Genomic DNA, 55,219 nt, shown 5'->3' with positions numbered 1-55,219 from the left:
AGCGGGGTTCGCGTCGTCTCCAAGGGTCAAACACCGATACGGTGTAACTCGTGCCTCATGGCATGAACTGCAGGCGAAGGAGCGGGCCGAGATGGCAGACGTAGGCGTCCGGGCGGCCCGGCGCGAGGATGTGCTCCAGGTTGCGAACACTCAGATCCGCGCCTGGCGCTACGGCTATCGGGATTTCCTCCCCGAAGGCCCACTCGAGCAGATGACAGGCGCGGCGGCCGAGAAAATGTGGCTGCGTCAGTGGGACGAGGCGATCGTCGCCCCGCCCACTCCCATGCACCGGGTGCTGGTGGCGGTGGAGACCATCCTCGACACCGAGGGGTTTCCCGCCCTGGGCGCGGGCGGCAGCGCCGCGCTGACCACCCCCCGCGGCGGCGAGCGCGTGGTCGGCCTGGCCTCCCATGCCCCCGCCGAGGATCCCGACCTGGACCCCAGCGTGGTGGCCGAGATGCTGACGTTGCTGGTCGACCCGGATTTCGTCAGAAGGGGCCACGGCAGCCGCCTGCTCAACGCCACCGTCGACCACCTGCGAGATGATGGCTTCCGGCAGATCGTCACCTGGGTCTTCGCCGACAACCACGCGGTGCTCGGCTTCCTGGAATCGGCCGGTTGGGGCGAGGACATGGCCGAACGCGTACTCGACATGGGCCGTCCGATCCGGATGGTCAGGCTCACCACGGACATCAGCTAGAGGTTTCGACAGATATGGCAACCCCCGGCCAGTGGATCGCCGGCGCCCGCCCACGCACCCTGCCCAACGCCATCGTGCCCGTCATGGTGGGCACCGGCGTGGCGATCGGCGAAGGCGGCTTTGTTTGGTGGCGCGCGATCCTGGCGCTGTTCGTGGCGCTTTCGCTGCAGATCGGCGTCAACTACGCCAACGACTACAGTGACGGCATCCGCGGCACCGACGACCAGCGGGTCGGCCCGATGCGGCTGGTGGGCTCGCGGGCCGCCACCCCGCGGCAGGTGCTGATCGCCGCGCTGGGCTGTTTCGCGCTCGCGGCGGTGCTGGGGCTGATCCTGGTCATCGTCACGCGGGCGTGGTGGGTCCTGCTGGTCGGCGCCGCGGCGATCGCCGCGGCCTGGTTCTACACGGGCGGCAAGCATCCGTACGGCTACCGCGGGCTGGGCGAGCTGGCCGTGTTCGTGTTCTTCGGAGTCGTTCCCGTCGTCGGGACGGCCTACGTGCAGACGGAGTCGCTCAGCTGGCCCGCGTTGTTCGCGTCGATTCCGGTGGGGTTGCTCTCGTGCTCGATGCTCGTGGTCAACAACCTGCGTGACGTCGGGACGGACGGCCAGGCCGGGAAGCGTACGCTGGCCGTCGTGCTGGGGGCCGAGCGCACCCGTACGCTCTATGTGGCCTGCCAGGTCGTGCCGTTCGTGGTGGCGCTGGGGATGGTCCCGGTGACGCCGTGGGCCGCGCTCGTGCTGCTCGCCGCACCGCTGGCGATCGCCCCGATCAGGACGGTGCTGGGCAAGGCGGTCGGCCCGGCCCTGATCGCGGTGCTGCAGCAGACGGGCAAGCTGCAGCTGGCGTACGGCCTGCTGTTCGCCGTGGGGCTGGCGATCATCTTTTAAACTTGGTCGGGTGAAGGACTTCATCGCCGGGCTCCCCAAGTGCGAGCTGCACCTGCACATCGAGGGCACGCTGGAGCCCAAGCTCAAGTTCGAGCTGGCCAGGCGCAACGGCCTGGAGCTGCCGTACTCCTCCGTGGCGGAGATGCGGGCCGCCTACACCTTCGACAGCCTGCCGTCCTTCCTGACGATCTACTACGAGGGCATGCGGGTGCTGCTCACCGAGCCCGACTTCTACGACCTGGCCATGGCCTACCTGCGCAAGGCCGCAGAGCAGAACGTTCGCTATGCGGAGATCTTCTTCGATCCGCAGGCGCACACGTCGCGCGGCGTGCCGTTCGACGTGGTGATCCGGGGGTTGCGGCGGGCGCTGATGGACGCGGAGGCGCAGCTGGGCGTGCGGGCGCAGCTCATCATGTGCTTCCTGCGCGACTTCCAGGCCGAATACGCGATGGCGACGTTGCTGGAGTCGCTGCCGTACAAGGAGTGGATCGCGGGCGTCGGGCTGGACTCCGACGAGAAGGGCAATCCGCCGGTCAAGTTCGCGGCGGTCTATGAGCGGGCCAGGCAGGAGGGTTACCTGCTGACCATGCACTGCGACGTGGACCAGGACGACGCGATCGAGCACATCCGCCAGGCCGTCGAGGACATCGGGGTCAACAGGATCGACCACGGCGTCAACCTCCTGGAGGACCAGCGGCTGGTGGAGGTGGTGCTGGCGCGGGGCATGGGGCTGACCTGTTGCCCGGTCTCCAACGGCTACGTCACGGCGTCGATGAAGGCCGAGGGCATCCGCAAGCTCATGGACCTGGGCGTGCGGGTGACGATCAACTCCGACGACCCCGCGTACTTCGCGGCGTACGTACGGGAAAATCTCGAAGCCCTCCACGAAGCGCTCAATCTCACCCGGGAGGAGCTGGCCCAGCTCGAACGCAACGCGTTCGAGATCACCTGGCTGCCCCGGCACGTAAAAGACGCCTACCTGGCCGAGGTGGACGCATATGTCGCAGAATCTCCCGCCGCGGGGCTGGCGTAAGAGCCCCTCGCCTGGGCAGTCGTTCCGGTCAAGTGACCTGCAGCGACCATCGCGAGGCAACCGTTGAACCGGCCAAGGGTCCCCACGGACATCGCGGAGTTCGAGCGGGCACTCGCTCAGAGCGTCACGATCGCCTCGCGGGCGATGCCCGACTCCCCCATGGTCAGCATTGTCCTGTGCGCGGAAAGCGGTATCCGCACCGTGGCCTGTTCGCACGCGCGGGCCGAGCCGCTGGACGAGCTGCAGTCGGCCATCGGGGACGGCCCCGTCCTCGACGTGATCGACAGCGGCCGCCCGGTGACGGCGACGGATCTGGCCACCGACTCCCGCTGGCGCCGCTTCGCCGCGGAGTCGCCGGGGATCCTCAGCCTGCACTCCGAGCCGTTGGAGTCGGAGGGCAGCCTCCTCGGCGTGCTCACCCTCTATTCCGACCATGTCGGCGGGTTCACCGACGAGACCCGGGTCGCGGTGCGCGTGACCGCCGAGCACATCGGCGTGCTCTACCGTACGGCGCTCGACGCGGCGCGGATGCGCGAGATCGCGGCGCAGCTCAGGGAGGCGCTCACCACTCGCGCGATCATCGACCAGGCGCTCGGCATCGTCATGGCGCAGCGCCGGTGCACCTCCCACCAGGCCTTCGAGGTGCTCCGGCACGTCTCCCAGGACAAGAACGTCAAGTTGCACCAGGTCGCGGCCACGATCGTGGAGACGGTGAGCGGCGAGCCACCGCAACAGTCCCGCTTCGAGGAGCCACCGGCCAGCCACCCGAGATAGCCGACTCGCCGCAGGAACCGCCCAGGCCGGACGCCAGACGGCTGGCCACACCGCTCTAGGTTCGGGGCGACCAGATGAGCGTACGCACGCTCATGTGAATAGCCCTGGCAGACCACCTCCCACCCGTGGTGTGATCGCTACGTGATGCTCAGCAGCGATAGGCGCGCGATGTCAAGCCTTTCCCCCATAAACCGTGCTTTTGCGATGCTGGGCGTCGGGTTTGGACAGGTCTTGCTGCTGCACTCCTCGCTCAGCGCCCTCGGTCACGTCGAGGGCGGGGCCGGCACGGTGGTCTCCGCGCTACGAGATCTCCTCGGCGCGGACGGCACGCTGGTGGTCCCCACGGGCACGTCGGCCAACTCCGACACCTCCCCCATCTACCGCCGCGCAGTGGCCGGCATGTCCTCCGACGAGATCGCCCGGTACCGCTCCCGCATGCCCGCCTACGACCCGGCTTCGACCCCCTCCGACCTCATGGGCCAGATCGCCGAACGCGTACGTACCCTGCCCGGATCCCTGCGCAGCGCGCACCCTCAGACATCATTCGCCGCCATCGGAGCGCACTCGGCGAAGATCATCGACGAACATGCCCGCGACTGCCTTCTCGGCGAGCGCTCGCCGCTGGCCAGGCTCTACGACGCCGGAGCGCACGTCCTGCTGCTCGGTGTGGGGTACGACAAGTGCACCGCCTTCCACCTGGCCGAATACCGCTACTGCCAGGACCCGCCGCGCCGCAGCTATCGAGCCGTGGTGGACGATGGGGAAGGGCGCGCCTGGTGTGAATTCGTGGACGTGAAGGTGAACGACAGCGACTTCATGCTCCTGGGCGCCGACTTCGAACGGACCGGGGCCGTGCGGCTCGGCCGGGTCGGTGAAGCCGAAGCCCGCCTGTTCTCGCTGGTCGACGCCGTCGACTTCGCCGTCGCCTGGTTCGCCGCCCACCGCCTCCCCCAGAAGGGCTAGCGGCGCATCACCACCCGTGGCGCGATCTCGATGCCCAGCTCGCGCTCGTGCTCCACCAGCGCCCGCAACTCCGGCCCCCACTCGGCCTCCGGCATCACGCGAAAGCCGTGCCGTACGTACCACGGCGCGTTCCAGGCCACGTCCCGGTACGTCGTCAGCGTCACCGCGGGCGCACCGGCGGCCCGGGCGTGCTCGATCACCGCTGTCACCAGCCGTCCGCCGATGCCCTGTCGCATGCTCTCGGGGTGTACGGCGAGTTGTTCGAGATGCAGGTTGCCGTCCACCCACCCGACCAGCGCGAACCCTGCCGGAGGCGCCCCTTCGACGAGCACGGCCCCGGGGTCGTCCACCTCTTCGATCATGGTGGTGCCGGGCGGAAATACTATCCCTACCTGCTCGAAGAGCCGATCAGCGGCCAATTCAATGGATACCAGCCCGGAAAGCTCACCGGCCTCAGCCCATCGCACCATGCCGACACGATCTCATGTTTCGGGCGGAACTCGCGGCTCGTATTAGTGTTGATGATCGTAGGCCCGGCTGTGCGGAGCCGGGACCCTCTCCTCACGACGTGCCCACGACCGGCCCGGTGGTGGGCACGTCGTGTGCGGCCAAACGCGGCCCCCAACGGCCAACCCCCCGCACAGGCGCAGCCGGTCAGAGGTCGAGCAGCGGCTCGAGGCCCACCGTGAGGCCCGGGAGCTCGCGCACCCTGCGCACCCCGAGCAACACCCCCGGCGTGAACGCCGCCCTGCTCATCGTGTCGTGCCTGATCGTGAGGATCTCGCCGTCGCCCCCCAGCAACACCTCCTGGTGGGCGATCAGCCCGGACAATCGCACCGCATGCACATGCACCCCGCCGACGTCCGCTCCGCGGGCCCCGTCCAGCGCCGTGCTGGTCGCGTCCGGCATCTGGCCGAGCCCCGCCTTGCCCCGAGCCTCGGCCACCAGCTCCGCAGTGCGCCGAGCCGTGCCCGAAGGAGCGTCGGCCTTGTTGGGGTGGTGCAGCTCGACGATCTCGACGGACTCGAAGTGCCGGGCGGCCTGCTGCGCGAAGTGCATCATGAGCACGGCGGCGATGCCGAAGTTGGGCGCGATCAGGCAGTTGGTGCCGGGCGAGCCCGCCAGCCACCCGCGCACGGTCTCCAGCCGCCCCTCATCGAACCCGGTCGTGCCCACCACCGGATGCACGCCGTGCCCGATCGCCCATCGCAGGTTGTCCATGACCACGTCGGGATGGGTGAAGTCGACCACCACCTCGGCGCCTGCGAGCCCTTCGATGGAGTCGTCCTTGTCGAGCGCGGCCACCAGCTCCATGTCGGTGGCCGCCTCGACGGCCTTGCAAACCTCGATGCCCACGCGGCCGCGGGCGCCCAGCACACCTACCCTGATCACAGCGCCACCCTATCGGACGGCGTCGGTGAAGTCCTTGTCGCCGTACGGGCCGATCACGGCGAGCGTGAGCGGCCGGTTGAGCACGTCCCTGGCCACCTCGGAGATCTCGTCGGGAGTGACGGCCTCGATGCGCGACAGCACCTCGTCCACCGACATCAGCTCGTCGTAGACCAACTCGTTCTTGCCGATGCGCGACATGCGCGAGCCGGTGTCCTCCAGCCCGAGCACCAGCCCGCCGCGCATCTGCCCCTTGCCGCGCATGATCTCATCCGCGCTCAGGCCCTCGGTCACCACCCTGGACACCTCGTCCCGGCAGATCTTGAGCACGTCGTCGATCTTCGACGGCAGGCAGCCCACGTAGATGCCGAACTGCCCGGTGTCGGCGTAGGCCGAGGTGTAGCTGTAGGCGGAGTAGGCCAGGCCGCGTTTCTCCCTGATCTCCTGGAAGAGCCGCGACGACATGCCACCACCCAGCGCGGCGTTGAGCACGCCCAGCGCGAACCTGCGGTCGTCCGTACGGGCCATCCCGGTCGTGCCTAGCACCAGGTTGGCCTGCTCGGTCGGCCGGTCGAGCACCCGCACGCCTGAGCGCGTGGCTGCGCCGGGGCCGCTGGTGCGCGGCGGCGCGAACTCGGCGGGCCCGCTCAGCGCGCCCGCCCGCTCGTAGGCCCTGGTGACCAGCTCGACGACCTCTTCGTGCCGTACGTTGCCCGCCACGGACACGACCGTGCGCCGGGGCCGGTAGTAGCGGTGGTAGTACTCGGCGATCCGCTCCTGCCCCAGAGCGTTGATCGACTCGACCGTACCCAGGATGGGACGGCCGATCGGCGAGTCACCGTAGAGCGCGGCGGCGAACTGCTCGTGCACCACGTCCGAGGGATCGTCGTCGTGCATGGCGATCTCTTCGAGGATCACGCCGCGCTCGGACTCCACGTCCTCGTCGGTCACCAGCGAGCTGGTCACCACGTCGGCGAGCACGTCCACCGCGACCGGCAAGTCCTCGTCCAGCACACGGGCGTAGTAGCAGGTGTACTCCTTGGCGGTGAAGGCGTTGATCTCACCGCCGATGCCCTCGATGGAGGCGGAGATCTCCATGGCGTCGCGGGTGGGGGTGCCCTTGAACAGCAGGTGTTCGAGGAAGTGGGTGGCCCCCATGTGCTCGGGGGCCTCGTCACGCGAGCCGATGCCGACCCACATGCCGACCGCGACACTTCGCACGGTCGGCATGGTCTCGGTCACCACGCGCAGCCCACCCGGGAGGACGGTGCGCCTCACGACCCCGGCTCCGTCCCTGCCGGGATGCAGCGTGGTGGTCGTCACGGGGCCTCCCGCGTCGACCCCGTTACGCCGGTCTCCGTCACGAGACCTCCTTCGCGACCAAAGTCATCCATCTAACGGTGGTAACGGTCACGAGTTCCGGTCGTCCCCCTCGGTGCGGGTGCTGCGCACGCGCGTACGGGTGCGGCGGGGCCGCTCGGCCCTGTCCTCGGCGGCCGGCGCGGCGCCCTCGGGCTCGGGGGCCTCGGAGCCACCCTCGTCGGGTTTCGCCTCCTTCTCCGCGGCCTCCTTCTCGATGACCTCGACCGGCACCAGGGAGAGCTTGCCCCGGCCGTCGATCTCGGCGATCTCGACCTGGATCTTCTCGCCGACGCTCATCACGTCTTCGACGTTCTCGATGCGCTTGCCGCCGTGCAGCTTGCGGATCTGGGAGACGTGCAGCAGGCCGTCCTTGCCCGGCATGAGCGAGATGAACGCCCCGAAGGCCGCGATCTTGACGACCGTGCCCAGGTAGCGCTCGCCGACCTCCGGCATGTGCGGGTTGGCGATGCCGTTGATCGCCGAACGGGCCGCCTCGGCGGACGGGCCGTCGGTGGCGCCGATGTAGATCGTGCCGTCGTCCTCGATGGTGATCTCGGCGCCCGTGTCGTCCTGGATCTGGTTGATCATCTTGCCCTTCGGGCCGATGACCTCGCCGATCTTGTCGACAGGGACCTTGATGGTGATGATGCGCGGCGCGGTCGGGTTCATCTCCGCCGGGGAGGCGATCGCCTCCTGCATCACGTCGAGGATCGCCAGGCGGGCGCCCTTGGCCTGCTTGAGCGCGCCAGCCAGCACGGAGGCCGGGATGCCGTCGAGCTTGGTGTCGAGCTGCAGCGCGGTGATGACGTCTTTGGTGCCGGCGACCTTGAAGTCCATGTCGCCCATGGCGTCCTCGGCGCCGAGGATGTCGGTCAGCGTGACGAAGGCGTCACCCTCGCCGATCAGGCCCATCGCGATGCCCGCGACCATCTCCTTGAGCGGCACACCGGCGTCCAGCAGTGCCATCGTGGACGCGCAGACCGAGCCCATCGAGGTCGAGCCGTTGGAGCCGAGCGCCTCGGAGACCTGGCGGATCGCGTACGGGAACTCCTCGCGCGCCGGCAGGACCGGGATCAGCGCCCGCTCGGCCAGCGCGCCGTGACCGATCTCGCGGCGCTTGGGCGAGCCCACCCGGCCGGTCTCGCCGGTGGAGTAGGGCGGGAAGTTGTAGTTGTGCATGTAGCGCTTGGTGCGGTCGGGGTTGAGCGTGTCGATGACCTGCTCCATGCGCAACATGTTGAGCGTGGTGATGCCCATGATCTGGGTCTCGCCGCGCTCGAACAACGCCGAGCCGTGCACCCGGGGCACCACGTGGACCTCGGCCGACAGGGCGCGGATGTCCTTGGTGCCGCGGCCGTCGATGCGGATGCCCTCGTTGATGACCCGCTCGCGCATGAGCTTCTTCATCACCGAGCGGAACGCGGCGGAGATCTCCTTCTCCCGCCCCTCGAACTCGGGCAGCAGCTTCTCCCCGGCCAGCGCCTTGACCTTGTCGAGCTCGGTCTCGCGCTCCTGCTTGCCGGCGATGGTCAGCGCGGCGGCCAGCTCGGTCTTGATCGCGCTCTCGACCGCGGCGTAGACGTCCTCCTGGTAGTCGAGGAAGACGGCGTACTCGGCGGTCTCCTTGGCCGCGACCTGCGCGATGCGCGCCTGCGCCTCGCACAGCACCTTGATGAACGGCTTCGCCGCCTCCAGGCCCTGCGCGACGGTCTCCTCGGTCGGCGCGACGGCGCCCTCGGCGACCAGCTTGAGCGTGTCCCTGGTGGACTCGGCCTCGACCATCATGATCGCGATGTCGCCGTCCTCGAGGACGCGACCGGCGACGACCATGTCGAACGTGGCCCGCTCCAGCTCGTGGTGCGTCGGGAAGGCCACCCACTGGCCGTCGATCAGCGCGACGCGCACGCCGCCGATCGGGCCGGAGAACGGCAACCCGGCGAGCTGGGTGGACAGGGACGCGGCGTTGATGGCCACCACGTCGTAGAGGTGGTCGGGGTTGAGCGCCATGATGGTGGCGACGACCTGGATCTCGTTACGCAGGCCCTTGACGAACGACGGGCGCAGCGGCCGGTCGATCAGGCGGCAGGTGAGGACCGCGTCCTCGGACGGACGGCCCTCACGGCGGAAGAACGAGCCGGGGATGCGGCCCGCGGCGTACATGCGCTCTTCCACGTCCACCGTCAGCGGGAAGAAGTCCAAGTTCTCCTTGGGCGACTTGGACGCGGTGGTCGCAGAGAGCACCATCGTGTCGTTGTCGAGGTAGGCGACGGCGGAACCCGCCGCCTGGCGCGCGAGCCGACCGGTCTCGAACCGGATCGTACGCGTGCCGAATGCACCGTTGTCTATCACGGCTTCAGCAGTGTGGACACCCTCCACGGGGGACCTCCTTGTGGTCGGTCTCCCGCGCCCATTTTCACCGGCACCCTCGTTAGGTGCAGCGCCGGTCTTCGATCGAAGCGCCCGGTCACATTTCGCTGTCGTTCCTACCGGAAGCCACTACCGAGGACCGGCCCGCAGGCGTCGCGGGTCGCATGGTGCTGAGCGGACGCGGGGGCTGTGTGTCTCGGATATTCAGTTGTACGTCAGGCTCGGAGCCGTTTCACGTCGCCACGCGCCTGACTCTGTGGGCTCTACCCGGGCGGCGCCGGCCATATGAGCCAGATGAGAAGGGAGCGACGCGGACGCCGCTCCCTTTCATGTTATCGGCGCAGGCCGAGCCGCTCGATGAGCGAACGGTAACGCTGGATGTCGACCTTCTGCAGGTACTTCAGCAGGCGGCGCCGGCGACCGACGAGCAGAAGCAGGCCACGACGGCTGTGGTGGTCGTGCTTGTGCGTCTTCAGGTGCTCGGTGAGCTCGCTGATGCGCTTGCTGAGCAGCGCGATCTGCACCTCGGGCGACCCGGTGTCGCCTTCGACCGTCGCGTACTCGCTGATGATGGTCTTCTTGGCAGCGGTGTCGAGGGACACGGCTCTCCTTCAATCTACGGGCACGCGCGAATGAGATGATGGGTGCGAACGACCGTGCGTGCCTACAGTCGCCGCGTGAAGGCCGTCATGGGCAGCGCGCGGCGCCGCCGTTACAGAGCCGACATGCAAGGTTACCACCTAGGGTGGAGTGGTCCTGTCTCATCGCGCCAGGCTCACGAGGCGGGACGATGATCGCTCACCCCTGCCACGTCTTCGAGAGGGCATGCCATGCGGATCGGGATCCTGCTGTTCGAGGACGTCGAGGAGCTCGACGCGGTGGGACCATGGGAGGTGTTCGGCATGTGGGAGCGGCTCTGGCCCGGCGAGATCGAGCTGCTCTCCCTGGCGCCCGCGCCCGGCCCCGTCAGGGCCGCCAAGGGGCTGACGTTCCACGCCGACCACGGCCTCGCCGACGCGGGCCGCCTCGACGTCCTGCTCCACCCCGGCGGGCAGGGCACCCGACCGCTGGTCACGGACGAGCAACACCTGGAGTGGGTACGCGACCAGCGCGCCCAGGTGCCGTTGATGACGAGCGTGTGCACGGGAGCTCTGGTGTACGCGGCCGCCGGACTGCTGAAGAACCGCCCGGCCACCACGCATTGGGGCGCGATCGACCGGCTGGGCGAACTGGACCCGACGATCGAGATCCGCAAGGACGCCAGGTTCGTGGACGACGGCGACATGGTGACGTCGGCGGGGGTGTCAGCGGGCATCGACATGGCCCTCCACCTGGTGGCCCGCCTGTCGACAACGGAACGGGCGCGCGAGATCCGCCGCTTCATGCAGTACGACCCTGAGCCGCCGGTCTGACGCCGCCAAGTGCCGATACCACCCAGCCGGTCAAGCGGGCGCGCCGTTGCGGCGGCGCGCCACTGACCGGTCAGCGGGCGTTTCCTGGACAGACGTGAGCCGGCGTCGGCGGGTGGCAAGCCACGGCACCGCGTAACAGAGGTGAGGTTAGCTCGTGAGACGGCGGGTGGCATCGACGTCAGCATGAATCTGGGCGATCAAGGCGTCGATCGAGTCGAAACGCGTGTTGCCGCGCAGGCGGGCGGCGAACTCGACCGCCACGTGCACCCCATACAGCTCCAGATCATCCCGATCCAGCGCATAGGCCTCGACCGTGCGCGGCACCCCCTCGAACGTCGGGTTGGTGCCGACCGAGATCGCCGCCGGCCACCGTTCCCCCGCGTAGAGCGCCGGCAGGTTGGCCACGGGCACGCACTCCAGCCACCCCGCGTACACCCCGTCGGCCGGGATGGCCGTGTGCTGCGGCGTCTCGACGTTGGCGGTCGGGAAACCGAGCTGGCGCCCCCGCTGGTAGCCGCGCACCACCACGCCCTCCACCCGATGCGGCCGCCCCAGCAGCGCCGTGGCGCCCTCGACGTCGCCCGCGACGAGCCGCTCGCGGATCGAGGTCGAGGAGATGGCGGCGAGCTTGGGCACAGCCTCCACCTCAAAGTCGTATTTATCGCCCAGCGTCCGCAATGTCTCCACATCGCCGCTGGCCCCGCGCCCGAACACGAAGTCCTCCCCCACCACGACCACGGCGGCCTGGAGGCGTTCGGCCAGGACGTTCTGGGCGAAGTCATCCGGGCTCGTCCGCGACAGATCGAACGTGAACTCCATCACGTCGATCTCGTCCACCCCCAGTCCGGCCAGCAGCTCGGCCCGGCGCCGGAGGTTGGTGAGCCGCTGCGGGTGCGTCCCGGGCCGCACGACCTCGTCAGGATGCGGCTCGAACGTGACGGCCACACTCCGCAACCCCCGTTCGCGCGCGACGGCGACCACGCGCTCGATCACCCGCTGGTGCCCGCGGTGGACCCCGTCGTACACACCGATGGTGACGACAGACCTTCCCGAACCCTGCACGCTAGGCCCCATTCGCTCGTGGCGGATCAATCCGACACAAGCCTGCCATGCTCGTCCCCGTTCCCTCCAACCGAGGGCCTTCCGCGCCCCCCGAAGCCCTGGTCCGGGCGCGATAGGATCGGGCATCATGCCTCGATACGCGCTTCTGATCCTGCCTGCCTTCAACCGGGTCTACGGAGAAAACTCCGTCCGGCTGACCAGGAGCGAGCTGGCCGTGTTCAGCACGCGTGCCCTCGGCTACGACGCGCTGGCCAGCGAGGAGACGGAGATCGGCGGCGTGCCGTACGTGACGTTCGAGACGCCGGAGCCGCTCAGCCAGCTGGACATTTCGCTTCTGTCAAATCTTTCCTCTGTTTATGCAATTTTTGGGATGGAAGGCGAGTTGCTCAGGCCGCTGGCCATGACGTCGCTCGACCGGCTGAGCAGCGACCTGATCACCATCCAGAAATACGCCGGCAAGACCAACGAGCACTTCACCAAGCTGCTGCTCAACGTCACCGTGCTGGCGGGAGACAGGGAGCTGGGCGACCGGCTGGCGGTGTTCGACCCGCTGTGCGGCCGCGGCACGACCCTCAACCAAGCCCTCATGTACGGCTACGACGCCTACGGCATCGACGTGGACGGCAAGGACTTCGAGGCATATTCCGGCTTCATCAAGACCTGGCTGCGCAACAAGCGGCTCAAGCACACGGCGGAGACCGTGCCGGTGCGCCGCGAACGGGCCCTGGTGGGGCGGCGGCTGAACGTCACCTTCGGCCTGTCGAAGGAGTCGGTCAAGGCGGGCGACGTACAGCACCTGACCATGGTCAACGCCGACACCCTCAAGAGCCGCGAGTTCTTCCGGCCGCGGTCGTTCGACGTGCTGGTGACCGACGCGCCCTATGGCGTACAACATGGCAGCAAGGGCGGCACCGGGCTGTCACGCAGCCCTCTGGAGCTGCTGAAACAGGCCGTCCCGGTCTGGGCCGAGCTGCTGCGCCCCGGCGGCGCGATGGGCGTCGCATGGAACACCTACGGCGGCAAGAGCTCCGAGCTGGCCGCGATCCTCACCGACGCGGGCCTCGAGGTGATGGACTACCCCGACTTCGAGCACTGGGTCGACCAGGCGATCGTCCGCGACATCATCGTCGCCCGCAAACCCGCGTAGGGCCTCAGGAGACGAAGACGGCCAGCGGCTTGGCCACCCCGCCCTGCTCCTCCACCAGCGCGAGCAGCTCCCCATCTGGCCCGAACACCCCGATCGGCCCCTGCCCGAGCCCCGCCGCGGGCAGCCGCCCGCCGTGCCCGATGACGCGCGCCTCCTCGGCCGTGACGTCCCTGCTGGGGAATGCCGCCGCCACCGCCTCCCCGATCGGCAGGATCACGCACTCCTCGGCGAGCTGCTCGATGCTCCTGGCCAGGGACAGGTCATAAGGCCCCACCCGGGTACGCCGCAGCCGCGTCAGATGCCCCCCGACCCCGAGCGCCGCGCCCAGGTCGCGGGCCAGCGCCCGGATGTAGGTCCCGCTGGAGCACGTCACGACCGCATCCACATCCACGACGTCGTGGCCGGGCCGGATGTCCAGCACCTCGAACGAGCGCACGGTCACCGGCCTGGCCGGCAGTGCGACCTCCTCGCCGGCGCGCGCCCTCTTGTAGGCCCGCTGCCCGTTCACCTTGATCGCGCTCACCTGCGGCGGGACCTGCATGATCTCCCCGGTCAGCGCCGCGATGCCCTTGTGGATCTCGGCCGCCGTCACCCCGGCCGCCGAAGCCGTCGCGGTGACCTCGCCCTCGGCGTCGTCGGTGTTCGTGCTCACGCCGAGCCTGATCGTGGCCTCGTAGACCTTCTCCGTCAGCGCCAGGTGCCCGAGCAGCCTGGTCGCCTTCTCCACGCCGATCACCAGCACGCCGGTCGCCATCGGGTCGAGCGTGCCCGCGTGTCCCACCCGGCGGGTGCCCGCGATGCGCCGCATCTTGGCCACCACGTCGTGCGACGTCCAGTCGCCCGGCTTGTCGACGATGATCAGACCGCTCCCGGCCACCAAGCCTCCCACCCGAACATCCCGAACGCCGTCACGACGCCCCGCCAGAGCGCCGTCGAACCTTCCGCAGCTCGCGCGTGAACGCGGCCATGGCCTCCTCCACGGTGTCGTGCGAGGTGTACCCGGCCGCGTTGTGGTGCCCGCCGCCGCCCAGCGCCGCGCACACGGCCGCCACGTCCACCGTGCCCTTGGACCGGGTCGACACCTGCCAGTCACCCTGGTCGTCCTCCTTGAGCACGACCGCGACCTCGGCCTCGTCGGTACGCCGCACGATGTCGATGATGCCTTCGAGCTCCGCGTACGGCAGCCCGTACGCGGCCCGATCGATCCGCGTCACGTACGTCCACACCAGCCCGTCCTCCAGCATCACCCGTTCGAGCGCGGAGGCCAGTACCTTGAGATAGCCGAACGGCGACCGGTCCCACAGCTCACGAGCGATCTCGTCGGTATGCAACCCGGTCGCCACCAGCCTGGCCGCCATCTGGTGCACCGCGGGCGTCGTCGAGGAGTAGCGGAACGATCCAGTGTCGGTCACCAGACCGGCGTACAGGCACGTGGCGATGTCCCGGTCGAGCCGCCCGCCGAGCCGGTAGAGGAGCTGTTCGGCCAGCATGGCCGTGGCCGCGGCCTTGGCGTCGATGAGGCTGAGCGTGCCGAAGCCCTCGTTGGACGGGTGGTGGTCGAGCACGATGACCTCACGCGCCCTGGCGGTGTTGTCGCGCAGCAAGCCCAGCCGCTCGAACGTCGAGGCGTCGAACGTGATCATCAACTCCGGTGCCGCGGGGAAGTCTGCCGGCGGCACCAGCATCTCCTGACCCGGCAGGAACCGCAGCAGCCGGGGCACCGCGAAGTGCCGGTCGCCGAAGGAGGCCACAACTCGCTTGCCCATCGACCGCAGCACGAACCCGACGGCCAGCATCGAGCCCAGCGCGTCACCGTCCGGCGTCACGTGGCAGGCCAGCGCGACCTCGTCCGCCTGGCCGATCAGGCGCAGCGCCCGATCCCACGCGGCCTCCGGGACCGCGCCGCAGTCGGCCGGGCGCCGGTCCACGTGGGACGAGCGGCCGGCCCTGCGAGCTCCGTCGCGAACGTCGGGTGTCACGCCTGATCGTCCCCGGCCGCCTCGAGGCCCTCCTCGGGCTTCTTGTAGGGGTCGGCCTCGCCCGCGTAGGAGGCGTTCTCGGCCTTGCGCGCCACCTCGGCGTCCCTCGCCCTGGCGGCGTTGATCAGGTCGTCGAGCTGGCGCGCGCTGTCAGGGAGCGGGTCGTGCTTGAACGTCAGCGTCGGGGTGAAGCGCACGCCGGTCTGGCGGCCCACCTCGGAGCGGATGATGCCCTTGGCGCTCTCCAGGGCGGCCGCGCTGTCGGCCCGCTCGGCCTCGGAGCCGAACACCGTGTAGAACACCGTCGCCTCGCGCAGGTCCGCGGTGATGCGCGTGTCGGTCACGGTGATGAAGCCCAGGCGCGGGTCCTTGATCCGGCGCTCCAGCATCTCGGCGACGATCTGCTGGATGCGGTCGGCGAGCTTGCGCGCTCGTGCGGCGTCCACCATGTTCGCTCCCCCTCAAGCACGTCCTGGCCGTGCAGTCGTTCAATCTTCGTCGTTGTAGAGCCGGTGCCTGGCCGACAGCAGCTCGATCTCAGGGCGGAAGGCCACCATCCGCTCGCAGGCGTCCAGCACCTCTTTGCAGTTTCCCGCGGAGGCGGAGACGACCGCGACGCCGACCTCAGCCCTGCGATGCAGGTCGAGATGGCCGGTCTCGGCCACGGCGATGCTGGGATAACGTCGCTGCAGCTCGGCGATCAGCGGCCGGATGACAGAGCGCTTCTGCTTCAGCGAGCTGACGTCGCCGAGCAGGATGTCCAGGGTCAGAGCACCCACATACATTCTTGGTTACCACCGCTTGGCCTGGTGTGGTGAGCGCACGCCCGGCCTGCTGCGGTGGGGACCAGGCCGGGGCGTGCGAGAGGCGCCCGGCGGATGTCCCGCCGGGCGCCCGGCCGCGTGTCACACGCGCGGCTTCTCCCGCATTTCGAACGTCTCGATCGTGTCGTCGATCCGGATGTCGTTGTAGCCGACCCCGATGCCGCACTCGAAGCCCTCGCGGACCTCGGTCGCGTCATCCTTGAAGCGACGCAGGGACGAGACGGTCAGGTTGTCCGCGATGACGACGCCGTCGCGGATGATCCTGGCCTTGCTGTTGCGGACGATCAGGCCGGAGCGGACCAGCGAACCGGCGACGTTGCCGATCTTCGGCACCTTGAAGACCTCGCGGACTTCGGCGGTGCCCATCTGGACCTCTTCGAACTCGGGCTTGAGCATGCCCTTGAGCGCCGCTTCGATCTCCTCGATCGCCTGGTAGATGACCGAGTAGTAGCGGATGTCGACGCCCTCGCGCTCGGCCAGGTCGCGCGCCCGAGGCTCGGGGCGGACGTTGAAGCCGATGATGACCGCGTTGTCGTCGGCGACGGCCAGGTTGACGTCGTACTCGGTGATGGCGCCGACCGCGCGGTGCAGGACACGGAGCCTGACCTCGTCGCCGACGTCGATCTTGAGCAGAGCGTCTTCCAGGGCCTCCACCGAACCGGACACGTCACCCTTGATGATGAGCTTGAGCTCGTCGACGCGGCCCTTCTCGAGGTTGCTGAACAGCTCCTCGAGGGTGAGGCGGCGGCTCGACTTCGCCATGTCGGCGCTGCGCTTGCGCGCCGCGCGCTGCTCGGCGATCTGGCGGGCCATCCGGTCGTCGGTGACGACGATGAAGTTGTCACCGGCGCCAGGCACGGCCGTCAGGCCCATCACCCGGACCGGACGCGACGGCGTGGCCTCCTCGACCGCGTCGCCGTTGTCGTCGAGCATCGCGCGGACGCGGCCGTAGGCCTCGCCACACACGATCGAGTCGCCGACGCGGAGCGTGCCGCGTTGGACCAGGACGGTCGCGACAGGGCCGCGACCCTTGTCGAGGTGTGCCTCGATCGCGATGCCCTGGGCGCCCATCGACGGGTTGGCCCGCAGGTCGAGCTCGGCGTCCGCGGTCAGCACGATGGCCTCGAGGAGCTCGTCGATGCCCGTGCCGTTCTTCGCCGAGATGTCGACGAAGAGGGTCGAGCCGCCGTACTCCTCCGCCACCAGGCCGTACTCGGTGAGCTGGGCCCGCACCTTGTTGGGGTCCGCGCCCTCCTTGTCGACCTTGTTGACCGCGACCACGATCGGCACGTCGGCCGCCTGGGCGTGGTTGAGGGCCTCGATCGTCTGCGGCTTCACACCGTCGTCGGCCGCGACCACCAGCACCGCGATGTCGGTGGACTTGGCGCCTCGGGCACGCATGGCGGTGAACGCCTCGTGACCCGGGGTGTCGATGAAGGTGATCTTTCGCTCTTCGCCCTCGTGCTCGGCGGAGACCTGGTAAGCACCGATGTGCTGGGTGATGCCACCCGCCTCGCGCGCCACCACGTTGGTCTTGCGGATGGCGTCGAGCAGCTTGGTCTTACCGTGGTCGACGTGACCCATGACGGTCACGACCGGCGGACGCGCGGCCAGGTCGGCCTCGTCGCCCTCGTCCTCGCCGAACTCGATGTCGAAGGCCTCGAGAAGCTCGCGGTCCTCCTCCTCCGGGCTGACGACCTGGATGTTGTAGTCCAACTCCTGGCCGAGCAGCTGCAGCGTCTCCTCGTTGACCGACTGGGTCGCGGTCACCATCTCGCCGAGGTGCAGCATGATCTGCACGAGCGCGGCGGGGTTCGCGCCGATGCGGTCGGCGAAGTCGGCCAGCGACGCGCCGCGCGGAAGGCGGATCGTCGCGCCGTTGCCACGAGAGACCTGCACGCCGCCGATCGCCGGGGCCGACATGTTGTCGAACTCCTGGCGCCTCTGACGCTTCGACTTGCGGCCACGCGCGGGACGGCCACCAGGACGCCCGAAGGCTCCCGCGGTGCCGCCGCCACGACCGCGACCGCCGCCACCTGGACGACCGGCGAAGCCGCCGCCACCACCGCCGGGACCACCGGTGCCGGTGCGCTGGCCGGTGCCGCCGCCACCAGGGCGACCGGCGAACCCGCCGCCACCGCCACCGGGACGACCGCCGCCGCCACCGCCACCGGGACGGCCACCGCCGCCACCGCCGGGACGACCGCCGCCGCCACCGCCACCGCCACCGGGACGACCACCGCCGCCACCGCCGCCACCACCGCCGGGGCCGGAGGGACGACCCTGCGGCATCATCATCGGGTTGGGACGCGGGCCACCGGGACGGGGACCTCCCGCACCGGGACCGGGACGCGAGCCGCCGGAGGGCGGTCCAGGACGCGGCCCGGCCGTGCCGGACCTGCCCTCGCCGCCGCCACGACCCTGCGGCGGGCGCGGCATCGCGCCGTCGCGCGGCGGACCGTCACGACGCTCGCGCTGGCCGGGGCCGCCACCGCCGTCGCGGTTGCCGCCCTGGCGCGGCGGACGGGACTGGCCCATGCCGCTGGCGGTGGAAGAGAACGGGTTGTTGCCAGGACGCGGGCCACGCGGGCCCGGCTTGGGACCGGGGCCTGGACGCGGGCCGCCGCCACCGGCGGGCGCGCCGGGACGCGGGGCCTGGTCGCGACCGCCGCCGCCACCATGCCTGTCACTGGGCCTATCGCTGGACCTGTCGCTGGGCCTGTCGCTGGGCCTGTCACCACCGGGCCCGGGACGGGGCGCGGGGCCGGGCTTGGGACCCGGACGGGCGGCGGGACCAGGCCGTGGACCTGGAGCCGGACGGGCGGGCGCGGCACTTTCGAAACGCGCCTGCGGAGCCCCTGACGTCTCACCGCGAGCGGCCTCCGGCTGCTGCTGTTGCTGGTGAGGCATGGGCACCGGCGGGCGCGGCTGACCGCCGCCACCACCGGGCCCAGGACGGGGAACAGGTCCGGGCTTGGGACCCGGACGTGGGGTTGAGGGGATCGGCGCCCCTGCGGCGCCGTTACCGGCCTGGCTCTCCGCCGGCCGGGGAGCAGCCCTTGGCGGCTGCGGTTTGTTGGACGGCGAACCGCCGCCCCTAGAGGGCCCACCCTTCGATGCGCCCAGAGCTTCGGTGAGCCTGCGGACCACCGGCGCCTCGATGGTGGAGGACGCCGAACGGACGAACTCCCCCATCTCTTGGAGCTTGGCCATGACGACCTTGCTCTCTACGCCGAACTCCTTAGCGAGCTCGTATACCCGGACCTTCGCCACTGCACTCCCTTACTCGGCCCGGGAGGCTGGCTATGCCGTCCGGACCGTCGCTACCTTGACGTCTTCATCGCCGCGTGCTCATCAGGCGCTCATAGCAATCTGACTCCGCCCATCAACTCGGCGTCCTACATGACATTTCGTGGTTCTCCTTCCAGGTGCGCCCGCACGCGCGAGACGTCAAGCGGCCCCGGCACGCGGAACGCGCGCGGGAACGCTCGGCGACGCTCGGCAAGCTCCAGACAGCTCAAGGACGGATGCAGCGATGCACCGCGGCCAGGAAGCCGTCCTCGCAGGTCAAGAACCACTTGGTCCTCGACCCGCACCAGTCGGAGCAGCTCGGACTTAGCCGTGCGAACCCTGCAGCCCACACAGGTGCGCTGTGGGACCGCGTGGCCACCATATTCCAGCTTACCGTGTTGACGCATCTACGGAACCGGCGGCATCCTCGGCCTGAGTATCGGGCCGGATGTCGATCCGCCACCCTGTGAGTCTCGCGGCAAGCCGGGCGTTCTGCCCCTCTTTCCCGATGGCCAGCGAGAGCTGGTAGTCGGGCACGGTCACGCGCGCGACGCGTCCATCGAGATCGAGAACCTCGACGTGGGTAACACGTGCGGGTGACAGGGCATTCCCCACGAACTCGCCCGGATCCTCCGACCAGTCGATGATGTCGATCTTCTCGCCGTGCAGCTCGGTCATCACGTTGCGCACGCGCGAGCCCATCGGACCGATGCATGCGCCCTTGGCGTTGACACCCTGCCTGCGCGACCTGACCGCGATCTTCGTACGGTGACCCGCCTCGCGCGCCACCGCGGCGATCTCCACGGTGCCGTCGGCGATCTCGGGCACCTCCAGCGCGAACAGCTTCTTCACCAGCCCGGGATGCGTGCGCGACAAGGTGACGGAGGGGCCCTTGTGACCCTTCTTCACCTGCACCACGTAGGCGCGGATGCGCTCGCCGTGCACGTACTCCTCGCCGGGCACCTGCTCGGCGTGCGGCAGCACGGCCTCGATCTTGCCGAGGTCGACCAGCACCACCCGCGGGTCCTTGCCCTGCTGGATGACGCCGGAGACCAGCTCGCCCTCGCGGCTGGCGTACTCGCCGAAGTTGATCTCGTCTTCGGCGTCGCGCAGCTGCTGCAGGATGACCTGCTTGGCGGTGGTGGCGGCGATCCTGCTGAAGTTGTTGGGTGTGTCGTCGAACTCCCTGACGACCTCGCCCTCCTCGTCCAGCTCAGCGGCCCAGATCGTGACGTGGCCGCTGCTCCTGTCGAGCTCGGCCCGCGCCTTGGAGGCGGCGCCGTCGGTGCGGAAGTACGCGATCAGCAGCGCGTCCTCGATCGCCTTGACGACCAGGTCGAAGGAGATGTCCTTTTCCCGCTCCAGGCTGCGCAGGACGCTCATGTCGATGTCCACGACGGCTCCCCCTAGCCTTCGTCGCCGTCGACGTCGTCGAGTCGGCGGAATTCCACCTGTACCCGTCCCCGGGTCAGGTCCTCGTAATCAAGCCTGCGTGCGGCGCCTTCGACGTCGATGTCGACACCGCTCTCATCCGCGGCCAGGATGCGGCCCTCGACCACGGCGCCGTCTCTCATCTCCGCCTTCACCAGCCGCTTGGCGGCACGGCGCCAGTGGCGCGGCTCGGTGAGCGGGCGGTCGACGCCCGGCGAGGAGACCTCGAGCGTGTAAGCCGCCTGGCCCATCGAGTCGTCGCCGTCGAGTGCCGTGGAGACGGCCTGGCTCACGTCGGCCACGTCGTCCAGGCTCACGCCGCCGTCCCGGTCGACGATCACGCGTAGCAACCTTCTCTTGCCCGCCTGGGTGACCGTGACGTCCTCCAGGTCGAGACCCTCCGCGCCGACCACGGGCTCAAGGATCTTCATCAGGTGGTCGCGGGGTGATGCGCTGCCCATATCGACCTCCCCTATTGTCATGTCTCAGCCGGGCGGACCTCGCCACTGGCTCCCCGCCGTCTGGCCGCTCAGCCAGCGACGACAGTTGACACCCTATCCGTACGGGGGCACGTAAAGAGCGCCACTCGTCGTGGTCGAATGGCGAGCGTCGCCTGACAGCGATCGCGGGTACTAGCCCGTACGATGCTATCTGCGTCCGTAGTCACTGGAGGTCCAAGCCCGTGCGCCCGCGTCACCTCTCCCGGCGAGCCTTGCTGGCGGGCGGAGCGGCCGCTCTCACCGCCTGCAGCGGGTCCGGCCCTCCACAGCCGTCCGCCCAGGCCACGGACACGCCCGAGACCCTGCTGCTGAAAGACCTGATCGCGGAGAAAGAACGCACGATCGCGCTCTATTCATCCCTGATCGCCGCTGGGGGGCGCAAGCTGATCCCGTTCCGGGATCGCCACCAGGCGCATGTGAACGAGTTGCGCAAGCACGTCACCGTCACCTCGTCGCCGCCCGCGGCATCGCCGTCGCCGTCCGCCACGGCCACGGCCACGGCGTCGCTGTCGCGCCTGCGGGATCTGGAACGCAAGGCGGCGGCGCTGCGGACCCGCCAGCTGGCCGGTGTCTCGCCCGGGGTGGCCCAGCTGATCGCCAGCATCGGCGCCTGCGAGGCCGCCCACGCCGCCGCCCTGCCGAGGTCGTTGTGAGCATTGTGACCGCGGTGACCGCCGACGACATCGAGAAGCTGCGCAAGGCGCTGGCGGCGGAGCACGCGGTGCTGTTCGCGTACGGGCTGCTCGGGGCGCGGACGTCGGGAGCGCTGCGGGCCAGGATCAGCGCGGCCTTCGACGCCCACCGGGAGCACCGCGACCAGTTGCGCACGCTCATCACGACGCGGGGCGGCAGGCCGACCGAGCCCGACGCGTCCTATGCGCTGCCGTTCTTCCCGTCCAACGCGGCCCTGGCCGTCAGGCTGGCGGTGCACCTGGAGACCGGCGTCACGGCCGCCTACCTGGAGCTGGCCGCCGCGCAGGACGTGTCGTTGCGCCGCTACGCCGCGCTCGCCATGCAGGAGGCCGTGACCCGCTCCTACGCCTTCCGCCCGGCCCAGCCGCCGGCCTTCCCCGGCATGCCGGTCGCGGCTCCCGCGTCCCCTTCGCCTTCACCGGTACGGGACGGAGAGTAGGGCCGGGCGTCAGGCGGTGAGCATCAGCTGATGGCGGCCAGGATGCGGTCGGCGGCCTCCGTGAGGGGGATTTCCGACTTCTCGCCGGAGACCCGGTCCCGGAGCTCCACCACACCCTGCGTCAGCCCCCGTCCGACCACCACGATCGTCGGCAGCCCCAGCAGCTCCGCGTCCTTGAACTTCACCCCCGGCGACACCTGCGCCCGGTCGTCCACCAGCACCCGCAGCCCGCGCGACTCCAGCTCGGCGCCCAGCTCCAGTGCCGCCTCCACCTGGTGCTCCTTGCCCGTCCCCACGATGTGGACGTCGGCGGGGGCCACCTCGCGGGGCCACACCAGCCCGAGCGGGTCGTGGGCCTGCTCGACGATGACCGCCACGGCACGGGACACCCCGATGCCGTAGGAGCCCATCGTGATGCGGATCGGCTTGCCGTCGGGGCCGAGGGCGTCGAGGCCGGCGGCGTCGGCGTATTTGCGGCCGAGCTGGAAGATGTGGCCGATCTCGATGCCGCGGTCGATGGACAGCGGGGAGCCGCAGCGGGGGCAGGCGTCGCCGGCGCGCACCTCGGCGGCCTCGATCGTGCCGTCCGGGGTGAAGTCGCGGCCCGCCACGACGTTGGCGGCGTGCTTGCCCGGCTCGTTGGCGCCCGTCACCCAGGACGTGCCGGTGACCACCTGGGGGTCGACCAGGTAGCGGATGCCGAGCTCGCGCAGGACCTGCGGCCCGATGTAGCCGCGGACGAGACCGGGGTGCTTGGCGAAGTCGGCGGCCTCGAAGATGGCGGGCTCACCGGGCGACAGCGACGCCTCCAGGCGCTTGAAGTCCACCTCGCGGTCGCCCGGCACGCCGATGACCAGCGTCTCCACCTTGTCGGAGCCCGGTGTGGAGACCTTGACGACGATGTTCTTCAGGGTGCCGGCGGCGGTGATCGACAGGCCGTGGTGCTCGTTGACGTACGAGACCAGCGTCTCGATCGTCGGCGTGTCAGGGGTGTCGAGGACCTTCAGTGCCGCTGCGTCGTCGTACGAGCGAGCCGCCGGGGCGGTCGTGAGGACGGCCTCGGCGTTGGCCGCGTAGCCGCACGAGTGGCAGGCCACGAACGTGTCCTCGCCCGTGGGCGTGGGCGCCAGGAACTCCTCCGACGCCGACCCACCCATCGCCCCCGACTGGGCGTAGACGATCTTGTAGTTGATGCCGAGCCGGTCGAACGTCCTGATGTACGTCTCCCGGTGCTGCTCGTAGGAGCGCTTGAGCCCGTCGTCGTCGAGGTCGAAGGAGTAGGAGTCCTTCATGAGGAACTCGCGACCGCGCAGGATGCCCGCCCTGGGCCGGGCCTCGTCCCGATATTTGGTCTGGATCTGGTAGAGGGTGACCGGATAGTCCTTGTAGGAGGAGTATTCGCCCTTGACCATGTCGGTGAAGAGCTCCTCGTGCGTGGGACCGAGGAGGTAGTCGGCGCCCTTGCGGTCCTGAAGCCGGAAGATGTTGTCGCCGTATTCGGTCCAGCGGCCGGTGGCCTCGTAGTATTCGCGGGGCAGCAGGGCGGGGAAGAGCACTTCCTGGCCGCCCATCCTGTTCATCTCCTCGCGGACGATCCTGGCGACGTTTTCCAGCACCATCTTGCCGAGGGGCAGCCAGGAGTAGATGCCGGGCGCCACGCGGCGGACGTAGCCGGCGCGGACCAGGAGCTTGTGGCTCGGCACTTCCGCGTCTGCCGGGTCGTCCCGCAGGGTGCGAAGAAACAACGACGACATGCGCAGCAACACGGCTACTCCTCGGAGAACGTGGATGTGAAGAACTACAGGCTATCGACTCGGAGCGGCCTCGCGCTCAGGGTTATACCGTGAGCGGGATCCAGCCGACCATCAAGGCCGCGAGGCAGGCCGTGAACACGCCCGCGAACAGCGCCGACATCGCCAGCGCGCGCACTCGCCGCCGCCGCGCGTTCCTGCGCAGCACCAGCACCAGGACCACGGCCAGCAGCCCGATCACCATCGCGGGCCCGGGCCAGAACGCCCGCTCGCTGGCGATGAACCCCGGAGTCGCCCGATCCACCACGTCCGCGATCAGCGCCGCGCCGACCGCGCCCGCCGCCAGGTCGCCCCAGGAGTCGTCTCTGCGGGTGACGTACGCCAGCAGGCCCAGGCCGACGAGCAGGGCGAGCGTCCAGTTGAGCCCCGCGGCGCTGCCGCCGATGGAGTCGGAGGTGTCGTGGCCGGCCAGCGCGCCCGCGCCCAGGGCCGCGACCAGCGTGGCCACCGCCGCCAGGAACGTCGTCAGCAACGCCCACCCGAACCCTGACGCACTGGCGCCCACGACCAGCGACAGGGCGAGGTAGACGTACGGGTCGTAGATCTGGCCGATCCACCCGGGGCCCTTGCCGGAAATGAGCATCCCGATCAGCCCGACGACCAGTCCTCCCAGGAATGCCGTCACGAGATGGCGTTCGATGCCGCGCTGGCGCCGGTCGTACTCGGCGAAGTCGGCATAGTCGATCGTGGTGTTTTTCATCTCCATTTCCCTGGTCAACCCGCCCCCTGCTATGTCTAGCGATGACCAGCGTCAGACTATGTGACCGTACAAAAAAGGCAAATTTCGGTCATCCCTATGCCAAGACAAGCAATCGCTTGGTTAGCATCGGCCCATGGCACTCCCCGATGAGCTCCGCGCCGTCGTACGCACCTACCTCGCCGACCGGCCGGCCGCGTCGTGGCAGGCGCTCGCGCGTGATGTGGGGGTCGCGGGGCTGCTCGTCCCCGAGGAGTACGGCGGGGCGGGATGCGGTCCGGCCGAGATGGCCGCCGTGGCGGAGGAGCTGGGCCGGGTCCTGTCACCCCATCCGTTCCTGCAGTCGGCGGTGATGGCCGTGGCGGCGGCCGAGGCGAGCGCGGCGTCCGAGCTGCTGGAGGCGCTGGCCGACGCGCGGACGACCGCGACCGTGGTGCTGCCGGGGGACGGCGCCCTCCGCCTCGACGACGGCCTGCTCACGGGCGTGGTCCCGTACGCGCTGGAGGGCGAGCTGGTGCTCGTCTACCTCGACGATCTGCTGGTCGAGGCCGTGCCGGCGGGGCGCAGGACGTACCGGACCATGGACGAGAGCCGGCCGCTGGAGGAGCTCTCCTTCCAGAGCACCCCGGTGCGGCGGCTCGGCGACGGCGGGTCGTGGGCGCGCGTGCGCGACCTCGGGATCGCCGCGCTGGCCGCCGAGCAGGTGGGCGGGGCGCAGCGGTGCCTGGAGATGGCGGTCGAGCACGCCAAGGCGCGGCGGCAGTTCGGGCGGGCGATCGGGTCGTTCCAGGCGATCAAGCACAAGCTGGCCGACCTGTTGCTCCTGGTGGAGTCGGCCCGGTCGGCGGCGGGGGCGGCGGCCGGTGACGAGGTGTTCGCGGCGATCGCGGGGTCGTACTGCACGGAGGCCTACCTGGCGGCGGCGGGCGAGAACATCCAGGTCCACGGCGGTATCGGGATCACCTGGGAGCATCCTGCCCACCGCTATCTGAAGCGGGCGACCTCGGACGCGCAGCTCTTCTGCCCGCCGCTGGCCCACCGCGCCCGCCTCGCAGGCCACGTGTTCGGAGACTAACCGCCGAGCAGCTCTTCCCAGGGGTGGCGGGTGTTGGTGCGGCGGGTGGTGTCGAGGGCCTCGGACAGGCGCCAGAACCCAGGGCGCTCGCGTACGATCGCCCGGCCCATCGGGTCGATCGCGCGCAGTTCGAAACGCACGCCCATCACGTCGAGCACCGCCGAGCCGGCGCTGCCGGGACCGACCTCGGTGACGAGCGAGCCGTCGAAGTCGGGGTCGCGCACCTCCTCGGCGAGCAACGACGCCACCTCGTACGCGTACGGGCCGTCCCGCCACTCGATGTGCCAGCTGTGATCGGCCCCCCGCCACCACGTCAGGTCGCGGCACGACTCGATGAAGTCGGCCTCGGTCGCGAGCGCGGCCATCACCCGGCCGAACGCCTCATACCTGCGGGCACTGGTGAGCGAGAGGTCGTCGTCGGCGGGGCCGGGGAGCGCTTCGTCCTTAGGCCGCCGCAGCGCGTGCTTTCGCTTCACGAACACCCACTCTGATCGCGGGCGCGCCCTTCCCGCAAGTCTTTGCCGCTGATACGCTCTACCAAGCGAGCGCTTGGTTCACTATTACGCCGGAGGCGCGATGACGTCCCTACGGATCAGCTTGGGATATGAACTGGAGGTCCGCGGTCGCACCCGCGAAGTCGAGCAACAGGCGTTCCAGAACGTGATCGACCAGGTCGTCCTCGGCGACCGGCTGGGCTTCGACACGGCCTGGTTCGTGGAGCACCACTTCACCAGGGGCTTCTCCCACTCCTCCGCCCCCGACCTGGTCCTGGCCGCCATCTCGCAGCGCACCGAGCGCATCCATCTGGGACTCGGCGTGGTGCTGCTGCCGTTCCAGTCCCCGATCCGCACCGCCGAGCGCGTCGCCACGCTGGACGTGCTGAGCGGCGGGCGGGTGGAGTTCGGGACGGGGAGAGGGGCCTCGCCGCTGGAGTACCAGGCGTTCCAGAAGCCGTTCGAGCAGTCGCGGCGGATCTGGGAGGACTCGCTGGAGGCGACGCTGGCCATCTGGCAGGCCGACGGCGAGCCCGTCAGCAGGTCGAACGAGTTCTTCGAGATCCCCGACGTGGCCGTCTACCCGCGTCCGGCGCAGGAGCCGCATCCCCCGGTGTGGGTGGCGTCCACCTCGCTGGACGGCTACCTGGCGGCCGCCAGGCACGGGTACAACCTGCTCGGCATGACGATGCTCAAAGGCATCGACGACGTCGCCGCCGACATCACGAAATATCGGGAATGTCTGGCGGATCACGGCTTCGACCCCGCCTCCCGCCGCGTCGCCCTCATGATCCCCTGGTACGTCGCCCCCACCCGGGACGAGGCGACCGCCACGGCCGCCGACGCCGTCCTGTGGTACATCCGCCGCCAGGTCAACCTCGTCACCCCGCCCGACTACTACGACGCCCGCCACGCCACCCACCGCGTGCTGGGGCAGCTGGCGGCCGGGTTGCCGCCGGAGGAGGCCATGGCCACGCTGCGGGAGCACCTGATGGTGGTGGTGGACGACGTGGAGGGCTCGCGCAAGGCCCTGGCCAGGATCGCCGAGGCCGGCGCCACGGATCTCATCATCCAGGCGCAGGTCGGCGGGCTGGCGCATGAGCGGGTGTGCGACGCGATGACGCTGTTCATGACCGAGGTGGTGCGTTGATGGCCCGCTGGCTGACCCGTGACGACCTCGGAGCCGCCGCGCGCTCGGCCACCGGGCTCCTGCTGGCCTCCCCCGACGTGTCGAGCGTGTTCCCACTGGGCCCGCAGGACGCGAGCCTGACCGTGGAGGCGCTGCGCGAGGCGGGCGTCGGCGAGCGCGACCGCGTCGTGGTGGCACTCTCCGAGCCCGCGGGCGCGCTCTGGGCAGGGGCCGCGGCGGAGGTGGCCGAGTCCGCCGCCTGCGTGGGCCCGCGCGGCCGGATGCGCCTGCACCACGCGCTGTCCGCGCTGCGGGCCAGCACGCTGGTCGTCACCCCGACGGGCGCGATGGACTTCCTGGCCCGCCTGCACCTGGAGTTCCTCCTGGACCCGCTGGACCTCGGGCTCCGGAACATCGTGCTGACCGGCGAGATCGCCTCGAAGCGGACGATGAGCCATCTGGCGGGCGAGTTCGGGGCCAGGGTGACGGAGGTGTTCGCGAGCCCGTTCAGCGGCGCCGCCCTGGCGTGGCGGGCGGCCGAGGAGGACCCGCTCACACCGCTCGCGGACGGCGTGCTGGGGCTGGCGGCCCTGACCAAGGAGGACGTCCCGGATCCCGCGGCCGACCTCGCCGAGCTGGTCGTCACCCCGTACGCCCACCCGGCGCTCGGCGACGCCGTGCTGAGGACCGGGCAGGTGGCCGGGACCGGTGGCGCGGGCATACCGGCACCGGCGCACACGGTAGGCGAGCATGTGCTGGTCAGGGGCGTGTGGCTGGCGCTGCCACGGATCGAGAAGGCGCTGTCGAAGATCGACGGGGTGGCGGGCTGGGAGCTCGCGATCAACAGGCAGGGAACGCTGGACGCGGCGGCGCTCACGGTGACGTTCGGCCGGGAGAGCCTCATCGGGAACCCCATGTGGAAGTCGAGGATCGTCCAGGCCGTCCAGGCGCTGACCCCCATCTCGATCGACGTGGAGATCGCCCAGGACGTCTCCGAGACCCCCGTGCCCGGCACGGTGAACGACCTGCGCGGCCACCACCTCGGAAGGGACCGCGCTCTCATCACCCAGGGGTGACCGATGGCACCGATGCCGGACTGGGGGACGCTCCCCCGCATGCTGCGCGACCAGGCAGAGCACCATCCCGACGCCGTCGTGGTCGCCGACGGCGGCACCCGGGTGACGATGTCCGGGCTGAGGACCGCGGCCGCCGAGATCGCCCGCGGCCTCATCGCCCTGGACGTCGGCCCCGGCGACCGGGTGGCGATGTGGGGGCTGAACTCGGCGTACTGGGTGCTGCACGCGTTCGGGATCTGGGACGCGGGCGCGGTCATCGTGCCGCTCTCGTCCCGCTACAAGGGCATCGAGGCCGCCCAGCTGATCGAGAAGACCGGCGCGAAGGTGGTGGTCACCGGCGCGGGTCCTACTGCGACCCCGCTCGCCGACCTCCTGCCGCCCCTTCCAGGGCTGCGGCACCCGTCCGAATTACGTGCCCTCGGTACGCGGGTCTCCGCGCGGGAGTCCGAGGAGCGCGCGCTGGCCACCCGCCCCGAGGACCTGTGCGAGATCATGTCCACCTCGGGCACCACCGGCACCCCCAAGGGCGTCATGCTGGACCACGCCCAGATCCTGCGCGGCTACTGGGACTGGTCCGAGATCGTCACCCTGAACGAGCGCGACCGCTATCCGGTGATCGCCCCGTTCAGTCATGGGTTCGGGCTGAACGCCGGGCTCATCGCCTGCGTGTTGCGCCGGGCCACGATGGTGCCGATCCCCATCTTCACGCCGGACGCCCTGATGTCGCTCATCTCGTCCGAGCGGATCACGGTCCTGGCCGGGCCGCCCACCCTGTTCCACCGGCTGCTGGACGAGCTGGACCGCGGCTCCTGGGACGTGTCGTCGTTGCGGGTGGCCATCTGCGGGGCCGCCGCCGTGCCGTCCGCCCTGATCAACCGGCTGGTCGAGCGGGTCGGCCTGGAGCGCATGATCAACGCGTACGGGCTGATGGAAGGCACCGTCGTCTCCATGACCAGGGCCGGCGACCCCATCGTGGTGATCGCGAACACCACCGGCAGAGCCGTGCCCGGCATCGAGGTGAAGGTCGTCGACGACGACGGCAAGCAGGTCCCGCCGGGCGCGCGCGGCGAGATCCTGCAGCGCGGCTATGGCGTGATGCGCGGCTATTGGGACGACCCCGCCCGGACGGCCGAGGTCGTCGACGCGGACGGCTGGCTGCACACGGGCGACGTCGGCGTGCTGGACGAATTCGGAAATCTCGCCATCGTGGACCGCAAGAAGGAGCTCTACATCGTCAACGGCTTCAACGTCTCCCCCGCCGAGGTCGAGTCGCTCCTCCTGAGGGAGGGTTCGCTGGCGCAGGCGGCGGTCGTCGGCGTGCCGGACCCGGTCACGGGCGAGGCGGGCGTGGCGTACGTGGTCCCCCGGCCCGGTGTGTCGCCCGAGCCCGATGCCCTGCTCGCGTGGGCGCGGGAGAAAATGTCCAACTACAAGGTGCCCAAGCGGATCGTCGTGGTCGACGCACTGCCCACGAACGTCAACGGCAAGGTCGACAAGCTCGCGCTCCGGGCGCGGGCCGCCACGGAATAGGCGCGGGCCTCGCTGGGCCGAGTAGGGTGAAAGTAGGCCTTTTGTCCCAGGAGCTGCCATGTTGCGCCTCCTGGCCGGGGAGGCCGCACGCAGGTTCGGGGGCCGCGCGGCCGTGGTCACCGGCTCCACCTCGCTGTCCTTCGCCGACCTCGACCGGTTCTCCGACCAGGACCCGGGCACCGAAGCCGGGCTGGGCCTCGGCACGCGACCCGACGATCCCCCCGAGGACGCCGAAGAGAGTGTCGGCAGGCCACGGGCCGGGGTCGACGTGTCGATCCGGGACGGGGAAGGCCGCATCCTGCCCGATGAGGACCAGGGTGAGGTGCTGCTCCGCTCGGAAGCGGTGATGAGCGGCTACGTTGGCAAGAGCCCCGATCATGCGGTATTCGCAAGGGACGGGTTCATCCGCACCGGGGATCGGGGATACATCGATCACACCGGCCGGTTACACCTAGTGGGACGCGTAACCGGGTCTTAGGAGGCAGCGTGGCGTTGCACGTGGCGGTCATCGGGTCGGGCCCCGCCGGGATCTACACGGCGGAGGCGCTGGTCAAGCAGTCGGTCGAGCCTGTCGAGGTCGATGTCCTCGAACGTCTGCCGACCCCGTACGGGCTGGTCAGGTACGGCGTCGCGCCCGACCACACCTCGATCAAGTCGATCGCCAACTACCTGCGAAGAGTGCTGGAGCTGCCCGAGGTCCGCTTCCTGGGCGGCGTCACGCTCGGCGAGCACCTGTCCGTCGAGGACCTGCTGAACTCCTACGACGCGGTGGTCTACTGCACGGGGGCGATGGTCGACAGGAAGCTCGGCATCCCCGGCGAGGACCTGCCGGGCAGCGTGGCGGCGACCGACTTCGTGAACTGGTACTGCGGGCATCCCGACGTCGATCCCGGCCGGTTCACGCTGGACACCTCCGAGGTCGCGGTGATCGGCGTCGGGAACGTGGCCGTGGACGTCGTACGCATCCTGGCCAAGACCCACGACGAGCTGCGCTCCACCGACGTGCCCCACGACGTGCTCGAACGCCTCGAAGACAGCCAGGTGAAGGCCATTCACATGGTCGGCCGCCGTGGCCCGGAGCACGCCAAGTTCACCCTGAAGGAGCTGCGCGAGCTCGGCGAGCTGGCGAACGCCGACGTCTGCGTCCGCCCCGAAGAGGCCGTCGTCCTGGGCGGCGACTTCCCGCGCCAGATCCAGGGCAACATCAAGGTCCTGCAGTCGTGGGCCGCCCGCGAGCCGGTCGGCCGCCCGCGCCGCCTCGACGTGCGCTTCTGGCTGCGGCCCGTGGAGATCCTCGGCACCGAGCGGGTGGAGGGCCTCAAGCTCGAACGCACCCGCCTGTCCGAGGAGGGCCGCGTGGTCGGCACGGGCGAGTTCGAGACGTTGCCGGTCGGCATGGTGCTGCGCTCCGTCGGTTACCAGAGCGTGCCGCTGCCCGGGGTGCCGTTCTCGGAGCGGACCATGACCGTGCCGAACGAGGCCGGCCGGGTGCGGGACCGCGAATACGTGGCGGGCTGGCTCAAACGCGGTCCGACCGGGGTGATCGGCACCAACAAGTCCGACGCGGCGGAAACGGTCCGCACGCTCCTTTCCGACCTCGAAGGTCAGGAACGGATGGCGGAAAGGACCATCGACACGCTGCTGGCCTCTCGTGGTGTGCGTCCCGTGACGTACGAGGAGTGGCTGGCCATCGAGACCGCCGAGGCCGAACTGGCCAGGTCCCTGGGCCGTGGCGAACGTGTCAAGCTCGTCGGTCTGGAGGCCATGCTCCGTGCGTGCCGTTCCTGAGGGCTTCACGGAGGCGTACCGGGTCCAGCAGGCCCGCTATCCCGTGTCGGAGCCGGGCTGGCAACCGGTCCACACCGTGTACGTCCCGGCCGACCGGCTCTCCGCCCGTACCGTCTCCGAGTGGGGCGACCAGGCGTTGTCCCTGGTCAAGGCGCATCTTGCCGGGCCTTTCGAGCTGGGCGAGGTCTTCGGGGTGCCCGAGGAGCTGTCCGCCGGCGTACACGAGAGGGTGTCGCGGAAGCTCGCGACCGAGCCGATCGAGGACCTGCGCGTCGATTTCGAGGACGGGTACGGCGTCCGCCCCGGCTCCGTGGAGGACGGGCACGTGGCGCAGGCGGTCGAGGCGGTGGCCGCGATGCACGCGGCGGGGACGTTGCCGCGGCGGTGGGGACCGCGGGTGAAGTCGTTCGCCGACGGGGATCCCGGGCGGTCTGTGCGCACGCTCGACGGGTTCGTCGCCGGGGTGGTGGAGCGGGTCGGTGAGCTGCCCGCCGGGTTCACGGTGACCTTTCCGAAGGTGCTGATGGAGGAGTACCTGGGGCAGTTCGCAGGCGTGCTGGAGCGGCTGGAGTCGAGGCTCGGGGTTTCGCGGCTGCGATTCGAGATGCAGGTGGAGGCGCCGCAGACGTTGCCGTTCCTGCGCGGCGACCTGGCCGAGTCGCTGGGCGGGCGGCTGGCGGCGGCGCATTTCGGGGTGTTCGACTACACGGCCGCGATCGGGCTGCCGCCGCACGAACAACGGCTCGACCATCCGGCCTGCGACCATGCCCGGCATGTGATGCAGACGGCGTTCGCGGGCACGGGGGTGGAGTTGTCCGACGGGTCGCTGGCCGCCTCTCCCGCCTCGGACGGGGCGCGGGACGTACACGCGTTGTGGCGGCGGCACGCCGAACTGGTCCGGCATTCGCTGCGGCACGGCTTCTACCAGGGCTGGGACATGCATCCGTCGCATCTGGTGAGCAGGTTCGCCACCGTCTACGCCTTCCACCTGGCCCGCTACGCCTCCTACCGGGACAGGGTCGGCGCCTGGGAGGAGCAGCGGGAGGCCGGGGGCGGCGTCATGGACGAGCCCGCCACGATCCGCACCCTCGTCGCCGCGCTCCGCCGAGCCGACGCCGCCCTGCCCTGACGGTCAGTCGCGTTCGACCAGGGCCCGCCACTGGCGGACGAGACGCCACTCGACCGGATCCGACCAGCTCGCCCGTACGGCGGAGCCCACGTGGAAGGCGCGGATGCCGTAGTCCAGCAGCGCCGGTACGTGCACCGGCTTCAGTCCGCCACCGGCCAGGATGATCGAGCCGTCGCCCGCCTCGGCCCGGGTTCTCAGTACCTGCAGGCCCTTCCCCACCCCGGCGGGCGAGCCGGAGGTGAGCACGGTGGCGAGGTTGGGCAGCAGGCGCACGGCCCGCCAGGACGCCTGGACGTCGGCGGCATGATCGACGGCCCGGTGGAACGTCCACGGGAGCGGCGAGACGGCGTGGATGAGCGCCTCGGTGGCCACCAGATCGACGACGCCCGCACCGTCCAGGAACCCGAACACGAACCCCGCCGCCCCGGCCTGCGCCAGCGTCTTGGCGTCGCGCCGCAACCGGTCCAGGACGTCGGGATCGGCGGTGAAGTTGGCGTCGCAGCGCAGCATCACCATCTGCGGCAAGGGGCACTCCGCGGCGATCGCGGCCACCGTCTCGGGGGAGGGGGTCAGCCCGTCGGCCGCCATGTCGGCGACGACCTCCAGCCGATCGGCACCGCCCTGTTCCGCGGCCACGGCGTCGCGCACGGTCAGCGCGATCACCTCGAGCAGGGATCCGGTCATGCAGGAGAGGTTATATGGTGGTCTGTGCACTTGCGCCGGAAAGTTCCCTGCTAGCTGGGCTGGAGCACGGCGAACTGTCCGTCCCCACCAAGTGCGTGACGGATTAGCCCGCCGGCTCGGAGATCAGCGAAGTGCGGGCTGACGGTCTGGTCAGAGGTACCACAGCCCGGCGATGACATCGATCTCGTCGAGTGAGCGTTCCACGAAGGTATCGAGCACGCGCATGGCGTCGTTCGCCCTTCGCCAGCGCGGCCGCACCGGCCGCCGTCACCGCGGCCCTCCCACAAGGGAGGTGGCCGCGGACGGTGAGATCATTCTGCGTCTGTTCCGCGGGCGGCGGCACTCGCGGGCAACCCCAGCCGCCCAGACAGCCCACCTGACGCCCTGAGAGACGTCCAGACAAGTCCCCCGACCCCGCCCCTGCGCAACCGCTCCAGCCGGCCACCCTCGACCCGCTGAGGGCGCCACGGAGCCGCTATCCGGACGCGCACCACCCGGGCGGACGCACAGCGGGTGGGACGCCGGCCGCGCGGGACGAGTCGGCGCACGGCACGTGAGACGCGCAGCGTGAGGTGGCGAGCGGTGAGCGGGCAGACGTGGAGGTGTCCCGCAAGGGTGGTACACGTGCGGCGGCCCGGCCCCATGGTCGGAGCCGGGCCGTGGAACAGCGAGAACTTCTAGGCGCTGATCAGTTCCGCGATCGTGAGGTCACGGAAGGCCGTTGTCGACAGGTCTTCCGAGGGCCGTTCGAAGAGGGCGCCCGACGAGCGGTGGGGAAGATCCACCGTGCGAACGTGCCGGAAGCCGCGGCTGCGGTAGTAGTCCTGCAGCCGCCGGTTCCCCTTCGCGCAGTCGAGCCGCAGCTGGGGCAGGCCCGCGGCGTAGGCCGAGGCGCCGGCCCAGTCCAGGAGGGCGTCCCCGAGGCCGCTGCCCGACCACGGACGGGCCACGGTCAGCTTGTGGATGTAGAGGGCGGACGAGGGATCGTCGGATGGAGTCCAGAACTCCGGATCCGCGTGGTCGTCGAGAGCCATGGTGGCTACCGGCGGGGCGGATTCGTCGGGGTCGAGATACCTGAGCTCGTCGTCCAGCAGGAACAGCACCCGCTCCTCGATGAGCGGCTCGATCCGCTCAGGGCCGAACCCTCCGCGGGGCCACTGACGTACCCCCTGCGAATAGAGCCACTCGGCGGTGTCCGCGAGCAGCGTGAGTACGCCGGGAAGGTCCGAGGGTTCCGCCCGCCGGAGTGCGAGCGGATGAAGCAGGGTGTTTGTGTGCATAATACAACTCCCGTTGCCTTGGGTGTCCGCGCTAGTACACAGCGTGATGAGGCAATGTCGCGCAGGGGCGAAAAACGGCCATAACCCGATATGCATGGATAAATGGCGATTTAGGGGAGTATGCACGACTCCCCATGGCCAGCGAGGCGGCTATTTCTCGCTGCGCCCGGCCGGCGGGATCACCCCTTCAACCGAGCCCGTCAGCGGTGATCGAGCTCGTATCTGATCAAATGTTTGTCGGCGGGCAGCACCGACACCGCGACACGCACTGGCATGTCGGCCCCGTCGTATCCAACTCGGACATAGACCATGACTGGCGTGCCGAGCTCTAGTTGGAGGCGCTCGGCCTCCTCTTGGTTGGGCATGCGGGCCCAGATGTCGTCCACGACGCGTATCTGCGCATGGCCCAGCTCTTCCAGCACCCGGTTCGCCCCTCGCGCGATGTCTCCGGGCCTGGCGATCTCGGAGTCGGCAACCAGATCACGGGGAAAGTAGGAGTCGTTGGTGTTGTACGGCTGGCCGTCCACGAACCGCAGACGACGCCTCACCACGGCCAACTCCCCATCCGCCAACTCCAGCCTGCTGGCGATCTCCTCGACGGGAGAAACCGTCAGCACTTCAATGTACTGGCTTGGCGCGCGACCTTCCTGCGCAACGGCGTAGGCGAAGGCCTCTTTCAGTTCCCCAGTTGGTTGCGGCTCCAACTCCCGCTGCGGATAGATCAGCAGCGGCCTGCGGTCCCTGACCACCGTTCCGCGCCGCGGCGTGCGCGTAACGAGCCCTTCGTTGACGAGCTCTCCGAGGGCCAGCCTTACGGTGTTCCTGCTCACCCCATGGTCTTCCATGAGCTGTGCCTCGGTCGGAAGCTGTGCCCCGGGGCCGAGGACACCCGAGTAGATGGCTCGTCGCAACTCCGAAGCCACCTGCTGATACAGCACCGACCTTGCCACTTTCACCCCTTTTGTTCCAACAATTTAGACGATCTGGTTCTAGCAGGCCACAACCCCTTGACCAAACCCCGGCGACCGGCCCATCATCCATTCGTTGGTACAAATCCATCTAAAGGCCGGTGAGGGGGTGGAGGCCAGTGTTGCCGGTCCGCACGGGTACGCCGTACCTGCCCTGGCATGACCCTCGCGAAGCAACACGTTTACTGCGTTACGCGTTGCATCGCCAGGGGTTCACCCACACCTACCAGAGCAACGGCAACGGCATGTCCGTGCTATCGGTGTTGACTGAGCTGACCGTGTGGTGCAAGGACGGATCCTTTGTCTGGAACGAGGAGGGTGGCGCCCCCGTCACGCACCCCATTGATGACCCGGTTAGTGCAGCTCAACGCATCGCCGCACGTTACCGGTATCGCGAGCCTTCGCACTCCCCCACCGACTCCGTGAGCGAACCAACGGTCTAGGACTCCATCCCTCGCCGGAGTCCTGGCGCCGCCGCTCACGGGGCAGGAAGCGCGTCCTGGCGGGTCCCCCACGCCCGCCAGGGCGCGCCTTCCTCCAAGGGAACCGCCGATCGCCTCCCCCACGTGACTGTGGGGGTTTTTCGTTTCCGGGGGTGCGCGCGCCACCCGGGCCACCCGGGCCGCCCTGGCCGGCGCGGCGCCGCTCGCCACGACGAGAAGGTACGGCCGCCCGGGTGCTCCCGGCGACCGGCGGGCAGGCATGATCGTGACCCGTGACCTCGTGGTCACGCCTGACACCAAGTCCGAGCCACTCACGTCTAACCGCCGAATCCGAGCCGTCCGCGTTGACGTCTACTGCCTCATCATCGACCCTCAGAGCCCCACCTGGGGGCCGGTTCGTGATGGTGGGACTGGTGGGGTTTTAGGGTACCAATCCAATTTCCGGACCAAGAGAGCGAACCCGACGCAGTGAGCGGAGTGGAGGGCCGCAGGCACTCCACGGAGCGAATGAGGAGCGGTGAGTGACCAATGAGCATGAGTCAAGTAGCGGGAGGATTTGCGGTCGAACGGATAGGCATCCGGATTCCGGGCGTGGCGACGTCCTCATCCGGCCGCCCCGGGCTCCAGCCGACCAGGGTCAGGTCCTCGTCGACCCGGGTGTAGCAGGCCCGTACCCGCTCGCCGTACTCCGGGGGCCGCTCGCCGTGCCAGTTGCCGTAGACGAGACACCCCGGCACGGCCGCCAGCCTGACCATCACGACCAGGTAAGGAACCTGGAGCCCCGGCATGAACGGCTGGTGGTTGACGATCCAGCTCTCGACCACCCCTTCGGCCTCCACCTCCCGCCAATGCCACGCCTCCGTACGGCAGCCAGGACAGAACGCCCTGGCCGGGAACCGCGCCAGGCCGCAGGTGTCGCACTCCTGCACGGCGAACTCGTGCCTGCCGATCCGCTCCCACCACTGCCTGGAGTCCCGGTCGGGCTCGGGCCGGTAGGCCGCCATCACGCCCTCCTGAGGATCAGCGCCGAGGTGGCGGGCAGGACGTAGCCGGGCTGGGCCGTCGAGAGCGCCACCTCCGCCCCGCGCACCTGGCGGTCTCCCGCGTCGCCTCTGAGCTGGGATACCGCCTCGGCGATGTGGTTCATGCCGTGCACGTAGCCCTCCGACAGGAAACCGCCGTGCGTGTTGACCGGCAATGCGCCGTCCAGCGAGGTGGCGCCGGAGGCCACGTACGGGCCGCCCTCGCCCTTGCCGCAGAAGCCGTAGTCCTCGAGCTGGACGATCACCGAGTACGTGAAGCAGTCGTACACCTCCGCCACGTCGATGTCGCCGGGCCCGACCCCGGCCTGCGCGTACAGACGTGGGGCCAGGGCCGCGGCCGAGGTCACCGTGGGGTCGGTGGAGGGCCCGGAGAGGTGTGAGGTGCCGCCGCCCCAGGCCGCCGCCGAGATCAGGATCGGCGGACGGCGGAGGGAGCGGGCGTGTTCCGGCGTGGTGACGACCACGGCGCAGGCCCCGTCGGTCTCCAGGCAGCAGTCCAGCAGGCGGAACGGCTCCGCGATCCACCTGCTCGCCAGGTAGTCGTCCAGCGTGATGGGGGTGCGCATCATCGCCCTCGGGTTCTTGGCGGCGTTGGAACGCTGGGTGACCGCCAACTGCCCGAAGTGCTCGGCCTTGGTGCCATATTTCAGCATGTGGGCACGCGCGTACATGGCGTACTGCTGCGGCGGCGCGAAGAACCCGTACGGCGCCTGATATTGCACCTCCGGGCTCACCGGCACGCCACGGCCCGTGCCGCCCATGCGGAACTCCGAGCGGGCGTTGATGGCCCGGTAGCACACGACCGTCTCGGCCATCCCCGCCGCCACCGCCAGCGCGGCCTGGCCGACGACGGCGTGGGAGACGCTGCCGCCGCCGAACTGGTCCAGATGCCAGGCCAGATCCGCCAGCCCGAGGGCGGGGCCGACCAGCGTGGGCGGGGCCGAGTCGCCCACCCGGTGCGTGGCCAGGCCGTCCACGTCGTCGGGGGTCAGCCCCGCGTCCTCCAGCGCCGCGAGCACGGCGCGGCAGGCCAGCGTCAGGGTGCTGACGCCCGAGTCCTTGGTGAACGGGGTGTAGCCGACCCCGGCGATCGCGGTGCTGTCCCGGAAATCAAGCAAGCGCTTGGCCACAACCGTCACGGTAGGCCGGAAATTTCGCCCATGTCAACGCGCCGACCCTCTCACGCGTGAGCATCTCAAAGCGTGCGGCTTTCGACTTGACACGTTTTCCCGCTCGCCCTACCGTCCAAGCAAGCGCTTGGTAAGATGGGCGCAGTCGGTGGACGAGGAGGCGGACCATGAGCACACACGCTGCCCGGCTCATCGCGCCGGACGGCTGTCGCGGCCTTCCGACGCCCCATCAGCGCAGGATTCGCAACGGAGCCGCCATGCCGACGGGCCCATCCCCGCACAGCCCGAACGGCCACCTCGACAGCCGCCGCTTCCGGCAGGTGCTGGGCAGGTTCGCGACCGGCGTGGTGGCGATCACGGCGGTCGACCCGCTGGACGGCCGGCCGTACGGACTCGCGGCCAACTCGTTCACCTCGGTCTCGCTCAACCCGCCGCTGGTGGCGTTCTGCGTGGCGCACACCAGTACGAGCTGGCCCAAGGTACGCGGCGCCAAGGTCGTCACCGTTAACGTGCTGGCCGACGACCAGCAGGCCGTCTGCGCCCAGATGGCGGCCAAGGGCGGCGACAAGTTCGCGGGCCTGGAGTGGACCGGCTCCCCCGGCGGCAACCCGGTCCTCGAAGGGGCGCTGGCCTGGATCGACTGCGCCGTCGAGGCCGAGCATCTGGCGGGCGACCACGTGATCGTGGTGGCCCGGGTGCTCCAGCTCGACACGCACGCGGAAGGCGGCCCGCTGGTGTTCTTCCGCGGCGGGTACGGCGGCTTCGTTGAGCCTGACTGAAAACCCGGCCGGCCTTCGCGAGGAGGCCAGGGCGTGGCTGGCGGAGAGCCTGAGCGGCGAGTTCGCTCATGTCAGAGGGCTCGGCGGGCCAGGCCGCGAGCACGAGGGTTTCGAGCCGCGGCAGGCATGGGAGCGCCACCTCGGCAAAGCCGGCTGGACCTGCCTCGGCTGGCCCGAGCGGTACGGCGGCCGCGCCGCCTCCCTGGAGGACCAGGTGGCCTTCCACGAGGAGTACGCCAGAGCCGACGCCCCCGCCAGGGTCGGCCACATCGGCGAGGGCCTGATCGGCCCGACCATCCTCGAATTCGGCACCGACGAGCAGAAGGACCGCTTCCTGCCCCCGATCCAGCGGGGCGACGAGCTGTGGTGCCAGGGCTACTCCGAACCCGAGGCCGGATCCGACCTGGCGAACGTCCAGACCAGGGCGCACCTGGAAGCCGGCGAGTGGTTGATCACCGGCCAGAAGGTGTGGACCTCGCTGGCGCACGTGGCCGACTGGTGCTTCGTCCTGTGCCGTACCGAACCGGGCTCACAACGGCATCGCGGGTTGTCGTACCTGCTCGTTCCCATGGATCAGCCCGGCGTCGTGGTCCGGCCGATCGTGCAGCTCACCGGCACCTCCGAGTTCAACGAGGTGTTCTTCGACGGCGCGCGCACGGCGGCGGGGAACGTGCTCGGCGAGCCCGGCGACGGCTGGCGGGTGGCGATGGCCACGCTGGGCTACGAGCGCGGCGCGTCCACGCTCGGGCAGCAGATCGGGTTCAGGCGGGAGCTGGCCAAGGTGATCGAGACGGCCCGGCGGACCGGCGCGGCCGGCGATCCCGTCCTGCGCGACAGGCTCGTCAGGTCGTGGCTGGAGCTGGAGATCATGCGGCTCAACGCGCTCAGGATGTTGCGCCCGGAGCCCGGTCCCGAGGTGTCGATCGCCAAGTTGTACTGGTCGGAGTGGCATCGCAGGCTGGGCGGGCTGGCGCAGGCCGTACAGGGGAAGGCTGGGTTGATCGCCGGAGGAGAGCTGCAGCGGCTCTACCTGTTCAGCCGGGCGGACACGATCTATGCCGGTTCCAGCGAGATCCAGCGGAACATCATCGCCGAGCGCACCCTGGGACTCCCCCGCTGATTGGAGCACGGATGCCTCCCTACCCGAAGGCGCACGGCCTGCTGGACGGAAAGGTGACGCTGGTCACGGCGGCCGCGGGCGCGGGCATCGGCTACGCGACGGCCAGGCGCTGCGCCGAGGAGGGCGCCACGATCGTGGTCTCGGACCGGCACGAGCGCCGCCTGGCCGCCGCCGCCGAGGCGCTCACCGAGCTCACCGGCGTCAAACCACTCGCCGTCCCGTGCGACGTGACCTCGGAGGCGCAGGTGCTGGCGCTGTTCGACGCGGTGGTCGAGGCGCACGGCCGGCTCGACGTGGTGGTCAACAACGCCGGACTCGGCGGTACGGCCCCGCTCGCCGAGATGTCCGACGACCAGTGGCGCGCGGTCGTCGACGTCACCCTGACCGGCACCATGCGCTGCACCAGGGCCGCGCTGCGGCAGATGATCGCCCAGGGCTCCGGCGTCATCGTGAACAACGCGTCGGTGGTGGGCTGGCGGGCCCAGCGGGGCCAGTCCCACTACGCGGCGGCCAAGGCCGGAGTGATGGCCCTGACCAGGTGCGTCGCGCTGGAGGCCGCCGAGCACGGCGTACGGGTCAACGCGGTGGCGCCGTCGCTGGCGGTGCACCCGTTCCTGGCGAAGGTGACCAGCGAGGAGCTGCTGGCGGAGCTGGCGGCCAAGGAGGCGTTCGGACGGTCGGCGGAGCCCTGGGAGGTGGCGAACGTGATCGTCTTCCTGGCCAGCGACTACTCCTCGTACATGACGGGAGAGGTCGTCTCGGTCTCCTCGCAACATCCCTGACCCGCCCCTCACCTGGCCCTGTCAGGGAAAGATCGGGGTAGGCGGAAGGGGGTCCGGGATCTACTGTCCGGAGTATGGCCACACGCTCTTCCTTCCTGCTCAACGTCCTCATGACGGAGTTCGGCCAGTCGATCAAGCGAGACCCCGCCGCGTTTAGGCGGAAATTTCGGAAAATGGCGGCTTCCCCCTTCGCCTTCTACCGGGGCAGCGCGGCCCTGTTCTACGCGGACATGACCGGCACGTTCGCGGACGAGTCCTACCTCGACGAGCCGACCAGCAGGGTATGGATCCACGGCGACCTGCACGCGGAGAACTTCGGCACCTACATGAACGCCTCCGGCGTCCTCGTCTTCAACGTCAACGACTTCGACGAGGCGTACGTGGGCCCGTACGTCTGGGACCTCAAGCGGTTCGCGGCCAGCGTGGCCCTGATCGGGTACGCCAAGGCGCTCTCCGACGACTCGATCAGCGTGCTCGTGACCGACTTCGCGGGTGCGTACCTGGTCGAGCTGGCCGCGATCGCGGGCGGCGGGGACGACGCGGTCGGCTCGCTCACGCTCGACACCACCAGCGGCGTGCTGCACCGGGTGCTCCAGACGGCGCGGCTCAACACGCGGGTGGCGATGCTGGACGTCGAGACCGTGATCGACGACTACGACCGGCGTTTCGCGCTCATGGAGGGCCGGGAGAGCGTGGACGCGGCGACCACGCGGGCCGTGCTGGCCGCGTTCGAGGACTATCTGGGCACGCTGCCGGTGCATGCCAACCCCGTCGAGCATGTGATCAAGGACGTGGCGCTGCGCAAGGGCGTGGGGATCGGGTCCGCGGGGCTGCCCTCGTACAACCTGCTGCTCGAAGGGCGCTCGCAGGCGCTGGAGAACGACGTCATCCTCTACATGAAGCAGGCGGCGGTGCCCGCGGTGGCGCGGCACGTCACCGATGAGAAGGTGGCCTCCTACTTCCTGCACCAGGGGCATCGCACGGCCGAGTCCCAGCGGGCGCTGCAGGCCTACGCCGATCCCTGGCTCGGCTACACCACGCTCAACGGGGTCGGGCAGCTCGTGGCCGAGGTGTCGCCGTACTCGGCCGACCTGGACTGGGACGATGTGAACGAGCCGGCGGAGCTGCGCTCGATCGTGCAGGACCTGGGGCGGGCGGTGGCGCGCATGCACGCGGTGGCCGACGACGAGTCCAGCCACGACCTCGTCGACTTCTCGACGGAGGAGGCGATCGTGAGGGTGATCGGCAACGACAGGTCCGGATTTATCGGGATGCTGGTGGATTTTGCCCATCGTTATGGGGCGCAGGCCCGGGGAGATCATCAAAGGTTCGTCGACCTGTTCCGCAACGGGCGTCTCCCTGGCGTCTGAACCGCCGGTGGCTACCGACCGTTTGGTATGGCATGCTGCCGGAACATGACTCTGTTCTCGGTGGAAGGCAAGACGGTCGTCGTCACGGGTGGTTCGCGGGGAATCGGGCGTATGATCGCCGCCGGGTTCGTCGCGGCGGGGGCGACCGTGCACATCTCCGCCCGCAAGACGGCCGAGGTCGAGAAGACGGCCGCCGAGCTGGGATGTTCCGCCGTACCCGCTGATCTGTCCACGCCTGAGGGCATCGAGACGCTGGTCGCGGCGGTGGACGGGCCGCTGCACGTGCTGGTGAACAACGCGGGGGCGGCCTGGGGCGCGCCGCTGGAGGAGTATCCCGAGCACGCCTTCGACAAGCTCTGGAACATCAACGTCAAAGGCGTCTTCTACCTGACTCAGAAGTTCCTGCCGCAGCTCAGGGAGGCGGCCAGCGCCGACGACCCGGCGCGGGTGATCAACGTGGGCTCGATCGACGGCATCAGGGTGCCCGGGCTGCCGAACTACGCCTACTCCTCGACGAAGTCCGCCGTGCACATGCTGACCCGGCACCTCGCCAAGGACCTGGCGAAGGAGCACATCACGGTCAACGCCATCGCTCCTGGGCCCTTCGACTCGAAGATGATGGCGTTCGCGCTGGACGACCCGGCCACCAGGGAGGTCATCGCCTCGAACGTGCCCCTGGGGCGCATCGGCCGTCCCGACGACATGGCGGGCGCGGCGATCTACCTGGCCTCGCGCGCAGGGGCGTACCTGACCGGCGCGGTCATCCCCGTGGACGGTGGGATCTCCTGCTGATCAGGCACGCCCCCGGCGCGGCGCGAGCCGGGCCATGGCGGGCCCGGCTCGCGCTCATCAAGGACGCGACCGCGGTCTGGCGGTCCGCGGCGCGACCCTGACTAGTCGACCACGTCGTCGACCGCCACGTAGCTGCCGTTGCTCGCGGTCACGGCGTTGCCGTTGACGTTGTTGACGCTGGTCGCGCCGTGGCCGCTCACATTGGTGTTGACGACGTTGCCGAAGTTGTTGCCCGACTGCGAGGAGTCGTTGTTGGTGCTGGAGTTGCCGGCGTTGGTATCCGCGTACGCGGGGGCCGACAGCAGGGTCACGCCGGCCGCGGCGGCGATGAGGCCGGTCACGCAGAGCTTCTTCATCATGTCGTGTCCTTTCGATCTTTCAGTTTCGGACGTCAGACGGTCAGTCGAAGATGTAGGTCACCGTGATGCCGCCGTTGGTGGCGGTGGGGGCGATGCCGTTGACGTTGTTGACGTTGGTCGAGTCGTCCTCGCCGCGGTTGACGGCGAAGACGTCACCGAAGTTGTTTCCGGACTGGGACGAGTCCCTGTTGCCGCTCCGGTTGCTGGACCAGTTGTCACTGCTCCAGGGGCCGGACCAGTCGTCGTCAGCGTGAGCGGGGACAGCCAGTAGTGCGCCGCCGGCGGCCACTGCCACCACGGCCGCGGCGGCGCACACCCTTTTGATCACTTCTGCTCCTTCGCCAGTGGGGGAAGCCCTTCAGGGCGGCGGAGCACCACGGGCCCATGGCACACACCACCACCCCTTTGACTTCGTTTGACCCCATGAGGTCAAGACCAGTGTGAGCCTATAACTATGCGTTGTCGTTTGATAGCAGTAAGTGACCAGAACATTGTTCGGCGAATACGCTGACACTAGATGTCAGCGACCTGGGCATAACGTCCGCGGCATGATCTACGAGCTGCGGCGGTACACGATGCGTCCTGGGCGGCGGGACACGTTGATCGAGCTGTTCGAGCGGGAGTTCGTCGAGGGGCAGGAGGCGACCGGGATGCGGGTCACCGGCTCGTTCCGGAACCCGGACGCGCCCGACATGTTCCCCTGGTTGCGGGCTTTTGCCGATATGCCCACCCGGCGGGCCGCGCTGCACGCCTTCTACAGCGGACCCGTGTGGCTGGCCAACCGGGACGCCGCCAACGCCACGCTGATCGACTCGGACGACGTGCTCCTGCTCCACTCCGTGGGGTCCGCGGAGCCGCCCGCCTGGGAGCGGCCGCCCGTCGGCGCCGCAGAGCCGCCCTCATCCTTGTACGTCGCCACGATCTACCACGTCGAGGACGGGTTCGCCGCGTTCTTCGCCCGGGAGGCCGTTCCGGCGCTGACCGAGGCGGGGGTGCCGCCGATCGGCTGCCTGGAGAGCGAGCACTCGCCGAACGACTATCCCCGGTTGCCGGTGCGTACCGGGGAGAACGTGTTCGTATGGTTCGCCCGGTTCGAGACAGCGGAGGAGGAGCGGGAGGTGGATCTGCCGATGCTCAAGCCCCGCCTCACCGCCGCGCCCGAACGCCTCCGCCTCCGCCCGACGGCCCGCTCGGCGATGCGCTGATTTCACCCTGAAGCGAGGTGGCGCCAGGCGGGGATCTCGCCGCCGCCGTCCACCCGCACCTCCGCGCCGGTCACGTAGCCGGGCGCCGCCAGCCACAGGCACGCCTGGGCCACGTCTTCGGGGGTCGCCATCCGGCCCGCGGGGACGGCGGCACCGATCCGCTCGTACCCGGTGTCCGGGCCGCCGTAGTGGTCGGCGGCGTTCTCCGTGGCGGCCAGGCCGACCACGACCGTGTTGACCCGTACCTCCGGGGCCCATTCGGCGGCCAGGCAGCGGGCCAGGTGGTGCAGCCCGGCCTTGGCGGCGCCGTACGCGGAGGTGCCGGGTGAGGGGCGGGCGCCGCCGGCGCTGCCGATCATCACGATCGCCCCGCCGGCGGCGGCGAGTAGGGGGTACGCGCGCTGGGAGACCAGCAGCGGCGCCGTCAGGTTGAGCTCGATGACGCGGGCGTGCAGGCGCGGCGAGGTGCCCTCCAGCGGCGCGTACGGCGAGCCGCCCGCGTTGTTGACCACCACGTCGAGCCGCTCGAACCCGGAGATGAGCCGGTCGACGTCCTCGGGGACGCGCACATCCGCCTGCACGAAACGGATCTTGCTGCTCTCGGCAGGCGTGCGGGCGCAGATGGTCACCTCGGCGCCCGCGTCGCGGAACGCCTGCGCGATGCCGGCGCCGATGCCCTTGGTGCCGCCTGTCACCAGGACGGACTTGCCCGTGTAGTCGTAAGTCACGGTCACGGGTGCTACCGTACCAAGCAAGCGTTAGGTGCGACCAGGGAGCAGGATGGGGATCACACTACGGGCCGGGCCGATCGCCGAGGTGGTCGTGGACGTGCCGCCGGTGAACGCGTTGACCGTGCGGGCCTGGGAAGAGCTGGCGGAGGCGGTGCGGGCGGCCGGGCGCGACCCGGAGACCAGGGTGGTGGTGCTGCGGGCCGAGGGGCGCGGGTTCAACGCCGGGGTCGATATCAAGGAGATCCAGGCCGAGGGGCACACGGCGCTGGTGGGGGCCAATCGGGCGTGTTATGCGGCGTTCGCGGCGGTCTATGAGTGCGCGGTGCCGGTGATCGCGGCCGTGCACGGGTACTGCCTGGGCGGCGGCGTCGGCCTGGCCGGGAACGCCGACGTCGTGGTGGCGAGCGAGGACGCCTACTTCGGGCTGCCCGAGGTGGACAGGGGCGCGCTGGGCGCGGCCACGCACCTGGCCAGGCTGGTGCCGCAGCACCTGATGCGGGCCATGGTCTACACCTGTAGGAACGTCACGGCCGCCGAACTGCGCGCGTTCGGCTCGGTGCTGGAGGTGGTGCCGCGCGACCAACTGCGGGACACGGCGATGGAGGTGGCGGGGCAGATCGCCGCCAAGGACCCGTACGTGATCCGCCGCGCCAAGGAGTCGCTCAACGGCATCGACCCCGTGGATGTCAACCGCAGCTACCGCTTCGAGCAGGGCTTCACCTTCGAGCTGAACCTCATGGGCGCCGGCGACCGGCACAGGGAGCGATTCACGTGACCAGCATTCGCGTTGGCAAGGTCATGTCCGCCGAGGAGGTCGCGGCCTCGGTCGAGAGCGGGATGACGATCGGGATCGGCGGCTGGGGCTCGCGCCGCAAGCCCATGGCCCTGGTGCACGCCCTCCTCCGCACCCCCGCCGACGACCTCACGATCATCTCGTACGGCGGCCCCGACGTCGGCATGTTGTGCGCGGCGCGGAAGGTGCGCAGGGTCGTGGCCCCGTTCGTCACGCTCGACTCCATCCCCCTGGAGCCCCATTTCCGGCGCGCCCGGCAGGCGGGGGAGGTCGAGTTCGTGGAGTACGACGAGGGGATGTTCATGTTCGGGCTGCTGGCGGGGGCGCATCGGCTGCCGTTCCTGCCTACCCGGGCGGGGCTGGGGTCGGATGTGCTGCGGGTCAATCCGGGGTTGCGGACGGTGCGGTCGCCGTACGAGGACGGGGAGGAGCTGGTGGCGGTGCCGGCGCTGACCATGGACGTGGCGCTGGTGCACCTGAACCGGGCCGATTCACGAGGGAACGCGCAGTATCTGGGGCCGGATCCGTACTTCGACGATCTTTACGCGAAGGCGGCGGGGCGGTGTTACGTGTCGTGCGAGCGGGTGGTGGACACGGCGGACCTGCTCAAGGAAGGGCCTGTGCAGTCGTTGCTGATCAGCCGGTCGATGGTGGCGGGGGTCGTGGAGGCGCCGGGCGGGGCAGGGTTCACCTCGTGCGAGCCCGACTACGGGCGGGACGAGGCGCGGCAGCGGCGGTATGCGGAGACGCCCTGGGAGGAGTTCCATGAGCAGGGCTGATGTGTGCGTGGTGGCGTGCGCGGAGGCGTTCAGGGGTGACGGGGAGATCCTTGCGGCGGGGATCGGCGGGGCGGTCACGGTGCTGGGGGCGCGGCTGGCGCGGCTGACGTTCGAGCCCGACCTGCTCACGAACGACGGCGTCTGCCTGCTCACCGGTGACGTGCCCGCGCTGGGCCGGGCGCCCGAGGTGGTGGAGGGGTGGCTGCCGTTCAGGGACCATCTGTGGCTGGTGCTGAACGGGCGGCGGCACGTCATGCTCGGGGCGAGCCAGATCGACCGGTACGGCAACACGAACATCTCCTGCATCGGCGACTGGGCGCGGCCCAAGGCTCAACTACTTGGCGTGCGGGGCGCGCCGGGGAACACGCGATGCGATCCGACGAGCTACTGGATCCCCCGGCACTCTCCCCGAGTATTCGTGCGGGAGGTGGACATGGTCAGCGGAATCGGGACCGACAGGGGGGCTTTCAACCTGCGCTGCGTGATCACTGATCTGGCCGTACTGGACTTCCGGACGGCTGACGGGTCGATGCGGCTGGTCTCCGTACATCCTGGGGTGACCGTGGACGAGGTGGTGGCCGCGACCGGGTTCGATCTCGACATTCCCCGAAATGTCGCCCAGACGCGCGAGCCGACTCCCGAGGAGCTGCGCGTCCTGGACCGGCTCGACCCCTCGCGGACGCGCGACCGGGAGGTCCCGGCGTGAGGACCGCGCTGACGTCCCTGGTCGGGTGCCGGCATCCGATCGTGCAGACCGGGATGGGGTATGTCGCGGGCGCCCGGCTGGCGGCGGCCACGTCCCAGGCGGGCGGGCTGGGCGTGATCGGGGCGGCGACCATGTCGGTGACCGAGATGACCTCGGCGATCAGGAAGGTGAAGGAACGCACGGATGCGCCGTTCGGGGTGAACATCCGGTCCGACGCCGACGACGCCGCCGAGCGGGTGGAGGTGATGATCAGGGAGGGTGTCCGGGTGGCGTCGTTCGCGCAGGCGCCCCGGCGGGAGCTGGTCGCCCGGCTCAAGGACGCGGGTGTGGTGACGATCCCGTCGGTGGGGGCGCGCCGGCACGCGGAGAAGGTGGCCGGGTGGGGTGTGGACGCGGTGATCGTCCAGGGGGGCGAGGGGGGCGGCCACACGGGGCCCGTCGCCACGACGCTGCTGTTGCCGCAGGTCGTGGACGCGGTGGACATTCCGGTGATCGCCGCCGGTGGGTTCTTCGACGGGCGGGGGCTGGTGGCGGCGCTGGCCTATGGGGCCTGCGGGATCGCCATGGGGACCCGGTTCCTGCTGACCAGTGACTCTCCGGTGCCCGATGAGGTCAAGAAGTCGTACCTGGCGGCGCGGGACACGGTGGTGACCACCAGGGTGGATGGGGTGCCGCACCGGATGCTCAGCACGCCGTTCGTGGCCTCGCTGGAGCGGTCGCGGCTGGTCAGGGCCCTGGTGAACGGGGCCAGGTTCAAGCGGCTGTCGGGGCTCTCGTGGGCGGAGATGCTCCGCGAGGGCCGCCGGATGAGGCACGGGCGGGATCTGTCGTGGGCGCAGGTGCTCCAGGCGGCCAACACGCCGATGCTGCTGCGGGCGGCCATGGTGGACGGGCGGGCCGATCTGGGGGTGATGGCGTCGGGGCAGGTGGTGGGGGTGATCGACGATCTGCCGTCGTGCCGGGAACTGATCGACCGCATCATCGCCGAAGCCGAAGCCACCCTGACCCGCCTCGCACCGCCCCGAGAGCCGCCCGCCCTCACATGACGGCGATGCCGCGGGCGCCTCGCACCGCCCCGCCCGCGCTCACAGGACGGTGATGCCGCGGGCGGCGAGGATGGCGTTGGCCTGGGTCTGGTTGATGATGGCGCCCCCGAACGCCCGCAGCTTGGCGTCGTCCGGCTGGCCCAGGTCCGCCCCGCGCAGGTCGGCCTTGGTGAACTTGGTGTTCAGCAACCGCGTCCCGATCAGGCGGCAGTCGCTGAACGTGGCCTCCGTGAAGTCGCAGCCCGACAGATCCGCGTCGTCGAAGCGCACGCCCTCGATGAACTCCGCGCGCAACGAGCAGCCGCCGAGGTTGGCCAGGGTCAGGTTCGAGCGGGCCACCTTGAAGCCCGTGCCACGGGAAGCTGTCAGCGCGGCGCCGATCATGCGGCAGCCGGTGAAGGAGACGTCCGTCAGGAGCGCCCCGCCGAACTGGGCCGAGGACAGGTCAACGTCCGTGAACGTGCCGTCGATCAGGTCCGCGTCATTGAAGCGGATGCGCATCCCGCCCCCGCCTGCGAACGAAGCCCCGTCGAGGTCGGCCTTGCGGAAGTCGGTCTGGTCCAGCACGCACGACTCGAAGCGCGCCCCCGCCAGCGAGGCGCCCCACAGGTCCGCCTCCGTGAGGTCGCAGTCGCGGAAGACGTGCGTCTCCTCCGGTGAGAGCCGGTCGGACAGTGCTTTGTGTGAGAGGTCTTCGCCGTCGAAGTTCACGGTGTCCAAGGGTATTCCGTCACAGGGCGCCCGTGAGCGCCTCCGCCGCGGCCTGTCCGCAGACCCGGGCCGAGCCGTACGTGGCGATGTGCACGGCGCCCAGGTCCGAGCGGGCGGGCAGGCCCATCTCCACCACCACCGCGTCCGGGCGGGCGCTCAGGAGGTGCCGCAGGGCCTCGCCCTGCCACGCGTAGCGGTGCGCGTCCCGGACCACCACGACCAGCGGGCGCCGGGCCGCCTCGGCGATCAGGTGCTCCAGCGCGGCGCCCGTCGCCTCGCCCGCCACCAGCCGGGTGATCGCGGTGCCCGGCAGGAGCCTGGCGAGGGGCTCGCCGACGCCCCAGGGGGTGCTCTTGTCGATGGCCAGGTTCATCTCTGGCGCCAGTTCCACCACGTGCGCGGCCGTGGTCAGCGGCAACACCGGGGCGGTGGACCTGCGGGTGATCCTGATCGCCCGGCGGGCCGCGGTGAGGCCGAGGTAGCCGTCCTCCGGCACGGGGCTGCCCGAGGAGGTGGTCCATGCGGCCAGCTCGCGGACCCTGCGAGCGGCGTCGGCCAGTCGCTCCTCGGGCAGCAGTCCTTGGGTCACCGCCGCGGCGATCGCGTCGCGGATCCCGGCGGCGGTCGCCTCGTCGGCCCGCTCGCCGCCGACGCAGATCGCGTCGGCTCCCGCGGCTATGGCGCGGGCGGAGGCGCCCCCGATCCCGTACGCCCCCGACACCGCGGCCATCTCGATGCCGTCAGTGATGATCATTCCTTCGAACCCGAGCTCCTCGCGCAGCAGCCCGGTGAGCACCTTGGGGCTGAGCGTGGCGGGCAGCTCGGCATCGTACGAGGGCACGAGGAGGTGGCCGGTCATGACGGCCTTGACACCCTCCTTGATCGCCTCCCGGAAAGGGAGCAGCGCGTCCTCGATCCCGTCCTGCGCCACCTCGGGCACCCCGTGATGGGAGTCCACCGAGGTGTCCCCATGCCCGGGAAAATGCTTGGCACACGCGACCACCCCGGCTGATTGCAGGCCGCGGACGAACGCCCTGGTGTGCCGGGAGACCAGCGCCGGGTCCGCGCCGAAGGCCCGCAAGCCGATGACCGGGTTGTCCGGGTTGGAGTTCACGTCGGCCGAGGGGGCGAAGTCGATCGTGATGCCGGCCGTCGCCAGGTCGCCGCCGAGGTCCCTGGCCACGGCCTCGGTCAGGCCCACGTCGTCCACGACGCCCAGCGCGTACCCTCCTGGGCGGCTGCTCCCCGTGGCCACCTCCAGCCTGGTGACCTCGCCCGACTCCTCGTCGGTGCCGACGAGCACCGAGGGGTTCTCCGCGCGCAGCGCGGCGGTCAGCCGGGCCACTTGGGCGGGGTCGGCGATGTTGCGCGAGAACAGCACCACCCCGGCCAGCCCGTCGCCGAGTCGGCGGCGGAGCCAGTCGGGAGGCGTGTGTCCCGCGAAACCAGGAAAGAGGACTGCGTCGGCGAGGCGAAGCAGGTCACCACTCAGGGGCATGACCCGAAATCTAATAGGAAAGTTTCCTATTTGCTAGGGGTATTTTCCAAAGTCAACGCTATCGGTCTCCGGCAGCCGGCTGCTGATCGCGCTCCCCACGAACTCCACCCCCACCGTGGCAGAGCCAGGATCGAGGAAGTCGGCCTTCAGCTCCCCCGCCCAGGCGTTGTGCCTCATGGTGACGGTGCGAGCCGCTCGATGACGGTGACGTTCGCCTGTCCTCCGCCCTCGCACATGGTCTGCAGGCCGTACCTGCCGCCGGTCCGCTCCAGCTCGTGCAGCAGTTTCACGGCCAGCACGGCGCCGGTCGCGCCGAGCGGGTGGCCGTGCGCGATCGCGCCGCCGTTCGGGTTGACCTTCGCCGGGTCCGCGCCGGTCTCCTCGATCCAGGCCAGTACGACCGGCGCGAACGCCTCGTTGATCTCGATCGCGTCGAAGTCGCCGATCGACATGCCGGTCATGCCGAGCGCGTGCGCGGTGGCGGGGATCGGGGCGGACAACATCATGATGGGGTCGGCGCCGCGTACCGAGAGGTGGTGCACGCGGGCGCGCGGGGTCAGGCCGTGGTCCTGTACGGCCCTGGGCGAGGCGAGGAGCAGGGCCGCGGCGCCGTCGGAGATCTGCGAGGCCAGGGCCGCGGTGAGCCGGCCGCCTTCGACCAGTGGCTTCAATCCGGCCATCTTCTCGATCGTGGTGTCCCTGCGCGGGCCCTCGTCCGTGGTGACGCCTTCGTACGGGGTGATCTCGCGCCGGAAATATCCGGCATCGATGGCGTGGAGGGCTCGCCGGTGGGACTCGTACGCGTACCGTTCCATCTTTTCCCGGGATATATCCCATTTGGCGGCGATCTGTTCGGCACCGGTGAACTGGGAGACCTCCTGCGTGCCGTACCTCTCCACCCAGCCCTTGGAGCCCCCGAAGGGGGTCTCGTGCCCGAGCGGGCGCCCGGCCAGCATCGCGGACGAGATGGGCACCATGGACATGTTCTGCACGCCGCCCGCCACCACCAGGTCGCTGGTGCCCGAAAGCACGGCCTGGGCGGCGAAGTGCAGCGCCTGCTGGGACGAGCCGCACTGGCGGTCGATCGTGACGCCCGGCACCTCCTCGGGGAACCCGGCGGCGAGCCAGCAGGTACGCGCGATGTCCCCGGCCTGCGGGCCGATCGTGTCCACGCAGCCGAAGATCACGTCCTCGACGGCGGACGGGTCGGCGTCGGCGCGGCACATCAGCTCCTTGAGCACGTGCGCGCCGAGGTCGGCGGGGTGGGCTCCGGCCAGGCCGCCGTTCCTGCGCCCGATGGGGGTGCGGACGGCACCGACGATGTACGCCTCGTTCACGTTCGCATCGTAGCAAGCGCTTGGTCTAGCGCGGAATGCCGCATGAGCTGGGCTGGTTAGGTGAACAAGCGATTGTCTCAGGGCTCATAATGGTGAGGTGACCACGCGTAAGAACTCCGGCACCACCACCACACCGGCGAAGCGCCAGCGCGCCACCTCATCGGGGTCGGCGTCCGAGCGCCGCGACCACCTCGTCAAGCTCGCCGCGGAGCTCTTCGCGCGCAAGGGCTTCCAGGCCACGACAGTACGCGAGATCGCCGAGGAGGCGGGAATCCTCTCCGGAAGCCTCTACCACCACTTCGACTCCAAGGAGACGATCGTCGACGAGGTGTTGTCCACCTTCCTCGACGACCTCATCGCCCGCTACCGCGCGGCCCTCGACACCAGCGCCGACGCCCGCACCGTGCTGTCGGAGATGGTGCGCATCGGCTTCGGCACGCTGGAGCCGCACCGGGCCGCGATCACGGTGATGCAGAACGACTGGAACTACTTGCGGCAGTTCGAGCGGTTCAACTATCTGGTCAAGGCCGAGGACGAGGTCGAGCAGATCTGGGTGTCGCAGATCAAGGCGGGGCAGGCGGCCGGGCTGTTCAGGTCGGATGTGGACCCGAAGCTGACCTACCGCATGATCCGCGACACGATCTGGGTGGCGGTCCGCTGGTTCCGCCCGGGCGGCAGGCTCAACACCAGCGGGCTGGCCGAGCACTACATCACCGTGTTGTTCGACGGTCTCGCCACGGGCGAGCGCACCACCCAAAAGGGATGAGCCTCGGCAAGGCGGTGCGGCTGGCGCTGCAGGAGGCCGCCGAGCCCGGCAAGGCCGAGACGATGCGGGCTTACATGAAGTCCGCCATGCCCTTCCTCGGCGTCCAGGCCGTGCCCCGGCGGGCGGCGCTCAGGCGGGTGTTCGCCGAGCACCGGCTGGACAGCGCGCCGGACTGGCGGCGGGCCGTGCTCACGTTGTGGCGGGAGGCCGAGTTCCGCGAGGAGCGGTACGCCGCCATCGAGCTGTCCGGCTATCACCTCTACCGGGAGTTCCAGACCCTCTACACGGTCCCGATGTACGAAGAGATGATCGTCACAGGCGCCTGGTGGGATCTCGTGGACGAGCTGGCCACGCACCGGGTCGGGAGCCTGCTCGGCGCCTATCCGGACTCGATGCGGCCGCTCATGCTGGAGTGGGCGCACGGCGCCGACCTGTGGAAGCGGCGTACCGCGATCCTCTGCCAGAACCGGTTCAAGCAGCGCACGGACACGGCCCTGCTGTACGCCTGCATCGAGCCGAGCCTGTCGGACAACGACTTCTTCGCGCGGAAGGCCATCGGGTGGGCGTTACGCGAATACGCCAAGACCAACCCCGGTGAGGTCATCCGGTACGTGAAAGCGAAGGGCATCTCGGGCCTGAGCCGTCGCGAGGCGCTGAAGAACCTGCCGGTCATCTAGTCCAGAGCGCGTCCTGGACCGCCTGGACCAGGGCCATCAGCTCCGGGGTGACGCGCTCCTTCGACCACGCCAGGGCGTAGGTGATGCGCAGGTCGCCCGCGTCCAGCGGCACGAAGCGGACGTCGTCCCGCCTGATCGTCCTGGCCAGGAGCTGCGGGATCGGCAGCACGCCCGCGCCCGCGGCCACCAGGTCGAGCGCGGCGGCGAAGTCGTCGTCGGCCACCATGCGCGAGCGCCCGGGCAGGCCCGGCCACGGCCGGGTGCCCGGCGTGAGCAGCACCTGGCCGCCGAGCTCGGCGGCGGTGACCTTGGGCCTGGACTCCAGCCGGTGCCCGGCGGGGACGGCCAGGTGGTCGACGGTGACGTGGAACCTGGCCGCCGTGACGAACTGGGCCGGCGCCGGAGTGGCCAGGATCGCGGCCGAGACCTCGCCGTTGGCCAGCGCCCGCACCGCGGTGCCGCGGCCCGCGGCCGTCAGCTCCACGCCGATGGACGGGCCGCGTCCGGCCAGCCGCCTGACGATCCGCGCCGCCAGCGTGCCGACCAGTGGTGGATAAGCCAGGTGAATAGTCGGCCTGGCCAGCCGTGCCGCTTCGCCGGTGAACGCCTGGGCCGACTCGATCACCTGCTCCGCGTACGGCAGCAGGGCCTTGCCCTCCGCCGTGAGCCGCACCTCGCGGGCGGTGCGCTGGAAGAGCCGGACCCCGGCCGCGCGTTCGAGCCTGGTGATGGCCTGGCTCATGGCGGGCTGGGACATGCCCAGGTCGGCGGCGGCCCTGGAGAAGCTGAGCCGGTCCGCGACTCTGGTAAAACAGTGGATCTCCCGCAGCATAAGCAACACCAATACATGGTGCACGACTCTCGGAGTGCTCGGCAGGATGCCTCCAATCTGATCGACGTCTGAGGGAGTTATCGACATGTCCCCATTCCCCAAGTCCACCGTGCTCGGATATCCGAGGATCGGGCCGCGAAGGGAGCTGAAGCGAGCGCTGGAGTCGTACTGGGACGGGCGTTCCACCCGGGCGGAGCTCGACCAGGTGGGCGCCGAGATCAGGGAGCGGACCTGGCGCGGGCTGGCCGAGCTCGGGCTGGAGGGGCTGCCGTCGAACACGTTCTCGCTCTATGACCAGGTACTGGACACGGCGGTGCTGCTCGGCGCGGTGCCCGCGCGGTATCGCGAGGCGGACGACCCCTACTTCGCGATGGCCAGGGGCACTGCGGGTCCCGTGACCGCG

The 55,219-nt window shown here is 69.9% G+C and carries 58 protein-coding genes and 1 pseudogene (2 of these 59 only partly in view); 30 read left to right on the top strand and 29 right to left on the bottom strand.

Annotated features, from left to right (window positions below):
* The 6 genes and pseudogenes from ACFLIM_RS03795 to ACFLIM_RS03770 all read left to right on the top strand — a co-directional run.
* A pseudogene (locus ACFLIM_RS03795) lies at positions 1–47 on the top strand (CGNR zinc finger domain-containing protein); its annotated part reaches 61 nt to the left of the window's first position; the annotation flags it as partial.
* Positions 48–91: 44 nt separating this feature from the next.
* A complete protein-coding gene (locus ACFLIM_RS03790) occupies positions 92–700 on the top strand; it encodes a GNAT family N-acetyltransferase (protein WP_393161909.1) in 609 nt (202 codons plus the stop codon).
* 14 nt (positions 701–714) lie between these two features.
* Positions 715–1,590 (top strand): 1,4-dihydroxy-2-naphthoate polyprenyltransferase, encoded by an 876-nt coding sequence (locus ACFLIM_RS03785; RefSeq protein ID WP_393161907.1) that lies wholly within the window; start codon positions 715–717, stop codon positions 1,588–1,590.
* A 10-nt stretch (positions 1,591–1,600) separates the two neighbouring features.
* Positions 1,601–2,623 (top strand): adenosine deaminase, encoded by a 1,023-nt coding sequence (locus tag ACFLIM_RS03780; protein ID WP_393161905.1) that lies wholly within the window; start codon positions 1,601–1,603, stop codon positions 2,621–2,623.
* Between the two features lie 63 nt (positions 2,624–2,686).
* Positions 2,687–3,397: a GAF and ANTAR domain-containing protein gene (locus ACFLIM_RS03775; RefSeq protein ID WP_393161903.1), complete on the top strand. Its 711-nt coding sequence runs from the start codon at positions 2,687–2,689 to the stop codon at positions 3,395–3,397.
* Positions 3,398–3,628: 231 nt separating this feature from the next.
* The gene (locus tag ACFLIM_RS03770; protein ID WP_393161901.1) at positions 3,629–4,360 is read left to right on the top strand and encodes an aminoglycoside N(3)-acetyltransferase; all 732 of its coding nucleotides are present in this window, start codon (positions 3,629–3,631) and stop codon (positions 4,358–4,360) included.
* On the opposite strand, the gene ACFLIM_RS03765 is transcribed toward ACFLIM_RS03770, so the two are convergent.
* The 5 genes from ACFLIM_RS03765 to rpsO form a co-directional block, all read right to left on the bottom strand.
* A complete protein-coding gene (locus ACFLIM_RS03765) occupies positions 4,357–4,830 on the bottom strand; it encodes a GNAT family N-acetyltransferase (RefSeq protein ID WP_393161899.1) in 474 nt (157 codons plus the stop codon). The two genes, ACFLIM_RS03770 and ACFLIM_RS03765, sit on opposite strands and share 4 nt — an antisense overlap.
* A gap of 184 nt (positions 4,831–5,014) precedes the next feature.
* Positions 5,015–5,752, bottom strand: a complete 738-nt coding sequence (dapB, locus tag ACFLIM_RS03760) for a 4-hydroxy-tetrahydrodipicolinate reductase (protein ID WP_393161897.1) — start codon at positions 5,750–5,752, stop codon at positions 5,015–5,017.
* A 9-nt stretch (positions 5,753–5,761) separates the two neighbouring features.
* Positions 5,762–7,072 carry a M16 family metallopeptidase gene (locus ACFLIM_RS03755; RefSeq protein WP_393161895.1) on the bottom strand — a complete coding sequence of 437 codons (1,311 nt, stop codon included), beginning with the start codon at positions 7,070–7,072 and terminating at the stop codon, positions 5,762–5,764.
* 87 nt (positions 7,073–7,159) lie between these two features.
* Positions 7,160–9,487, bottom strand: coding sequence for a polyribonucleotide nucleotidyltransferase (locus ACFLIM_RS03750; RefSeq protein WP_393161893.1), 2,328 nt, complete (start codon positions 9,485–9,487; stop codon positions 7,160–7,162).
* A 323-nt stretch (positions 9,488–9,810) separates the two neighbouring features.
* Complete coding sequence (rpsO, locus tag ACFLIM_RS03745; protein ID WP_360679882.1) at positions 9,811–10,080, bottom strand: 30S ribosomal protein S15; 270 nt, start codon at positions 10,078–10,080, stop codon at positions 9,811–9,813.
* A gap of 228 nt (positions 10,081–10,308) precedes the next feature.
* Here rpsO and ACFLIM_RS03740 point away from each other — a divergent pair, with 228 nt between their 5' ends.
* Positions 10,309–10,890 (top strand): DJ-1/PfpI family protein, encoded by a 582-nt coding sequence (locus ACFLIM_RS03740; RefSeq protein ID WP_393161891.1) that lies wholly within the window; start codon positions 10,309–10,311, stop codon positions 10,888–10,890.
* Positions 10,891–11,037: 147 nt separating this feature from the next.
* Here ACFLIM_RS03740 and ACFLIM_RS03735 read toward each other — a convergent pair whose 3' ends face one another.
* The gene (locus ACFLIM_RS03735) at positions 11,038–11,964 is read right to left on the bottom strand and encodes a bifunctional riboflavin kinase/FAD synthetase (RefSeq protein ID WP_393161889.1); all 927 of its coding nucleotides are present in this window, start codon (positions 11,962–11,964) and stop codon (positions 11,038–11,040) included.
* 115 nt (positions 11,965–12,079) lie between these two features.
* Between ACFLIM_RS03735 and ACFLIM_RS03730 the strand changes: the two genes are divergently transcribed.
* Positions 12,080–13,099 carry a TRM11 family SAM-dependent methyltransferase gene (locus tag ACFLIM_RS03730; RefSeq protein WP_393161887.1) on the top strand — a complete coding sequence of 340 codons (1,020 nt, stop codon included), beginning with the start codon at positions 12,080–12,082 and terminating at the stop codon, positions 13,097–13,099.
* Positions 13,100–13,103: 4 nt separating this feature from the next.
* Here ACFLIM_RS03730 and truB read toward each other — a convergent pair whose 3' ends face one another.
* The 8 genes from truB to rimP all read right to left on the bottom strand — a co-directional run bounded on the left by truB (position 13,104) and on the right by rimP (position 21,085).
* Entirely contained in the window at positions 13,104–13,976 is an 873-nt protein-coding gene (gene truB / locus ACFLIM_RS03725) for a tRNA pseudouridine(55) synthase TruB (RefSeq protein WP_393161886.1), read from the bottom strand.
* 31 nt (positions 13,977–14,007) lie between these two features.
* The gene (locus ACFLIM_RS03720; protein ID WP_393161884.1) at positions 14,008–15,078 is read right to left on the bottom strand and encodes a DHH family phosphoesterase; all 1,071 of its coding nucleotides are present in this window, start codon (positions 15,076–15,078) and stop codon (positions 14,008–14,010) included.
* Positions 15,075–15,527 carry a 30S ribosome-binding factor RbfA gene (gene rbfA / locus ACFLIM_RS03715; protein ID WP_393161882.1) on the bottom strand — a complete coding sequence of 151 codons (453 nt, stop codon included), beginning with the start codon at positions 15,525–15,527 and terminating at the stop codon, positions 15,075–15,077. The genes ACFLIM_RS03720 and rbfA overlap by 4 nt, the downstream gene beginning before the upstream one ends.
* A gap of 39 nt (positions 15,528–15,566) precedes the next feature.
* Positions 15,567–15,863 (bottom strand): DUF503 domain-containing protein, encoded by a 297-nt coding sequence (locus tag ACFLIM_RS03710; protein ID WP_393161880.1) that lies wholly within the window; start codon positions 15,861–15,863, stop codon positions 15,567–15,569.
* Between the two features lie 120 nt (positions 15,864–15,983).
* Positions 15,984–19,175: a translation initiation factor IF-2 gene (gene infB, locus ACFLIM_RS03705; RefSeq protein WP_393161878.1), complete on the bottom strand. Its 3,192-nt coding sequence runs from the start codon at positions 19,173–19,175 to the stop codon at positions 15,984–15,986.
* 125 nt (positions 19,176–19,300) lie between these two features.
* On the bottom strand, positions 19,301–19,600 hold the full coding sequence (locus tag ACFLIM_RS03700) for a YlxR family protein (protein WP_393161876.1): 300 nt from the start codon (positions 19,598–19,600) through the stop codon (positions 19,301–19,303).
* Positions 19,584–20,588, bottom strand: coding sequence for a transcription termination factor NusA (gene nusA / locus ACFLIM_RS03695; protein WP_393161874.1), 1,005 nt, complete (start codon positions 20,586–20,588; stop codon positions 19,584–19,586). The genes ACFLIM_RS03700 and nusA overlap by 17 nt, the downstream gene beginning before the upstream one ends.
* 11 nt (positions 20,589–20,599) lie before the next feature.
* On the bottom strand, positions 20,600–21,085 hold the full coding sequence (gene rimP / locus ACFLIM_RS03690) for a ribosome maturation factor RimP (RefSeq protein WP_393161872.1): 486 nt from the start codon (positions 21,083–21,085) through the stop codon (positions 20,600–20,602).
* A 221-nt stretch (positions 21,086–21,306) separates the two neighbouring features.
* Between rimP and ACFLIM_RS03685 the strand changes: the two genes are divergently transcribed.
* Both ACFLIM_RS03685 and ACFLIM_RS03680 read left to right on the top strand, forming a co-directional pair.
* Positions 21,307–21,777, top strand: a complete 471-nt coding sequence (locus ACFLIM_RS03685; RefSeq protein ID WP_393161870.1) for a hypothetical protein — start codon at positions 21,307–21,309, stop codon at positions 21,775–21,777.
* Positions 21,774–22,256: a ferritin-like domain-containing protein gene (locus tag ACFLIM_RS03680; RefSeq protein ID WP_393161868.1), complete on the top strand. Its 483-nt coding sequence runs from the start codon at positions 21,774–21,776 to the stop codon at positions 22,254–22,256. Before ACFLIM_RS03685 ends, ACFLIM_RS03680 begins: the two co-directional genes overlap by 4 nt.
* Before the next feature lie 23 nt (positions 22,257–22,279).
* Here the strand turns inward: ACFLIM_RS03680 and ACFLIM_RS03675 are convergent, their stop codons facing one another.
* Together ACFLIM_RS03675 and ACFLIM_RS03670 are read right to left on the bottom strand one after the other, a co-directional pair.
* Entirely contained in the window at positions 22,280–24,022 is a 1,743-nt protein-coding gene (locus tag ACFLIM_RS03675) for a proline--tRNA ligase (RefSeq protein WP_393161866.1), read from the bottom strand.
* 70 nt (positions 24,023–24,092) lie between these two features.
* Positions 24,093–24,767: a hypothetical protein gene (locus ACFLIM_RS03670; protein ID WP_393161864.1), complete on the bottom strand. Its 675-nt coding sequence runs from the start codon at positions 24,765–24,767 to the stop codon at positions 24,093–24,095.
* A gap of 133 nt (positions 24,768–24,900) precedes the next feature.
* Here ACFLIM_RS03670 and ACFLIM_RS03665 point away from each other — a divergent pair, with 133 nt between their 5' ends.
* On the top strand, positions 24,901–25,839 hold the full coding sequence (locus tag ACFLIM_RS03665; protein ID WP_393161862.1) for an acyl-CoA dehydrogenase family protein: 939 nt from the start codon (positions 24,901–24,903) through the stop codon (positions 25,837–25,839).
* Here the strand turns inward: ACFLIM_RS03665 and ACFLIM_RS03660 are convergent.
* Positions 25,836–26,315, bottom strand: a complete 480-nt coding sequence (locus tag ACFLIM_RS03660; RefSeq protein WP_393161860.1) for a hypothetical protein — start codon at positions 26,313–26,315, stop codon at positions 25,836–25,838. The two genes, ACFLIM_RS03665 and ACFLIM_RS03660, sit on opposite strands and share 4 nt — an antisense overlap.
* A 100-nt stretch (positions 26,316–26,415) precedes the next feature.
* Between ACFLIM_RS03660 and ACFLIM_RS03655 the strand changes: the two genes are divergently transcribed.
* Genes ACFLIM_RS03655 through ACFLIM_RS03630 form a run of 6 tightly spaced genes read left to right on the top strand, consistent with a single transcriptional unit; the run spans position 26,416 to position 32,985 of the window.
* The gene (locus ACFLIM_RS03655) at positions 26,416–27,483 is read left to right on the top strand and encodes an LLM class flavin-dependent oxidoreductase (protein ID WP_393161858.1); all 1,068 of its coding nucleotides are present in this window, start codon (positions 26,416–26,418) and stop codon (positions 27,481–27,483) included.
* Positions 27,483–28,538: a hypothetical protein gene (locus tag ACFLIM_RS03650; protein WP_393161856.1), complete on the top strand. Its 1,056-nt coding sequence runs from the start codon at positions 27,483–27,485 to the stop codon at positions 28,536–28,538. Before ACFLIM_RS03655 ends, ACFLIM_RS03650 begins: the two co-directional genes overlap by 1 nt.
* Before the next feature lie 3 nt (positions 28,539–28,541).
* On the top strand, positions 28,542–30,068 hold the full coding sequence (locus ACFLIM_RS03645) for an AMP-binding protein (protein WP_393161854.1): 1,527 nt from the start codon (positions 28,542–28,544) through the stop codon (positions 30,066–30,068).
* A gap of 58 nt (positions 30,069–30,126) precedes the next feature.
* A complete protein-coding gene (locus ACFLIM_RS03640; RefSeq protein ID WP_393161852.1) occupies positions 30,127–30,546 on the top strand; it encodes an AMP-binding protein in 420 nt (139 codons plus the stop codon).
* A gap of 8 nt (positions 30,547–30,554) precedes the next feature.
* Positions 30,555–31,856, top strand: a complete 1,302-nt coding sequence (locus ACFLIM_RS03635) for an FAD-dependent oxidoreductase (RefSeq protein ID WP_393161851.1) — start codon at positions 30,555–30,557, stop codon at positions 31,854–31,856.
* Positions 31,840–32,985: a DUF6986 family protein gene (locus tag ACFLIM_RS03630; protein WP_393161849.1), complete on the top strand. Its 1,146-nt coding sequence runs from the start codon at positions 31,840–31,842 to the stop codon at positions 32,983–32,985. The genes ACFLIM_RS03635 and ACFLIM_RS03630 overlap by 17 nt, the downstream gene beginning before the upstream one ends.
* Before the next feature lie 3 nt (positions 32,986–32,988).
* Here the strand turns inward: ACFLIM_RS03630 and ACFLIM_RS03625 are convergent, their stop codons facing one another.
* The 5 genes from ACFLIM_RS03625 to ACFLIM_RS03605 form a co-directional block, all read right to left on the bottom strand.
* The gene (locus ACFLIM_RS03625; RefSeq protein ID WP_393161847.1) at positions 32,989–33,669 is read right to left on the bottom strand and encodes a copper homeostasis protein CutC; all 681 of its coding nucleotides are present in this window, start codon (positions 33,667–33,669) and stop codon (positions 32,989–32,991) included.
* Positions 33,670–34,346: 677 nt separating this feature from the next.
* The gene (locus ACFLIM_RS03620; RefSeq protein WP_393161845.1) at positions 34,347–34,949 is read right to left on the bottom strand and encodes a GNAT family N-acetyltransferase; all 603 of its coding nucleotides are present in this window, start codon (positions 34,947–34,949) and stop codon (positions 34,347–34,349) included.
* A gap of 200 nt (positions 34,950–35,149) precedes the next feature.
* Complete coding sequence (locus tag ACFLIM_RS03615; RefSeq protein ID WP_393161843.1) at positions 35,150–35,899, bottom strand: GntR family transcriptional regulator; 750 nt, start codon at positions 35,897–35,899, stop codon at positions 35,150–35,152.
* Positions 35,900–36,899: 1,000 nt separating this feature from the next.
* Positions 36,900–37,364, bottom strand: a complete 465-nt coding sequence (locus tag ACFLIM_RS03610; RefSeq protein ID WP_393161841.1) for a Zn-ribbon domain-containing OB-fold protein — start codon at positions 37,362–37,364, stop codon at positions 36,900–36,902.
* On the bottom strand, positions 37,364–38,533 hold the full coding sequence (locus ACFLIM_RS03605) for a thiolase C-terminal domain-containing protein (protein ID WP_393161839.1): 1,170 nt from the start codon (positions 38,531–38,533) through the stop codon (positions 37,364–37,366). The genes ACFLIM_RS03610 and ACFLIM_RS03605 overlap by 1 nt, the downstream gene beginning before the upstream one ends.
* 167 nt (positions 38,534–38,700) lie before the next feature.
* Between ACFLIM_RS03605 and ACFLIM_RS03600 the strand changes: the two genes are divergently transcribed.
* The 5 genes from ACFLIM_RS03600 to ACFLIM_RS03580 all read left to right on the top strand — a co-directional run bounded on the left by ACFLIM_RS03600 (position 38,701) and on the right by ACFLIM_RS03580 (position 43,376).
* Positions 38,701–39,312: a flavin reductase family protein gene (locus ACFLIM_RS03600; RefSeq protein ID WP_449291460.1), complete on the top strand. Its 612-nt coding sequence runs from the start codon at positions 38,701–38,703 to the stop codon at positions 39,310–39,312.
* Complete coding sequence (locus ACFLIM_RS03595) at positions 39,299–40,432, top strand: acyl-CoA dehydrogenase family protein (protein WP_393161837.1); 1,134 nt, start codon at positions 39,299–39,301, stop codon at positions 40,430–40,432. Before ACFLIM_RS03600 ends, ACFLIM_RS03595 begins: the two co-directional genes overlap by 14 nt.
* Positions 40,433–40,443: 11 nt before the next feature.
* Positions 40,444–41,214, top strand: coding sequence for an SDR family oxidoreductase (locus tag ACFLIM_RS03590; protein ID WP_393161835.1), 771 nt, complete (start codon positions 40,444–40,446; stop codon positions 41,212–41,214).
* Between the two features lie 74 nt (positions 41,215–41,288).
* Positions 41,289–42,584 (top strand): DUF2252 domain-containing protein, encoded by a 1,296-nt coding sequence (locus tag ACFLIM_RS03585; protein ID WP_393161833.1) that lies wholly within the window; start codon positions 41,289–41,291, stop codon positions 42,582–42,584.
* 45 nt (positions 42,585–42,629) lie between these two features.
* A complete protein-coding gene (locus ACFLIM_RS03580; RefSeq protein ID WP_393161831.1) occupies positions 42,630–43,376 on the top strand; it encodes an SDR family oxidoreductase in 747 nt (248 codons plus the stop codon).
* A 101-nt stretch (positions 43,377–43,477) separates the two neighbouring features.
* Here the strand turns inward: ACFLIM_RS03580 and ACFLIM_RS03575 are convergent, their stop codons facing one another.
* Both ACFLIM_RS03575 and ACFLIM_RS03570 read right to left on the bottom strand, forming a co-directional pair.
* Positions 43,478–43,735 carry a hypothetical protein gene (locus tag ACFLIM_RS03575; protein WP_393161829.1) on the bottom strand — a complete coding sequence of 86 codons (258 nt, stop codon included), beginning with the start codon at positions 43,733–43,735 and terminating at the stop codon, positions 43,478–43,480.
* Positions 43,736–43,775: 40 nt separating this feature from the next.
* Positions 43,776–44,063, bottom strand: coding sequence for a hypothetical protein (locus ACFLIM_RS03570; RefSeq protein ID WP_393161828.1), 288 nt, complete (start codon positions 44,061–44,063; stop codon positions 43,776–43,778).
* Positions 44,064–44,283: 220 nt separating this feature from the next.
* Here ACFLIM_RS03570 and ACFLIM_RS03565 point away from each other — a divergent pair, with 220 nt between their 5' ends.
* Positions 44,284–44,940, top strand: a complete 657-nt coding sequence (locus tag ACFLIM_RS03565; protein ID WP_393161826.1) for an NIPSNAP family protein — start codon at positions 44,284–44,286, stop codon at positions 44,938–44,940.
* 2 nt (positions 44,941–44,942) lie between these two features.
* Here ACFLIM_RS03565 and ACFLIM_RS03560 read toward each other — a convergent pair whose 3' ends face one another.
* Entirely contained in the window at positions 44,943–45,674 is a 732-nt protein-coding gene (locus ACFLIM_RS03560; protein WP_393161824.1) for an SDR family oxidoreductase, read from the bottom strand.
* 46 nt (positions 45,675–45,720) lie between these two features.
* Here ACFLIM_RS03560 and ACFLIM_RS03555 point away from each other — a divergent pair, with 46 nt between their 5' ends.
* From ACFLIM_RS03555 to ACFLIM_RS03540, 4 genes are read left to right on the top strand one after another with little or no spacing between them, the layout of a single operon-like run.
* Positions 45,721–46,446: an enoyl-CoA hydratase family protein gene (locus ACFLIM_RS03555; RefSeq protein WP_393161822.1), complete on the top strand. Its 726-nt coding sequence runs from the start codon at positions 45,721–45,723 to the stop codon at positions 46,444–46,446.
* 23 nt (positions 46,447–46,469) lie between these two features.
* The gene (locus tag ACFLIM_RS03550) at positions 46,470–47,243 is read left to right on the top strand and encodes a CoA transferase subunit A (protein WP_393162506.1); all 774 of its coding nucleotides are present in this window, start codon (positions 46,470–46,472) and stop codon (positions 47,241–47,243) included.
* A complete protein-coding gene (locus ACFLIM_RS03545) occupies positions 47,230–47,949 on the top strand; it encodes a CoA-transferase subunit beta (RefSeq protein WP_393161820.1) in 720 nt (239 codons plus the stop codon). The genes ACFLIM_RS03550 and ACFLIM_RS03545 overlap by 14 nt, the downstream gene beginning before the upstream one ends.
* Positions 47,946–48,995: an NAD(P)H-dependent flavin oxidoreductase gene (locus ACFLIM_RS03540; RefSeq protein ID WP_393161818.1), complete on the top strand. Its 1,050-nt coding sequence runs from the start codon at positions 47,946–47,948 to the stop codon at positions 48,993–48,995. The genes ACFLIM_RS03545 and ACFLIM_RS03540 overlap by 4 nt, the downstream gene beginning before the upstream one ends.
* Before the next feature lie 39 nt (positions 48,996–49,034).
* Here the strand turns inward: ACFLIM_RS03540 and ACFLIM_RS03535 are convergent, their stop codons facing one another.
* The 3 genes from ACFLIM_RS03535 to ACFLIM_RS03525 form a co-directional block, all read right to left on the bottom strand.
* Positions 49,035–49,706 (bottom strand): pentapeptide repeat-containing protein, encoded by a 672-nt coding sequence (locus ACFLIM_RS03535; protein WP_393161816.1) that lies wholly within the window; start codon positions 49,704–49,706, stop codon positions 49,035–49,037.
* A 19-nt stretch (positions 49,707–49,725) separates the two neighbouring features.
* The gene (locus ACFLIM_RS03530; protein WP_393161814.1) at positions 49,726–51,204 is read right to left on the bottom strand and encodes a glycoside hydrolase family 3 protein; all 1,479 of its coding nucleotides are present in this window, start codon (positions 51,202–51,204) and stop codon (positions 49,726–49,728) included.
* 173 nt (positions 51,205–51,377) lie between these two features.
* A complete protein-coding gene (locus ACFLIM_RS03525) occupies positions 51,378–52,541 on the bottom strand; it encodes an acetyl-CoA C-acetyltransferase (RefSeq protein WP_393161812.1) in 1,164 nt (387 codons plus the stop codon).
* 97 nt (positions 52,542–52,638) lie between these two features.
* On the opposite strand from ACFLIM_RS03525, the gene ACFLIM_RS03520 reads away from it, so the two are divergent.
* Positions 52,639–53,307 carry a TetR/AcrR family transcriptional regulator gene (locus tag ACFLIM_RS03520; protein WP_393161810.1) on the top strand — a complete coding sequence of 223 codons (669 nt, stop codon included), beginning with the start codon at positions 52,639–52,641 and terminating at the stop codon, positions 53,305–53,307.
* Complete coding sequence (locus ACFLIM_RS03515) at positions 53,304–53,984, top strand: DNA alkylation repair protein (protein WP_393161808.1); 681 nt, start codon at positions 53,304–53,306, stop codon at positions 53,982–53,984. Before ACFLIM_RS03520 ends, ACFLIM_RS03515 begins: the two co-directional genes overlap by 4 nt.
* Here the strand turns inward: ACFLIM_RS03515 and ACFLIM_RS03510 are convergent.
* A complete protein-coding gene (locus tag ACFLIM_RS03510; RefSeq protein ID WP_393162504.1) occupies positions 53,977–54,816 on the bottom strand; it encodes a LysR family transcriptional regulator in 840 nt (279 codons plus the stop codon). The genes ACFLIM_RS03515 and ACFLIM_RS03510 overlap by 8 nt on opposite strands.
* 85 nt (positions 54,817–54,901) lie before the next feature.
* On the opposite strand from ACFLIM_RS03510, the gene metE reads away from it, so the two are divergent.
* Positions 54,902–55,219, top strand: the start of a protein-coding gene (gene metE, locus ACFLIM_RS03505) for a 5-methyltetrahydropteroyltriglutamate--homocysteine S-methyltransferase (protein ID WP_393161806.1). Its footprint extends 1,893 nt past the window's final position; only the first 318 of its 2,211 coding nucleotides appear in the window; its start codon is at positions 54,902–54,904; the stop codon falls past the right edge of the window.

Source organism: Nonomuraea marmarensis (assembly GCF_043197025.1).
GTDB classification, from domain to species: Bacteria; Actinomycetota; Actinomycetes; order Streptosporangiales; family Streptosporangiaceae; genus Nonomuraea; species Nonomuraea marmarensis.
This window is presented reverse-complemented; position numbering and strand designations above follow the sequence as displayed.

Excerpts from the sequence above, each read along its gene's own strand:
- ACFLIM_RS03790 (WP_393161909.1), top strand. The coding sequence starts at position 92 with ATGGCAGACGTAGGCGTCCGGGCGGCCCGGCGCGAGGATGTGCTCCAG.
- ACFLIM_RS03785 (WP_393161907.1), top strand. The coding sequence starts at position 715 with ATGGCAACCCCCGGCCAGTGGATCGCCGGCGCCCGCCCACGCACCCTG.
- ACFLIM_RS03765 (WP_393161899.1), bottom strand. The coding sequence starts at position 4,830 with ATGGTGCGATGGGCTGAGGCCGGTGAGCTTTCCGGGCTGGTATCCATT.
- ACFLIM_RS03740 (WP_393161891.1), top strand. The coding sequence starts at position 10,309 with ATGCGGATCGGGATCCTGCTGTTCGAGGACGTCGAGGAGCTCGACGCG.
- ACFLIM_RS03735 (WP_393161889.1), bottom strand. The coding sequence starts at position 11,964 with ATGGGGCCTAGCGTGCAGGGTTCGGGAAGGTCTGTCGTCACCATCGGT.
- ACFLIM_RS03730 (WP_393161887.1), top strand. The coding sequence starts at position 12,080 with ATGCCTCGATACGCGCTTCTGATCCTGCCTGCCTTCAACCGGGTCTAC.
- rbfA (WP_393161882.1), bottom strand. The coding sequence starts at position 15,527 with ATGGTGGACGCCGCACGAGCGCGCAAGCTCGCCGACCGCATCCAGCAG.
- ACFLIM_RS03710 (WP_393161880.1), bottom strand. The coding sequence starts at position 15,863 with ATGTATGTGGGTGCTCTGACCCTGGACATCCTGCTCGGCGACGTCAGC.
- ACFLIM_RS03700 (WP_393161876.1), bottom strand. The coding sequence starts at position 19,600 with ATGCGTCAACACGGTAAGCTGGAATATGGTGGCCACGCGGTCCCACAG.
- rimP (WP_393161872.1), bottom strand. The coding sequence starts at position 21,085 with ATGGGCAGCGCATCACCCCGCGACCACCTGATGAAGATCCTTGAGCCC.
- ACFLIM_RS03670 (WP_393161864.1), bottom strand. The coding sequence starts at position 24,767 with ATGAAAAACACCACGATCGACTATGCCGACTTCGCCGAGTACGACCGG.
- ACFLIM_RS03665 (WP_393161862.1), top strand. The coding sequence starts at position 24,901 with ATGGCACTCCCCGATGAGCTCCGCGCCGTCGTACGCACCTACCTCGCC.
- ACFLIM_RS03655 (WP_393161858.1), top strand. The coding sequence starts at position 26,416 with ATGACGTCCCTACGGATCAGCTTGGGATATGAACTGGAGGTCCGCGGT.
- ACFLIM_RS03650 (WP_393161856.1), top strand. The coding sequence starts at position 27,483 with ATGGCCCGCTGGCTGACCCGTGACGACCTCGGAGCCGCCGCGCGCTCG.
- ACFLIM_RS03645 (WP_393161854.1), top strand. The coding sequence starts at position 28,542 with ATGGCACCGATGCCGGACTGGGGGACGCTCCCCCGCATGCTGCGCGAC.
- ACFLIM_RS03640 (WP_393161852.1), top strand. The coding sequence starts at position 30,127 with ATGTTGCGCCTCCTGGCCGGGGAGGCCGCACGCAGGTTCGGGGGCCGC.
- ACFLIM_RS03625 (WP_393161847.1), bottom strand. The coding sequence starts at position 33,669 with ATGACCGGATCCCTGCTCGAGGTGATCGCGCTGACCGTGCGCGACGCC.
- ACFLIM_RS03620 (WP_393161845.1), bottom strand. The coding sequence starts at position 34,949 with ATGCACACAAACACCCTGCTTCATCCGCTCGCACTCCGGCGGGCGGAA.
- ACFLIM_RS03610 (WP_393161841.1), bottom strand. The coding sequence starts at position 37,364 with ATGGCGGCCTACCGGCCCGAGCCCGACCGGGACTCCAGGCAGTGGTGG.
- ACFLIM_RS03600 (WP_449291460.1), top strand. The coding sequence starts at position 38,701 with ATGAGCACACACGCTGCCCGGCTCATCGCGCCGGACGGCTGTCGCGGC.
- ACFLIM_RS03590 (WP_393161835.1), top strand. The coding sequence starts at position 40,444 with ATGCCTCCCTACCCGAAGGCGCACGGCCTGCTGGACGGAAAGGTGACG.
- ACFLIM_RS03585 (WP_393161833.1), top strand. The coding sequence starts at position 41,289 with ATGGCCACACGCTCTTCCTTCCTGCTCAACGTCCTCATGACGGAGTTC.
- ACFLIM_RS03580 (WP_393161831.1), top strand. The coding sequence starts at position 42,630 with ATGACTCTGTTCTCGGTGGAAGGCAAGACGGTCGTCGTCACGGGTGGT.
- ACFLIM_RS03575 (WP_393161829.1), bottom strand. The coding sequence starts at position 43,735 with ATGATGAAGAAGCTCTGCGTGACCGGCCTCATCGCCGCCGCGGCCGGC.
- ACFLIM_RS03565 (WP_393161826.1), top strand. The coding sequence starts at position 44,284 with ATGATCTACGAGCTGCGGCGGTACACGATGCGTCCTGGGCGGCGGGAC.
- ACFLIM_RS03555 (WP_393161822.1), top strand. The coding sequence starts at position 45,721 with ATGGGGATCACACTACGGGCCGGGCCGATCGCCGAGGTGGTCGTGGAC.
- ACFLIM_RS03550 (WP_393162506.1), top strand. The coding sequence starts at position 46,470 with ATGTCCGCCGAGGAGGTCGCGGCCTCGGTCGAGAGCGGGATGACGATC.
- ACFLIM_RS03545 (WP_393161820.1), top strand. The coding sequence starts at position 47,230 with ATGAGCAGGGCTGATGTGTGCGTGGTGGCGTGCGCGGAGGCGTTCAGG.
- ACFLIM_RS03530 (WP_393161814.1), bottom strand. The coding sequence starts at position 51,204 with ATGCCCCTGAGTGGTGACCTGCTTCGCCTCGCCGACGCAGTCCTCTTT.
- ACFLIM_RS03515 (WP_393161808.1), top strand. The coding sequence starts at position 53,304 with ATGAGCCTCGGCAAGGCGGTGCGGCTGGCGCTGCAGGAGGCCGCCGAG.
- ACFLIM_RS03510 (WP_393162504.1), bottom strand. The coding sequence starts at position 54,816 with ATGCTGCGGGAGATCCACTGTTTTACCAGAGTCGCGGACCGGCTCAGC.